57 protein-coding genes and 2 tRNA genes (2 of these 59 only partly in view) are annotated in these 56060 nt (G+C 69.5%); 37 read left to right on the top strand and 22 right to left on the bottom strand.

The genetic code is table 11. The features are described 5' to 3' along the window. The 3 genes in view from ABD197_RS12705 to ABD197_RS12695 are tightly spaced (at most 1 nt apart) and all read left to right on the top strand, a layout consistent with a single transcriptional unit that may run on beyond the window. Window positions 1-106 carry the end of a M24 family metallopeptidase gene (locus ABD197_RS12705; RefSeq protein WP_344055097.1) on the top strand. Its footprint begins 1277 nt before the window's first position, so 106 of the gene's 1383 nt are visible here — the last part of the coding sequence; the start codon falls outside the window, past its left edge; it ends in the stop codon at window positions 104-106. 1 nt (window position 107) lies between these two features. Continuing rightward, window positions 108-989: an NAD(P)-dependent oxidoreductase gene (locus ABD197_RS12700; protein WP_344055095.1), complete on the top strand. Its 882-nt coding sequence runs from the start codon at window positions 108-110 to the stop codon at window positions 987-989. Next, window positions 986-1693, top strand: coding sequence for an SDR family NAD(P)-dependent oxidoreductase (locus ABD197_RS12695; protein ID WP_344055093.1), 708 nt, complete (start codon window positions 986-988; stop codon window positions 1691-1693). The genes ABD197_RS12700 and ABD197_RS12695 overlap by 4 nt, the downstream gene beginning before the upstream one ends. Before the next feature lie 4 nt (window positions 1694-1697). Here ABD197_RS12695 and ABD197_RS12690 read toward each other — a convergent pair whose 3' ends face one another. Both ABD197_RS12690 and ABD197_RS12685 read right to left on the bottom strand, forming a co-directional pair. Beyond that, window positions 1698-2402, bottom strand: coding sequence for a GntR family transcriptional regulator (locus tag ABD197_RS12690; RefSeq protein WP_344055091.1), 705 nt, complete (start codon window positions 2400-2402; stop codon window positions 1698-1700). Further along, on the bottom strand, window positions 2399-2920 hold the full coding sequence (locus tag ABD197_RS12685; RefSeq protein ID WP_344055089.1) for a VOC family protein: 522 nt from the start codon (window positions 2918-2920) through the stop codon (window positions 2399-2401). The genes ABD197_RS12690 and ABD197_RS12685 overlap by 4 nt, the downstream gene beginning before the upstream one ends. A 121-nt stretch (window positions 2921-3041) precedes the next feature. Between ABD197_RS12685 and ABD197_RS12680 the strand changes: the two genes are divergently transcribed. Continuing rightward, window positions 3042-5231 (top strand): alpha-ketoacid dehydrogenase subunit alpha/beta, encoded by a 2190-nt coding sequence (locus ABD197_RS12680; RefSeq protein ID WP_344055087.1) that lies wholly within the window; start codon window positions 3042-3044, stop codon window positions 5229-5231. Further along, window positions 5231-6502, top strand: a complete 1272-nt coding sequence (locus ABD197_RS12675) for a dihydrolipoamide acetyltransferase family protein (RefSeq protein ID WP_344055085.1) — start codon at window positions 5231-5233, stop codon at window positions 6500-6502. Before ABD197_RS12680 ends, ABD197_RS12675 begins: the two co-directional genes overlap by 1 nt. Window position 6503: 1 nt before the next feature. On the opposite strand, the gene ABD197_RS12670 is transcribed toward ABD197_RS12675, so the two are convergent. Further along, the gene (locus tag ABD197_RS12670) at window positions 6504-7814 is read right to left on the bottom strand and encodes a DUF4032 domain-containing protein (protein ID WP_344055083.1); all 1311 of its coding nucleotides are present in this window, start codon (window positions 7812-7814) and stop codon (window positions 6504-6506) included. A 76-nt stretch (window positions 7815-7890) separates the two neighbouring features. After that, window positions 7891-8997, bottom strand: coding sequence for an ABC transporter ATP-binding protein (locus ABD197_RS12665; RefSeq protein WP_344055081.1), 1107 nt, complete (start codon window positions 8995-8997; stop codon window positions 7891-7893). Between the two features lie 226 nt (window positions 8998-9223). On the opposite strand from ABD197_RS12665, the gene ABD197_RS12660 reads away from it, so the two are divergent. Beyond that, window positions 9224-10198 (top strand): DsbA family protein, encoded by a 975-nt coding sequence (locus ABD197_RS12660; RefSeq protein ID WP_344055079.1) that lies wholly within the window; start codon window positions 9224-9226, stop codon window positions 10196-10198. Between the two features lie 40 nt (window positions 10199-10238). Beyond that, window positions 10239-10314: transfer RNA gene (locus tag ABD197_RS12655), tRNA-Thr, on the top strand. Window positions 10315-10412: 98 nt separating this feature from the next. Here ABD197_RS12655 and ABD197_RS12650 read toward each other — a convergent pair. Further along, the gene (locus tag ABD197_RS12650; RefSeq protein ID WP_344055077.1) at window positions 10413-11072 is read right to left on the bottom strand and encodes a hypothetical protein; all 660 of its coding nucleotides are present in this window, start codon (window positions 11070-11072) and stop codon (window positions 10413-10415) included. 74 nt (window positions 11073-11146) lie between these two features. On the opposite strand from ABD197_RS12650, the gene ABD197_RS12645 reads away from it, so the two are divergent. Continuing rightward, window positions 11147-12100 (top strand): DMT family transporter, encoded by a 954-nt coding sequence (locus tag ABD197_RS12645; RefSeq protein ID WP_344055074.1) that lies wholly within the window; start codon window positions 11147-11149, stop codon window positions 12098-12100. Here ABD197_RS12645 and ABD197_RS12640 read toward each other — a convergent pair. Next, window positions 12090-12668 (bottom strand): nitroreductase family protein, encoded by a 579-nt coding sequence (locus ABD197_RS12640; RefSeq protein ID WP_344055072.1) that lies wholly within the window; start codon window positions 12666-12668, stop codon window positions 12090-12092. The two genes, ABD197_RS12645 and ABD197_RS12640, sit on opposite strands and share 11 nt — an antisense overlap. Next, window positions 12665-13072, bottom strand: a complete 408-nt coding sequence (gene msrB, locus ABD197_RS12635) for a peptide-methionine (R)-S-oxide reductase MsrB (protein ID WP_344055070.1) — start codon at window positions 13070-13072, stop codon at window positions 12665-12667. Before msrB ends, ABD197_RS12640 begins: the two co-directional genes overlap by 4 nt. Window positions 13073-13182: 110 nt before the next feature. On the opposite strand from msrB, the gene ABD197_RS12630 reads away from it, so the two are divergent. From ABD197_RS12630 to groL, 5 genes are all read left to right on the top strand, one after another. Beyond that, window positions 13183-14169, top strand: a complete 987-nt coding sequence (locus ABD197_RS12630; protein WP_344055068.1) for a DUF2332 domain-containing protein — start codon at window positions 13183-13185, stop codon at window positions 14167-14169. A gap of 57 nt (window positions 14170-14226) precedes the next feature. After that, entirely contained in the window at window positions 14227-14478 is a 252-nt protein-coding gene (locus ABD197_RS12625; protein ID WP_344055066.1) for a DUF3263 domain-containing protein, read from the top strand. Window positions 14479-14535: 57 nt separating this feature from the next. Continuing rightward, the gene (locus ABD197_RS12620; RefSeq protein WP_344055064.1) at window positions 14536-15111 is read left to right on the top strand and encodes a LytR C-terminal domain-containing protein; all 576 of its coding nucleotides are present in this window, start codon (window positions 14536-14538) and stop codon (window positions 15109-15111) included. A 133-nt stretch (window positions 15112-15244) separates the two neighbouring features. Further along, a complete protein-coding gene (locus ABD197_RS12615; RefSeq protein ID WP_179433900.1) occupies window positions 15245-15448 on the top strand; it encodes a cold shock domain-containing protein in 204 nt (67 codons plus the stop codon). A 113-nt stretch (window positions 15449-15561) separates the two neighbouring features. Continuing rightward, complete coding sequence (gene groL / locus ABD197_RS12610; RefSeq protein ID WP_344055060.1) at window positions 15562-17181, top strand: chaperonin GroEL; 1620 nt, start codon at window positions 15562-15564, stop codon at window positions 17179-17181. Window positions 17182-17240: 59 nt separating this feature from the next. On the opposite strand, the gene ABD197_RS12605 is transcribed toward groL, so the two are convergent. From ABD197_RS12605 to ABD197_RS12595, 3 genes are all read right to left on the bottom strand, one after another. Then, window positions 17241-17528, bottom strand: coding sequence for a WXG100 family type VII secretion target (locus tag ABD197_RS12605; protein WP_344055058.1), 288 nt, complete (start codon window positions 17526-17528; stop codon window positions 17241-17243). Window positions 17529-17643: 115 nt separating this feature from the next. Then, window positions 17644-19260, bottom strand: coding sequence for a sensor histidine kinase (locus tag ABD197_RS12600; protein ID WP_344055056.1), 1617 nt, complete (start codon window positions 19258-19260; stop codon window positions 17644-17646). A gap of 181 nt (window positions 19261-19441) precedes the next feature. Continuing rightward, entirely contained in the window at window positions 19442-20134 is a 693-nt protein-coding gene (locus tag ABD197_RS12595; RefSeq protein WP_344055054.1) for a response regulator transcription factor, read from the bottom strand. A 97-nt stretch (window positions 20135-20231) separates the two neighbouring features. Here ABD197_RS12595 and ABD197_RS12590 point away from each other — a divergent pair, with 97 nt between their 5' ends. Next, window positions 20232-21236: a CPBP family intramembrane glutamic endopeptidase gene (locus ABD197_RS12590; RefSeq protein WP_344055052.1), complete on the top strand. Its 1005-nt coding sequence runs from the start codon at window positions 20232-20234 to the stop codon at window positions 21234-21236. Window positions 21237-21356: 120 nt separating this feature from the next. Here ABD197_RS12590 and ABD197_RS12585 read toward each other — a convergent pair whose 3' ends face one another. Genes ABD197_RS12585 through ABD197_RS12575 form a run of 3 tightly spaced genes read right to left on the bottom strand, consistent with a single transcriptional unit; the run spans window position 21357 to window position 25024 of the window. Next, window positions 21357-22997 carry a DNA repair helicase XPB gene (locus ABD197_RS12585; RefSeq protein ID WP_344055050.1) on the bottom strand — a complete coding sequence of 547 codons (1641 nt, stop codon included), beginning with the start codon at window positions 22995-22997 and terminating at the stop codon, window positions 21357-21359. A gap of 30 nt (window positions 22998-23027) precedes the next feature. After that, a complete protein-coding gene (locus ABD197_RS12580; RefSeq protein WP_344055049.1) occupies window positions 23028-24755 on the bottom strand; it encodes a helicase-associated domain-containing protein in 1728 nt (575 codons plus the stop codon). Then, window positions 24755-25024, bottom strand: a complete 270-nt coding sequence (locus tag ABD197_RS12575; protein ID WP_344055047.1) for a multidrug ABC transporter ATPase — start codon at window positions 25022-25024, stop codon at window positions 24755-24757. The genes ABD197_RS12580 and ABD197_RS12575 overlap by 1 nt, the downstream gene beginning before the upstream one ends. Before the next feature lie 112 nt (window positions 25025-25136). On the opposite strand from ABD197_RS12575, the gene ABD197_RS12570 reads away from it, so the two are divergent. Then, window positions 25137-25520 carry a cold-shock protein gene (locus ABD197_RS12570; RefSeq protein WP_344055046.1) on the top strand — a complete coding sequence of 128 codons (384 nt, stop codon included), beginning with the start codon at window positions 25137-25139 and terminating at the stop codon, window positions 25518-25520. Then, entirely contained in the window at window positions 25504-26157 is a 654-nt protein-coding gene (locus ABD197_RS12565) for a DUF3027 domain-containing protein (RefSeq protein ID WP_344055044.1), read from the top strand. The genes ABD197_RS12570 and ABD197_RS12565 overlap by 17 nt, the downstream gene beginning before the upstream one ends. A gap of 30 nt (window positions 26158-26187) precedes the next feature. On the opposite strand, the gene serC is transcribed toward ABD197_RS12565, so the two are convergent. Then, on the bottom strand, window positions 26188-27300 hold the full coding sequence (serC, locus tag ABD197_RS12560; protein WP_344055042.1) for a phosphoserine transaminase: 1113 nt from the start codon (window positions 27298-27300) through the stop codon (window positions 26188-26190). 119 nt (window positions 27301-27419) lie between these two features. On the opposite strand from serC, the gene ABD197_RS12555 reads away from it, so the two are divergent. The 7 genes from ABD197_RS12555 (at window position 27420) to ABD197_RS12525 (ending at window position 36541) form a co-directional block, all read left to right on the top strand. Beyond that, entirely contained in the window at window positions 27420-28121 is a 702-nt protein-coding gene (locus ABD197_RS12555; RefSeq protein WP_344055040.1) for an iron-dependent transcriptional repressor DtxR, read from the top strand. A gap of 321 nt (window positions 28122-28442) precedes the next feature. After that, window positions 28443-29228 (top strand): M23 family metallopeptidase, encoded by a 786-nt coding sequence (locus ABD197_RS12550; protein ID WP_344055038.1) that lies wholly within the window; start codon window positions 28443-28445, stop codon window positions 29226-29228. A gap of 248 nt (window positions 29229-29476) precedes the next feature. Then, window positions 29477-29974: an HNH endonuclease gene (locus ABD197_RS12545; protein WP_344055036.1), complete on the top strand. Its 498-nt coding sequence runs from the start codon at window positions 29477-29479 to the stop codon at window positions 29972-29974. Between the two features lie 227 nt (window positions 29975-30201). Further along, window positions 30202-30915, top strand: a complete 714-nt coding sequence (locus tag ABD197_RS12540; RefSeq protein WP_344055034.1) for a hypothetical protein — start codon at window positions 30202-30204, stop codon at window positions 30913-30915. Between the two features lie 40 nt (window positions 30916-30955). Then, window positions 30956-32539, top strand: a complete 1584-nt coding sequence (locus ABD197_RS12535; protein ID WP_344055858.1) for a DNA polymerase Y family protein — start codon at window positions 30956-30958, stop codon at window positions 32537-32539. Next, window positions 32539-35973, top strand: a complete 3435-nt coding sequence (locus ABD197_RS12530) for an error-prone DNA polymerase (protein WP_344055033.1) — start codon at window positions 32539-32541, stop codon at window positions 35971-35973. The genes ABD197_RS12535 and ABD197_RS12530 overlap by 1 nt, the downstream gene beginning before the upstream one ends. A 16-nt stretch (window positions 35974-35989) precedes the next feature. After that, window positions 35990-36541: an SOUL family heme-binding protein gene (locus ABD197_RS12525; RefSeq protein WP_344055032.1), complete on the top strand. Its 552-nt coding sequence runs from the start codon at window positions 35990-35992 to the stop codon at window positions 36539-36541. Between the two features lie 2 nt (window positions 36542-36543). Here the strand turns inward: ABD197_RS12525 and ABD197_RS12520 are convergent, their stop codons facing one another. The 3 genes from ABD197_RS12520 to ABD197_RS12510 all read right to left on the bottom strand — a co-directional run bounded on the left by ABD197_RS12520 (window position 36544) and on the right by ABD197_RS12510 (window position 40588). Then, window positions 36544-36978, bottom strand: coding sequence for an ester cyclase (locus ABD197_RS12520; RefSeq protein WP_344055030.1), 435 nt, complete (start codon window positions 36976-36978; stop codon window positions 36544-36546). Next, complete coding sequence (locus ABD197_RS12515) at window positions 36975-37772, bottom strand: endo alpha-1,4 polygalactosaminidase (RefSeq protein ID WP_344055028.1); 798 nt, start codon at window positions 37770-37772, stop codon at window positions 36975-36977. The genes ABD197_RS12520 and ABD197_RS12515 overlap by 4 nt, the downstream gene beginning before the upstream one ends. A gap of 113 nt (window positions 37773-37885) precedes the next feature. Beyond that, window positions 37886-40588 carry a hypothetical protein gene (locus ABD197_RS12510; RefSeq protein ID WP_344055026.1) on the bottom strand — a complete coding sequence of 901 codons (2703 nt, stop codon included), beginning with the start codon at window positions 40586-40588 and terminating at the stop codon, window positions 37886-37888. Between the two features lie 388 nt (window positions 40589-40976). Here ABD197_RS12510 and ABD197_RS12505 point away from each other — a divergent pair, with 388 nt between their 5' ends. Next, window positions 40977-41930 (top strand): bile acid:sodium symporter, encoded by a 954-nt coding sequence (locus tag ABD197_RS12505; protein ID WP_344055025.1) that lies wholly within the window; start codon window positions 40977-40979, stop codon window positions 41928-41930. A 319-nt stretch (window positions 41931-42249) separates the two neighbouring features. Here ABD197_RS12505 and ABD197_RS12500 read toward each other — a convergent pair whose 3' ends face one another. Further along, on the bottom strand, window positions 42250-42876 hold the full coding sequence (locus ABD197_RS12500; RefSeq protein WP_344055023.1) for a response regulator: 627 nt from the start codon (window positions 42874-42876) through the stop codon (window positions 42250-42252). Beyond that, window positions 42873-44003: a sensor histidine kinase gene (locus tag ABD197_RS12495; protein WP_344055021.1), complete on the bottom strand. Its 1131-nt coding sequence runs from the start codon at window positions 44001-44003 to the stop codon at window positions 42873-42875. The genes ABD197_RS12500 and ABD197_RS12495 overlap by 4 nt, the downstream gene beginning before the upstream one ends. A 210-nt stretch (window positions 44004-44213) precedes the next feature. Here ABD197_RS12495 and ABD197_RS12490 point away from each other — a divergent pair, with 210 nt between their 5' ends. The 4 genes from ABD197_RS12490 to ABD197_RS12475 are packed head-to-tail and all read left to right on the top strand — an operon-like array spanning window position 44214 to window position 46765. Further along, the gene (locus ABD197_RS12490; protein ID WP_344055019.1) at window positions 44214-45179 is read left to right on the top strand and encodes an intradiol ring-cleavage dioxygenase; all 966 of its coding nucleotides are present in this window, start codon (window positions 44214-44216) and stop codon (window positions 45177-45179) included. A 25-nt stretch (window positions 45180-45204) separates the two neighbouring features. Continuing rightward, window positions 45205-45420, top strand: coding sequence for a twin-arginine translocase TatA/TatE family subunit (tatA, locus tag ABD197_RS12485; RefSeq protein ID WP_344055017.1), 216 nt, complete (start codon window positions 45205-45207; stop codon window positions 45418-45420). Then, window positions 45417-46205, top strand: coding sequence for a twin-arginine translocase subunit TatC (gene tatC / locus ABD197_RS12480; RefSeq protein WP_344055016.1), 789 nt, complete (start codon window positions 45417-45419; stop codon window positions 46203-46205). Before tatA ends, tatC begins: the two co-directional genes overlap by 4 nt. Beyond that, window positions 46205-46765: a Sec-independent protein translocase subunit TatA/TatB gene (locus ABD197_RS12475; protein WP_344055013.1), complete on the top strand. Its 561-nt coding sequence runs from the start codon at window positions 46205-46207 to the stop codon at window positions 46763-46765. The genes tatC and ABD197_RS12475 overlap by 1 nt, the downstream gene beginning before the upstream one ends. On the opposite strand, the gene ABD197_RS12470 is transcribed toward ABD197_RS12475, so the two are convergent. Both ABD197_RS12470 and ABD197_RS12465 read right to left on the bottom strand, forming a co-directional pair. Further along, a complete protein-coding gene (locus ABD197_RS12470; protein ID WP_344055010.1) occupies window positions 46762-47424 on the bottom strand; it encodes a DUF2306 domain-containing protein in 663 nt (220 codons plus the stop codon). The two genes, ABD197_RS12475 and ABD197_RS12470, sit on opposite strands and share 4 nt — an antisense overlap. 54 nt (window positions 47425-47478) lie before the next feature. Next, window positions 47479-48018: an AAA family ATPase gene (locus ABD197_RS12465; protein ID WP_344055007.1), complete on the bottom strand. Its 540-nt coding sequence runs from the start codon at window positions 48016-48018 to the stop codon at window positions 47479-47481. Window positions 48019-48102: 84 nt separating this feature from the next. On the opposite strand from ABD197_RS12465, the gene ABD197_RS12460 reads away from it, so the two are divergent. Beyond that, the gene (locus ABD197_RS12460; RefSeq protein ID WP_344055004.1) at window positions 48103-48573 is read left to right on the top strand and encodes a hypothetical protein; all 471 of its coding nucleotides are present in this window, start codon (window positions 48103-48105) and stop codon (window positions 48571-48573) included. Between the two features lie 38 nt (window positions 48574-48611). Continuing rightward, complete coding sequence (locus tag ABD197_RS12455) at window positions 48612-48977, top strand: nuclear transport factor 2 family protein (protein ID WP_344055002.1); 366 nt, start codon at window positions 48612-48614, stop codon at window positions 48975-48977. A 50-nt stretch (window positions 48978-49027) separates the two neighbouring features. Here ABD197_RS12455 and ABD197_RS12450 read toward each other — a convergent pair whose 3' ends face one another. Then, the gene (locus ABD197_RS12450; RefSeq protein ID WP_344054999.1) at window positions 49028-49309 is read right to left on the bottom strand and encodes a Fe-S cluster assembly protein HesB; all 282 of its coding nucleotides are present in this window, start codon (window positions 49307-49309) and stop codon (window positions 49028-49030) included. 152 nt (window positions 49310-49461) lie between these two features. Here ABD197_RS12450 and ABD197_RS12445 point away from each other — a divergent pair. The 7 genes from ABD197_RS12445 to ABD197_RS12415 form a co-directional block, all read left to right on the top strand. Then, window positions 49462-49533, top strand: a tRNA-Arg gene (locus ABD197_RS12445). A gap of 365 nt (window positions 49534-49898) precedes the next feature. After that, window positions 49899-50615 (top strand): nitroreductase family protein, encoded by a 717-nt coding sequence (locus ABD197_RS12440; protein WP_344054996.1) that lies wholly within the window; start codon window positions 49899-49901, stop codon window positions 50613-50615. Window positions 50616-50835: 220 nt separating this feature from the next. Continuing rightward, window positions 50836-52254, top strand: coding sequence for an MFS transporter (locus tag ABD197_RS12435; RefSeq protein ID WP_344054994.1), 1419 nt, complete (start codon window positions 50836-50838; stop codon window positions 52252-52254). A gap of 37 nt (window positions 52255-52291) precedes the next feature. Then, window positions 52292-52588, top strand: coding sequence for a putative quinol monooxygenase (locus tag ABD197_RS12430; RefSeq protein ID WP_344054991.1), 297 nt, complete (start codon window positions 52292-52294; stop codon window positions 52586-52588). Window positions 52589-52930: 342 nt separating this feature from the next. Beyond that, on the top strand, window positions 52931-54226 hold the full coding sequence (locus ABD197_RS12425) for a type 2 periplasmic-binding domain-containing protein (protein WP_344054988.1): 1296 nt from the start codon (window positions 52931-52933) through the stop codon (window positions 54224-54226). Window positions 54227-54297: 71 nt separating this feature from the next. Next, window positions 54298-54876 carry a TRAP transporter small permease gene (locus ABD197_RS12420; RefSeq protein ID WP_344054985.1) on the top strand — a complete coding sequence of 193 codons (579 nt, stop codon included), beginning with the start codon at window positions 54298-54300 and terminating at the stop codon, window positions 54874-54876. Then, window positions 54869-56060: the 5' portion of a TRAP transporter large permease gene (locus tag ABD197_RS12415; protein ID WP_344054981.1), read on the top strand. 311 nt of this gene lie beyond the right edge of the window; the window shows 1192 of its 1503 coding nt (coding positions 1-1192); it begins with the start codon at window positions 54869-54871; its stop codon lies off the right edge, out of view. The genes ABD197_RS12420 and ABD197_RS12415 overlap by 8 nt, the downstream gene beginning before the upstream one ends.

The following is a 56060-nucleotide window of genomic DNA, read 5'->3' as shown; positions in this document are numbered from 1 at the left end:
GCTCCTGGTCGCCGGGCCCCGCTACATCGCCGTCGGCGGACCCCTCAACCTGCAGCGCGACAGTCAGTCCCACCTGAACACCGCGTGGCGTCGCGGGGAGGCCTGACGTGCGGATCGGCTTCCTGGGCCTCGGATCGATGGGGTCCGCGATGGCGACGCGTCTGGTGGAGGCCGGGCACGACGTCGCCGTGTGGAACAGATCCGAAGCGGCAGCGGACCCCCTGATCGCGGCGGGCGCGCGCAGGGCCCGCACGCCCGGCGAGGTGCTCGCGGCGGGGCTGTCCTTCTCGATGCTCGCCGACGACGACGCCGCGGAGCGGGTGCTCGACGCCGCATCGGTCGCGGAGGGGAGCGGCATCCACGTCAACATGGCCTCGATCAGCCCTGCAGCCGCCGACCGACTCGAGGAGCTCTTCCGCAGTGCGGGGATCGGATACGTGTCGGCGCCCGTCCTCGGCCGCCCGACGGTCGCCGCAGCCGGAAAGCTCAACATCCTCGCTGCAGGACCCGCGACCCTGATCGAACAGGTGCTGCCTCTCCTCGCGGTCCTCGGTCAGCGCGTCTGGCGGCTCGGAGAGCGTCCCCGTGCCGCGAACGTGGTCAAAGTCGCGGTGAACTACAACATCATCCATGCGATCCAGGCGCTGGGGGAGTCCGTCGCGATGACGGAGCGGCACGGCGTGGACCCCGCGATGTTCCACGAACTGCTCACCAGCACGCTGTTCGACGGCGTCGTCTATCGGGGGTACGGCGCGGAGATCGTCGATCAGTCCTACGATCCGCCCGGCTTCGTCATGGCCCTCGGGTTCAAGGATCTGAAGCTCGCGGAAGAAGTGGCCGCCGAACGCGACGTCGTCCTGCCGACTGCGCCGGCGATGCATCGCGTGTACGAGATCGCCCTCGCCGACAGCGAACTGAAGACGTACGACTGGGGCGCCGCCGCCGAAGTCATGCGCCGCGGACTGTACCCACCCCTGGAGGAGAAATGACGGATCGCACGATCGTCGTCGTCGGAGGAACATCCGGCATCGGACTCGAGCTCGCCCGCGACGTGATCGCCCGTGGCGATCGCGTCGTGCTGACCGGCCGCAGCGCCGAGGGCGCGGCCGAGGTCGCCGCCTCGCTCGGCGAGGGCGCCGCCTCGATCGCACTGGACATCTCGGAGCCCGAGTCGATCGCCGGACAGCTCGCCCCGCTCGGCGACGTGCACGGGCTCGTGCTCGCCGCGATCGAGCGCGACGCGAACACCGTGCGCGAGTACGACATCGCTCGCGCACGGCGCCTGGTGACGCTGAAGCTGATCGGCTACACCGAGGTGATCCACACGCTCCTGGACCGCCTCGCCCCGGTGCGCTCCACCGGCATCGTGCTGTTCGGCGGTCGCGCGAAGGACGCGCCGTACCCGGGCTCGACGACGGTCTCCACGATCAACGGCGGCGTGGAGGGGCTCGTACGGACGCTGGCGCTCGAACTCGCCCCGATCCGGGTGAACGGCATCCACCCCGGCATCATCGGCGACAGTCCCTTCTGGGCCGGCAAGCCGGCCGCGGTGCTGGACGGCTACACCTCGCGCACTCCGGGCGGGGAGCTGGCGACGATGGCGGACATCGTCGATGCGACGCAGTTCCTGCTGCGCAATCAGGGAGTTTCCGGCACCAACATCGACGTGGACCGCGGATGGCGTCTCACCTGAGTGGTCACTCGGGTCCGGCGAACACCTCGGGGTGACGCGCGAGCTCGAGACGGGTGCGGCGGATGTGTCCGGCGAGCACCCGCTCGGCCTCGTCCGCATCGCCTCGGCGGATCGCGGCCACGAGAAGGTGGTGCTCGTGGTGGACGCTCCGGTCGCCCTCGGACCGGAAGACGCGCGTGAAAGCACGCCGATAGTGTTGCGTGCGGTTCCACAGCTGGACGACGAGATCGCCGAGCACCGACGTGGGGGCGAGGTCGTAGCAGGACAGATGGAACGTGCGGTCCAGGCTCAGGAACTCCTCCACGTCCGCGGTTTCCATCGCGTCGGCGAGCCTCTCGAGTTCCGCGACATCGCCCGGCTGAAGGAGCGGGAGGTTGAGACGGAGCAGCAATGGTTCGATCCGCTCGCGGATCTGGTACATCTCCTCGCACTCGGCGAGGCTGATCTGAGCGACCCAGGCCCCGGTGTTCGCGACGAGGGTGATCAGTCCCTCCGCCTCGAGCGTGCGCAGCGCCTCACGCACCGGTACCCGGCTCGCGCCGTACCTCTCGGCGAGCACCTCCTGGCGGATGCGCTCGCCGGGCACGTAGTCGCCGTCGAGGATCGACGTGCGGAGGGCGTCCGCGACGCGGATGCCGGCGGCACCGTGACCGTCGGGGGTGGGCCGCACCGCCCGGGCCGCCGGCGCGCCGGTACGGGGGACGCTCACTCGGCGGGCCGTGCGGGGTGCCACAGCAGCGTCGCCGCCCCGTCCTCATAGGCCTTGCCCTCGGGAAAGCTCACGAGCTCGAACTGCATTCCCCACGGGCTGCGGAAGTACACCCAGCGCTGGCCGGCGGACGCGCCCGCGCTTGCGACCGGTTCGCCCATGATCTCGACGTCATGCCGTCGAAGGTACTCCAGTGCGGCATCCATGTCGTCGACGTACAGCGCGAGGTGGTGGCCGCCGATGTCGCTGTTGCGGGGCTGCGGTGCTTGCCCGTCTGCGCTGTCGTAGGCGAACAGCTCGATGTTGGTGCCGTTGCCCAGCCGGTAGAAGCGGATCTCGCGGATGACCGTTCGCGGATGGACGCCCAACTGGACGCTCATCCAGTCGTCGTCGGCGCGTTTGGCACCGAGCGTGTAGACCGGCACCGCGCCGAGGACGTCGACGAAGAAGCGCTCCGCCTGGTCGATATCCGGGACGGTGATGCCGAGGTGGTCGCTTCCGCGCAGACCAGGGATCATGACGATCTCCCTTCATTGGATCCATCCTTGCGCTGAAACGTGGCGATTACCAGTCCTGATGCGGCACATTGTTGTGATTGGATGCAATCCGAGATATTGTGACGGTGAAACGGAGGCAAGGATGCCGCGCACGCGCTCGTTGGACACCGGGGTCGACTGGATCGAACTCGAGTCGACGCCTGAGGACTGGGACGCCGCTGATCCCGCGCTGCTGGAGACGATGCTCGTGCAGCTGCATCTGATCCGCGCGTTCGAGGAGACCGTGCTCGATCTGGCCGGAGAGGGCCTCGTTCACGGTCCGGCGCACTCGAGCATCGGTCAAGAGGGCGGCGCGGTCGGCTCCATCGTGGGGCTGCGCTCCACCGACGGCATCAACGGATCGCACCGCGGTCACCACCAGTTCCTCGCCAAGGCGCTCACCCACGTGAGCGGCGGGTCCATGCGCGCGCAGGAACCCGTCGACGAGGCGGTGCAGGACGTGCTGCAGCGAACTCTCGCCGAGATCCTCGGGCTCGCTCAGGGGTATTGCGGCGGCCGCGGCGGGTCCATGCACCTGCAGTGGCTCGAGGCCGGCGCGCTCGGCACGAATGCCATCGTCGGCGGCGGCGCGCCGATGGCCGCCGGCAACGCATGGGCCCAGAAGCACGCCGGCACGACCGACCTGTCGATCAACTGCTTCGGCGACGGCGCCAGCCAGATCGGGTCGGTCCTGGAGAGCATGAACCTCGCTGCCGCCTGGAAGCTGCCGCTGTGCTTCTTCATCGAGAACAACCTGTACGCCGTGTCCACGCACGCCGCGGAAGTCACCGCCGACACGCGGTTCTCCGTGCGCGGTCAGGGATTCGGCATCCCGGCCTGGCGGGTCGACGGAATGGACCCGCTCGCGGTGCACTTGGCGATGGAAGCGGCGGCCGAGCGCATGCGGGCCGGCGACGGGCCGACGATCATCGAGGCCGAGGTCTACCGGTTCTTCCACCAGAACGGTCCGTACCCCGGGAGCGCCTTCGGCTACCGCACCAAGGAAGAGGAGGGCACGTGGCGGGCCCGCGACCCGCTCGATCGGGTCGCGAAGGAGATGATCTCCCGCGATCTCATCGACGAGGCTGCTGTCCTCGCGTTGCGATCGCATGCCCAGACGGCGATGGCGTCCGCCGTCGCGGAGCTCCTCGAGCAGGATCCCGACGACCCTGCGCGCCGGCGCATCCGTCCGGCGCTCTGGCCCGATCCGGGATTCGTCGACGTCGGCATCCGCAGCGACCTGCGCGAGCTGGACGGACTCGATGCCCGCACCGCGGCCGAGCCCGCTCAGGCCGCAGGGGAGCGCAAGTTCGTCGACGTCGTCGCGGCGATCATGGACCGCCGGATGGAAGCGGACGAGCGCATCATCGTGATGGGTGAAGACGTGCATCGCCTGGCCGGCGGCACGAACGGCGCGACGAAGGGCCTGGCGAAGAAGTACGGACCCGAGCGGGTGCTGGGCACGCCGATCAGCGAGAACGCGTTCGTGGGCCTCGGCGGCGGACTCGCGCTGGACGGGCGCTTCCGTCCGGTCGTGGAGTTCATGTATCCCGATTTCGTCTGGGTCGCGGCCGATCAGGTCTTCAACCAGATCGCGAAGGCCCGCCACATGTTCGGGGGCACCCACGCCGTGCCCCTCGTGCTGCGCACGAAGGTCGCAATGGGCTCGGGCTACGGGTCGCAGCACCTGATGGACCCGGCGGGCATCTTCGCCACGAGCGCAGGGTGGCGGATCGTGGCGCCCTCGACCGCCGCCGACTATGTGGGGCTCATGAACGCGGCCCTGGCGATCGACGACCCGGTGCTCGTGATCGAGCACGTCGATCTGTACGGGACGATGCAGCAGGTCTCCGACGACGACCTGGACTACGTGATCCCGCCCGGTACCGCGGCGGTCCGTCGGGAGGGCGCCGACCTCACCGTCATCAGCTATCTGTCCATGGTGCGGCACAGTGCCGAGGCGATCGCGCAGACCGGCGTGGATGCCGAGCTCATCGACCTCCGCTGGCTCGACCGTGCGTCCGTCGACTGGGACACGATCGGCGCGAGCATCCGCAAGACGAACGCGGTCCTGATCGTCGAGGAGGGCGCGCAGGGGACGTCCTACGGCGCGTGGCTCGCCGATGAGATCCAGCGGCGCTTCTTCGACTGGCTCGACCAGCCCGTGCAGCGGGTCACCGGCGGCGAGGCGTCACCGTCGATCTCACAGGTGCTCGAGCGTGCGGCGATCGCCCGGACCGAAGAGGTCGTCGCCGGGATCGAGCGTGTGCGCGAAGGGTTCGGTGGCCGCTGATGGCGACGATCATGCGGATGCCGGCCGTGATGGCCGGAGCGACCGAGGCCGCGCTGCAGAGCTGGCTCGTATCCGTCGGCGACGAAGTGTCCGTCGGCCAGACGGTCGCCGAGATCGAGACCGAGAAGGCCGTGTTCGAGCACGAGGCCGACGAGGCCGGGGTGATCGCCGGGCTCCTGGTGGAACCGGGCCAGGCCGTCGCGGTGGGCGACCCCATCGCCGTGCTCGCGGGTACGGGCGAGACCGCGGCGGAGGCGCTGAGCGCCGCCGGAGTCGGGTCGGCTGCGGGCAGGACCGAGTCTGCGCCCGCGCCGGAGTCCGCACCCGTGTCCGCGCCGGCGGTCGCCGCGGCGCAGGGCGCGGCCGCCGCGACCCCGTCGATGCAGGACGGGTCCGCGCCGCGGCGCATCTTCGCGAGCCCCCTCGTGCGACGCCTCGCCAAGGAACGAGGTCTCGATCTCGCGACGATCGCCGGAAGCGGCCCGGGCGGGCGCATCGTCCGCCGCGATGTGGACGGGCTGAGCGTGGCGGTCCCGGTGGCTGCGCCGCCCGTCGCCGCCGAGCCGCAGAGCAGCCCCGCCGACGCAACGCCGTGGACGGATGTCCCGCACACGCCGATGCGCCGGGCGATCGCGCGCCGTCTCACCGAGAGCAAGGCGAGCGTGCCCCACTTCTACCTCACGGCGGACTGCCGGGTGGATGCCCTGCTGCGCCTGCGGGGTGAGATCAACGCCGACCGCGACGAGAAGATCTCGGTGAACGATTTCGTGGTGAAGGCCGTCGGCGCCGCGCTGACCGCTGTGCCCGACGCCAACGCGATCTGGACGCCGGACGCGACCCGGCGGTTCGCCGGCGCGGACATCGCGATCGCCGTCTCGATCGAGGGTGGACTGGTCACCCCCGTGGTCCGGGGCGTCGATCGGATGCCGCTCGGCGAGCTGAGCGCGACGCTGAAGGACCTCGCCGCGCGGGCTCGCTCCGGGCGGCTGCGGCAGCAGGAGCTCGAGGGCGGGGCGTTCTCGGTCTCGAACCTCGGGATGTTCGGCATCCGCGAGTTCTCGGCGATCCTCAACCCGCCGCAGTCCGGGATCCTCGCCGTCGGCGCCGCCGCGCCGCGTCCGGTCGTCGGTGCGGACGGCGGACTCGAGGTCGCGACGATCATGACCGTGACCCTGTCGGCCGATCACCGCGTGCTCGACGGGGCGCTGGCCGCGCAGTGGCTCGGCGCGTTCGTGTCGTCCGTGGAGAATCCGGTGCGGATGCTGGTCTGAGTCAGACCAGGTCGCGCCAGTCGACCGCGTCCGCCTCGTCGTCGTCCTGGATCGGGATGTCGGCGGTGATGACGGGGAGGGCCATCGTCTCGGTCTCGGGAGCCATCAGGGTCGCCTCGTCGCGGCGGTGCCGGAGGACGTCCTCGATGTAGCTCGTGATCACTTCGGCCAGCGGCACGGACTTGCCGCGCGCCTGCGACATGTACCAGCGGTGCTCGAGCACCTGGTGGAAGACCTCCGCGGGCTCGAGCTTGGCGCGCAGCTCGAACGGGATGGACTTGATCACCGGCTCGAACACGCGGGTCAGCCATTCGTGGGCGACCATCTCCTCGTCGTCGCCGAGGCGGGAGATGCGCGCACGGAACTCGTCGAGGTCGTTCAGCAGGCGCCGGGCCTGATTCTCTTCGACATCGAGACCGGTCAGTCGCAGCAGGCGCCGCGTGTGGTGTCCGGCATCCACGACCTTCGGCTGGATCGACACCTTCGTGCCGTCCGAGCGTGCCTGGATCGACATCTCGCCGATGTCGAAGCCGAGGTCGTTCAGGCGCTGCACGCGCTCGGTGATCCGCCACGACTCGTTCGCCGAGAACGCCTCTTCATCCGTGAGGGCCGCCCACAGCGAGTGGTACGAGGACATGATCCCGTCGGCGATCGCGATCGCATCGACACCGCCCTCGAGGCGCCCGCCGGCCTCGAGGTCCATGATCTCGCCGGCGATGTTCGTGCGTGCGACGTCGAGATCGTGGAGGCGCTGGCCGCGGGTGAGTCCGCCCTCATGCAGCTCGCCGGTCTCGGCATCCACGAGGTACGCGGCGAACGCGCCCGCGTCCCGACGGAAGAGGGTGTTCGACAGCGAGACGTCGCCCCAGAAGAAGCCGACGTTGTGCAGGCGCACGAGGAGCACGGCGAGTGCGTCGACCAGGCGCCCGGCGGTGTCGGGCCGCAGCACCTGCGTGAACAGGGCGCGGTAAGGGAGGGAGAACTTCAGGTGCGCGGTGACGAGGGCGGCCGGCAACTCCCTGCCGTCGGCATCCGTCCGTCCATCGATCACGGCCACCCGGTCCACGCACGGGGCGTCGAGCCGGTCGAGATTGCCGAGCATGTCGTATTCGCGCCGCGCCATCTCGGCGGTCGTCTCCTTGATCGCGACGACGCGGCCGGACAGGTTCGCGAAGCGCACCAGGTGGCGCGAGAGGCCCTTCGGCAGGAAGACGATGTTGCTGCTCGGCCACTCGCCGAGGGGAGTGGACCAGGGGAGGGAGAGCAGCCCGGGGTCGACGGAACTCGCCGTGATGCTCAGGGCGTCGGGCACGTTGCCTCCGTTCGGCGGGGGAAAGACAAGCGCGGCGCGGAGGGTCGGTGTGACCCTCCGCGCCGCGATGGTGTTCTCAGCTGCCGGAGATGACCGGAGCGTCGTTGAGGCGCTCGCCCGTCTCGAGGTCGAACGCGTGCACGTGACCGGCGGTCGCGGCGAGGGTCACCGTGTCGCCCGCGTTCGGGTGACGGCGACCGTCGACGCGCGCGACGATGTCGGTGCGCTTGCCGGCGATGTCCGCGTGACCGTAGAGGTAGCCGTCCGCGCCGAGCTCCTCGACGAGGTCGACGACGACCGAGAGGCCCTTGCCGTCGGCGGGGCCCACGACGATGTCCTCGGGACGCACGCCCACGGTGACCTGGCTGCCGTTCGCGCGGCCGACCGTGTCGCGGTCCAGCGGCACGACCTCCGTACCGAACTGGACGCCGCCCTCGGCGAGGTCCGCCGGGAAGAGGTTCATGGCGGGGGAGCCGATGAAGCCGGCGACGAACACGTTGTTCGGGCGCTCGTACAGGTCGCGCGGCGTGCCGACCTGCTGCAGGAGGCCGTCCTTGAGGACCGCGATGCGGTCACCCATCGTGAGGGCCTCGGTCTGGTCGTGCGTGACGTAGACGGTGGTGACGCCGAGGCGGCGCTGGAGCGACGCGATCTGCGTACGGGTCTGGACGCGGAGCTTGGCGTCGAGGTTCGACAGCGGCTCGTCCATGAGGAACACCTGGGGCTGGCGCACGATCGCGCGGCCCATGGCGACGCGCTGACGCTGACCACCCGAGAGGGCCTTCGGCTTGCGGGTCAGGTAGTCCTCCAGGTCGAGGAGCTTCGCCGCCTCGAGCACGCGGGCGGCGCGCTCTTCCTTGCCGACGCCGGCGATCTTCAGGGCGAAGCCCATGTTCTCGGCGACGGTCATGTGCGGGTACAGCGCGTAGTTCTGGAACACCATCGCGATGTCGCGGTCCTTCGGCGGCACATCGGTGACGTCGCGGTCGCCGATGAGGATGCGGCCCGAGTTGACCTCTTCGAGGCCGGCGAGCATGCGCAGGGACGTGGACTTGCCACAGCCCGAGGGGCCGACGAGGACGAGGAATTCGCCGTCTCCGACCTCGAGGTTCAGCTTGTCGACCGCGGCACGGGTGCCACCGGGGTACAAGCGGGATGCGTTGTCGAACGTGACTGACGCCATTGTTCTCTTCTCCTTCACCGGCAGGTACGTGCCGGACGATCCGTAGTGATGGAATGAGCGGGGGTTGGGCCCGCAGCCCCTCGTTGGGCGTGCGCCCAGTATGACACGGTTCACACGCACGGGCCGTCTGGGGATTTCCCAGCCTGCCTGGTTAACATCGTTCTCGGTCGCCTCACCCGTGCGGCCATGCCGGAGCATCGCTCCGCAGTCCGCTCCGAGAGGTTCCATGTCCAGCGACGACTCCCCGAACGTGCCCGCCGAGCGGGACCGCCGTGACGCGGTCCGCGAGAAGGCGCAGCAGGTTCAGGCGAAGCAGTCTCGCGCGCGACTGATCCGCACCGCGTCGATCGGCGCGGTCGTGGTCGGCATCGTCGCGGTCGCGGCGGTCGTGGTCACCTGGGTGGTCTCCTCCTCTCTCTCGCAGCCGCAGCTGAGTCCGACGAACGTGACGGACGATGGATTCGTCGTGACCACCGTGACCGGCGTCGCATCCGCGACCGAGTCCGGCACCGTGGACGACGAGGCGGCGGCGCAGACGCTCGAGGCGCTCCCGACCGAGACGCCGTCACCCACCCCGACGGCATCCCCGACCGAGAAGCCCGCGGTCGACATCCGCGTGTACGTCGACTACCTCTCCACCGGCTCTCACGACTTCCAGGTGGCGAACGTGCAGCAGCTGTCGAAGTGGGTCGCCGACGACGCCGTGACGCTGACCTACTACCCGGTCGCCATGCTGACCGCGAAGTCGAACGGCACGAAGTACTCGCTGCGCGCGGCCAGCGCCGCGGCGTGCGTGGCGACCCACTCGCCGGAGACGTTCTTCGCCTTCAACAACGCACTCCTCACCGAGCAGCCCGAGGTGGACGCCGACGGCTACACCGACACCGAGCTCGCCGACATCGCGCAGGCGCGGGGCGTGCAGTCGCCCAAGGTCGTGCGCGCGTGCATCGAGAAGCAGGAGTTCGCCTCGTGGGCGAAGGCCGCGACCGAGCGCGCCCTGCAGGGCCTGCCCGAGACGAAGGACGTCACGCTCACCGGTACGCCCATGGTGTTCGTGAACGGCGTGCAGTACGTCGGATCGCTGCAGGACCCCAAGGAGTTCGCGCAGTTCGTCCTGACGAGCGACAGCGACGCGTACTACAAGACCCCGTCACCCACCGCGACGCCCGGCGAGACCGCGACCCCGACGCCCACTCCGTAGGCGGATGCCGCTCTCACGGCTTCGCTAGACTCGGGGTTCTGCCGACTTGGCGCAATTGGTAGCGCACCTAACTTGTAATTAGGGGGTTACGGGTTCAAGTCCCGTAGTCGGCTCCAGAGGCGCGAGTGCTGCAGTTTCCTGCGAGCGCTGTGCCGAGCATCACCGCGTCTGCAGGAAACTGCAGCACCCGCGGGCGACGCGACCTGCGCCCGGGTCAGGACGCCGGGGCGAAGATCAGCGTGACCGGTGTCGCTCCGCTGCCCGGGTAGAACGTGAGCGTCGCGGTCACCGCGGCACCACCGACCGACGGCCCGACGGTCGCGATGAACGGCTCGGCGGAGTCCCCGCGGTTGTACTCCGCCAGGCCTTCGTCGAGCGCGTCGATCTGCGACGAGTCCCACCCGTAGGTCGGGGCGAGCGCGCGCACCGTGTTGACGGCATCCGACCACGTGCCGGGGTTGTCGAGCGCCAGGGTCACCGAGGCGAGCGCGCCGGACTGCGTGACCGCGGTGAGCGCCGCCACATCGTCCACGACGTAGACATCCGAGCCGCCCGCCATGACGGCGCGGACGGGCCGGCGGAACTCGGCCGACTTGTCCCCGTCCGTCGGCATCCCGAGATCTGCAGCGGGCAGTGCGCCGTCGCCGATGCGCACGCGCACGATCCCCTCGACGTTCACGTAGTCGAACCCGGCGTCGGTGAGCATGCTCGAGCCGTCGGACGCCTTCTGATCGGTCGACGCCGCCGGCCGGTCCTCGGCCCACCACGATCCCTGCACCGCGAACGTCGCGAGCACGATGAGGCCGATCACGACGACGAGGATCGTGGCCGGCAGCCAGGTCAGAAGGGAGCGCGTGCGCGCGGATGTGGGCACCCCTCCAGGCTAACCGCGACCTCGGACGCGCTCGCCGTGCCGGGGTCCGCGCCCGCGCGAGGCATGATGGAGCCGTGCCACAACGTCGTCTGCCCGCCTGGACGGCAGTGGGCGGAGCGGTGCTCGTCGGCATCCTCACCGCGTTGCAGGCGAGGGTGAACGGGCAGCTCGGCGCGCGCATCGGCGACGGCCTCGTCGCGGCCGTCATCTCCTTCGGATCCGGGCTCGTGATCCTGATCCTGCTCTCGATCGCCCTGCCCGTCGGCCGGCGGGGTTTCGCGGCGCTCGTGCGCGGCATCCGATCGCGGGGCATTCCGTGGTGGATGCTGGCAGGTGGCGCCGCGGGAGCCCTCACCGTCGCGACGCAGGGCATCGCCGTGGGGCTGATCGGGGTGTCGCTGTTCACGGTCGGCGTCGTCGCGGGGCAGGCGATCTGCGGCCTCGTGCTGGACCGCACCGGATACGGACCCGCCGGCGTCGTGGCGGTGACGGTCCCGCGGCTGCTGGGTGGCGCGCTCGCCTTCGGGGCGGTCGGCATCGCCCTGATCGGCGACGGACTCACCGGCATCCCCCTGTGGATGCTGGTCATGCCGCTTCTGACCGGCGTCGGCATCGCGTGGCAGCAGGCGACGAACGGACGTCTTCGTCAAAGGGTGGGCACGCCCCTGACCGCGACGTTCGTGAACTTCGCCGGCGGAACGGTCATCCTGGCTGTCGCCGCGGCGATTCACGTCGGTGCCGTCGGGGCACCGCGCGCGCTGCCCGGCGAAGCGTGGCTGTACACCGGCGGCGCGATCGGCGTGGTCTACATCTTCCTGTCGGCCGCGCTGGTGAGCCGCACCGGCGTGCTGCTGCTCGGTCTCGGTGCGGTCGTCGGCCAGCTGAGCACGTCGTTCGCGCTCGACGCGGTGTGGCCGGCGCCGGCGAGTCCGGGGCCGGTGCAGGCGCTCGCGATGGTGATCGTGGCCCTGCTGTCGGTGGTGGTCGCGACGGCGCCCTGGGGGCGGTTGCGGCGGCTCAGGAGCTGAGCTCGGTCGCCTCGGCCTCGGTGCGCTTGGCGGACGGGAGCCGCGAGAAGTGCCGGCGCGCGTCGACGGCCTTGCGGCGACCGGGGCGCGCTTTGGGTGGCTTGCCGCCGATGTACAGCCAGCCCAGGAGCTCTTCGTTCTTGCCGAGACCGTGCAGCTTCGCGACCGGCTTGCTTCGGGTGTAGTGACCCGTGCGCCAGATGACGCCCCAGCCCGCTTCGTCCAGCAGCAGGCTCAGCATGTGCGCCACGCCCGACGCGACGGCCTCTTGCTCCCACCGCGGCACCTTGTCGCTCTTGCGGTACGTCGCGACGACGGCGAGGAGGAGCGGTGCGCGCAGCGGCTTGGAGGAGGACCCCTTCGCGCCGACGGCCTTGTTGATCGCACGACCGAGACGCTCGCGATCGCTGCCGCGCAGCTCGATGACCCGCCACGGGCGCATCGAGGAGTGATCGGCGACGCGCCCGGCGGCGGTCAGCAGCGTGAGCAGTTCGGCGCGCGTGGGAGCCTCGGCGGTCACCTTCGACCACGAACGGCGGTTGCGCACCGCCTCCAGCGCCGAGGTCACGCGTCGGGCTCGGGGGTGAACGACAGCGCGATCGAGTTCATGCAGTAGCGGTCGCCGGTCGGGGTGCCGACGCCGTCGGGGAAGACGTGGCCGAGGTGCGAGCCGCACGCCGCGCACCGCACCTCGGTTCGGATCATGCCGTGCGAGGTGTCCTCGATGAGCTCGACCGCTTCAGGACGGACCGATTCGTAGAAGCTCGGCCACCCGCAGTGCGAATCGAACTTCGTGCCGCTCTGGAAGAGCTCCGCGCCGCATCCGGCGCACGTGTAGAGCCCTGCGCGGCTCTCGTCGAGCAGTTCGCCGGTCCACGCCCGCTCGGTCGCCGCCTGCCGCAGCACCTGGTACTGGTCGGCGTCGAGCTCGGCACGCCACTGCTCGTCGGTCTTCTGCACGCTGTAGGTCATTCCGGTCTCCTTCGCCGCGGTGCACGCTCTGACGCCGTGCACATCGCCGCATCCATTCAACCTCACCGGTGCCTCCGCGGCTCCGTCGCGCGTGCGGGGAGAATGGCGGGATGGATGCCGCCGCGCCGGACACCGCCGAGGTCCGCGATCGTTACCTGCGGTTCGCGCGAGACGAAGCGCCCGACCGGTCGGCGGTGTACGCCGCGTGGGCGGGCGGCGTCGCCGACGATGAGCGGGTGGCCGGCGTCCTGACGCGCATCCCCGCGACGCACCGCCAGCCCCCGCTCGTGTTCGCGGTCGCCCGGATGCTCGGTGCGCCGGAGGCGGGGTACGCGGCGTTCGCCGAGTGGGTTCTGGGTCATGCCGACGAACTCGTCGCGGAATGCTCGGCCCGCTCGCTGCAGACGAACGAGCCGCTCCGATGCGCCGCGCTGCTTCCCGCTCTCAGCGGCGTGTCCGGACCGATCGCGCTCCTGGAGGTCGGGGCGAGCGCGGGACTCTGCCTGTACCCCGACCGGTACTCCTACCGCTACGACGGAGGTGCGGCGTTGGACCCGTCCGACGGCCCGTCCGCGGTCGTGCTCCGCTCCGCACTGACGGGCGATCCACCCCTGCGGATGCCGGACATCGTGTGGCGGGCGGGTGTCGATCTCACTCCGCTCGATGCGGCCGACCCGGCCGACCGGCGGTTCCTGACGAGTCTGGTGTGGCCGGGGGAGGAGGGGCGCGCGGCGCGGATCGAGGCCGCGCTCGACGTCGTCGCGGCCGACCCGCCCCTGCTCGTACGAGGGGATGCGACAGACCCCGCGACGCTCGCGCACCTCGCGGCCCGGGCACCGGCCGATGCGACGCTCGTGATCACCACCCCCGGCGTCCTGCCGCACATCCACCGCGCCGGACGTGCGCGCCTCGTCTCGTCGATCCGGGCGAGCGGGGCGGTGTGGATCTCGATCGACCCGCCGGCGATGCACCTCGACGGAGTCGACGCGGTCGATGCCGCCGCCGGGCCCGGCGGGTTCGTGCTGCGTCGCGACGGTTCGGCGCTGGCCCGGGTCGATCCGCTCGGGGCATGGGTGGTGTGGTCGACCGAGGCGTGAGGCGGGGGCCCGGAGTGGCATCCGAGCGAGATGCCGCCGGCGGGTTAGCGTTGCCGCGTGCCCCTGACCGACCGCGATCGCGCCATCCTCGAGTTCGAGGCCCGCTGGCGCGCCCACGCGGGGGCGAAAGAGGAGGCGATCCGCGCCGAACTCGGCCTCGCGCCCGCGCGGTACTACCAGCTGCTCGGAAGGCTGATCGACACGACCGCTGCGCAGGAGCACGACCCGATGCTCGCCGGGAGACTCCGGCGCATCCGGGACGCACGCGAGCACGCGCGCCTCGCTCGATCGGCGGGCGCTCCGCGCTGAGCGGTCACATCCACGGCGGGGACGGGGCGAGCCCGTCGGTCCGGGTAGCATCGTGGGGTGCCGAGAGAGACCTTCCCGCGGGACCGATTCGACGACCTTCCCGCGGACGGGGGCCGAGTCGGCGCCCATCGTGCGGAGAATCCGCGGATGCGGGGCTGGGTCGTCCTGCTGTGGGCGGTCCTGGCCACGATCGTGCTGGTCGCGGTCGGGATCTTCGGCACGCTGCTGGTGAGCGGACGCGTCGTGCTCTTCCCGACGCCCACGCCGACGGCATCCCCTCTCCCGGTCGTCACACCCGTCGTGGACACGACGTATGAGGTGCTCATCCTCAACGCGACCCCCGAGGTCGGTCTCGCCACTCAGATGAAGGACGTCGTGGTGGGCGCCGGCTGGGCGGAGGACACGGTGTCCGCCGGAGAGGCCGGGTCCACCGACTTCGCCGAGACGACGGTGTTCTACTACCTGCCGGCGGACGAAGCCGCCGCCGCGGGGCTCGCCGAGGTGATCGGCGGCGCGAAGATCGCGCAGAGCGACGTGTATCAGCCCACGGACGACCCCGAGGCCAAGCAGCTCGCCGTCGTGATCGGCCTGGACCGAACCTCGAATCCGCCGTCTCCGACGCCCTCGGAATGACCGCGCGACCGCCGGGTGTTTCAGGCGGGTAAACACTTCGATGCATGCGTGTCAACAGTTGCTCCTCCCGCGATTTCCCGCGGATCCGCGTGCATACGATGGCCCTGTTCCCGCGCTTCAACAGGAGATTCAGATGACCCAGGGCACCGTCAAGTGGTTCAACGCCGAGAAGGGCTTCGGCTTCATCACCGTCGCCGATGGGCAGGACGTCTTCGTCCACTACTCGAACATCGACATGAGCGGCTTCCGCGTGCTCGAAGAAGGTCAGACGGTCGAGTTCACCGTCGGCTCCGGTCAGAAGGGACCGCAGGCCGAGTCCGTCCGCGTCGTCGCGTGACGCCACGCCCCTCCCGCGGCTTGCACTCGATGGGGTCGAGTGCCAGAATGGATTAGCACTCGACTCATCTGAGTGCTAAAGACATCGCAACGTCCGGGAGGGACGAAAAACACATGGCTAAGATCATCGCTTTCGACGAGGAGGCCCGCCGTGGTCTCGAGCGCGGCCTGAACATCCTGGCTGACGCCGTCAAGGTGACACTGGGCCCCCGCGGTCGCAACGTCGTCCTCGAGAAGAAGTGGGGCGCCCCCACGATCACGAACGACGGCGTGTCCATCGCCAAGGAGATCGAGCTCGAGGACCCCTTCGAGAAGATCGGCGCGGAGCTCGTCAAGGAGGTCGCCAAGAAGACCGACGACGTCGCTGGTGACGGCACCACCACCGCCACGGTCCTGGCTCAGGCGCTCGTGCGCGAGGGCCTGCGCAACGTCGCCGCCGGCGCCGACCCCATCTCGCTCAAGCGCGGCATCGAGAAGGCCGTCCAGGCCATCTCCGACGAGCTGCTCGCCTCGGCCAAGCCGGTCGAGTCCAAGGAGCAGATCGCCGCGACCGCGTCCATCTCCGCCGCCGACTCGACGATCGGCGACCTGATCGCCGAGGCGATCGACAAGGTCGGCAAGGAGGGCGTCGTCACCGTCGAGGAGTCGCAGACGTTCGGCACCGAGCTCGAGCTCACCGAGGGCATGCGCTTCGACAAGGGCTTCATCAACCCCTACTTCGTCACCGACCCGGAGCGCCAGGAGGCCGTGTTCGAGGACGCGTACATCCTGATCGCGAACCAGAAGATCTCGAACATCAAGGACCTTCTGCCGATCGTCGACAAGGTGATCCAGGACGGCAAGGAGCTCGTCATCATCGCCGAGGACGTCGAGGGCGAGGCGCTCGCGACTCTCGTGCTCAACAAGATCCGCGGCATCTTCAAGTCGGCCGCCGTCAAGGCTCCCGGCTTCGGCGACCGTCGCAAGGCGCAGCTGCAGGACATCGCGATCCTCACGGGTGGCCAGGTCATCACCGAGGAGGTCGGCCTCAAGCTGGAGAACGCGACGCTCGACCTGCTCGGCCGTGCCCGCAAGGTCATCATCACCAAGGACGAGACCACGATCGTCGAGGGTGCCGGTGACGCCGCGCAGATCGAGGGTCGCGTGACCCAGATCCGCCGCGAGATCGACAACACCGACAGCGACTACGACCGCGAGAAGCTGCAGGAGCGCCTCGCGAAGCTCGCCGGTGGCGTCGCCGTCATCAAGGCCGGCGCTGCGACCGAGGTCGAGCTCAAGGAGCGCAAGCACCGCATCGAGGACGCCGTCCGCAACGCGAAGGCAGCCGTCGAGGAGGGCATCGTCCCCGGTGGTGGCGTCGCGCTCATCCAGGCCGGCAAGGTCGCGTTCGAGGGTCTCCACCTGACGGGTGACGAGGCCACCGGTGCGAACATCGTCAAGGTCGCCATCGAGGCGCCGCTGAAGCAGATCGCGCTGAACGCGGGCCTCGAGCCCGGCGTCGTCGCGAACAAGGTTGCGGACCTCGAGACCGGCTTCGGCCTGAACGCCGCCACGGGCGAGTACGGTGACCTGTTCGCACAGGGCATCATCGACCCGGCCAAGGTGACGCGCTCCGCGCTGCAGAACGCCGCGTCGATCGCCGCGCTGTTCCTCACCACGGAGGCCGTCGTCGCCGACAAGCCCGAGAAGGCCGCCGCTCCCGCCGGCGACCCCACGGGTGGCATGGACTTCTGAGTCCTTCTTCCACAGAACAGCCCCTCCTTCGGGAGGGGCTGTTCTGCGTCCGGGGGCGGTCAACGGAACAGGCTCGTGGTCGCCTGCTCGGCATCCGCGTACTGCCGACCCGCAGCGGCGAGGGCCGTGTTGATGCCGGCGAGCGAATCCTCGACCTGCCGCTGCGTCGCCCGCCACTGGTCGACGACACCCTGGAACGCGACGGCGGCGGTGCCGGTCCACGAGCCCTGCAGCTGCGTCAGCTGACTGAGCATCGCCTGCGTCTCGGACTGCAGCCGATCGATCGTGCCGCGCACGGCGGCGGTGGTGGCGAGGACCGCGTCGCTGTCGACGGAGTAGACGGCCATGAGAGCTCCTTCGTGGGTCGGGTTCTCCACCGTACGGATGCCGGCACCTCTTGCCGCTGTCCCACGGGCGGACTGTGCAGTCGTCGGCGCGCAGGCCTGCCTGGGGAGGAGCGGATCAGTCCGCCGGCAGCACGAGTCGCTCGAGCGGCTGCGTCTCGATCAGCAAGTGCTCGGCGGCATCCCGGGGCGCGGCGAGCGGGAAGGCGACGTGGAAGGTCGCTCCGCCGCCCGGCGTCTCCTCGACGGACACCGTGCCGTGCAGCGCTTCGACGATCGACGCGACGATCGAGAGCCCGAGGCCGGCTCCACCGGTCTCTCGGGCGCGGGAGGTGTCGGCGCGCCAGAACCGCTGGAAGATCTTGTCGCGGATCTGCTCGGGGATGCCCTCGCCGTGGTCTGCGACCTCGATCCAGCCCATCCCGGCCTCGGTGTCCACGCCCACACGCAGGTCGATCGGCGAGTCCTCCGCCGTGAAGCGGCGAGCGTTGCCGAGGAGGTTCGTGACGACCTGGCGGATGCGGTTCTCATCGCCCAGCACGATCGGGGCGGGCCGTGCGACCACGGTGACCGGCACGGTCTCGACCGGCAGTGCGGACTCGTCGACCTGTTCCAGCGCACCGACCCCCGGGCGCGGGCGGCGGCGGAGGAGCGAGAGCGGGTTTGCCGCGACGCGGGGGATCGCGGCGGTCGCCGGCGCGGGCCGGCGCTTCGTCTTCGCCGGAGCGGTGGGCGCGGGATCGTCGGTCGAGGGCGGGGGAGCGGCGGGTCCGGACGTCGTGTCGATGACGACGACCTGACGAAGCGGGGAGGTCGCACGGACGTCGAGTGCGGCATCCCGGGCGATCGGCCGAAGATCCACGGGGGCGATCACAACGTCGCGGCGTTCGTCCAGACGCGCGAGCGCGAGGAGGTCCTCGACGAGCACGCCCATGCGCATCGCTTCCTTCTCGATGCGCTCCATCGCCTGTGCGACGTCCTCATCTCCCGAGATCGCCCCCATCCGGTACAGCTCCGCGTAACCGCGGACCGTCACGAGAGGCGTGCGCAGCTCGTGGCTCGCGTCGCCGATGAACCTCCGCATCTGGCGCACCGACGCGTCGCGCTGCGAGAGCGCGGCATCCACTCGCCCGAGCATGGTGTTGATCGCCGACTTCAGCCGGCCGACCTCGGTGGTCATGGGCTCGATGTCGGTCAGGCGCTGACTGAAATCGCCCGCCGAGATCGCGGTCGCGGTCGATTCGACCTGGCCGAGACTGCGGAACGTGAGGGTCACGAGCCAGCGCGTGAGGAAGGCGCTCGCGATCAGGATGATGACCGCGAGGATCGTGTAGATGCCGATGTACTGCGCGACGACCTGATACGTCGAGGCGAGCGGCAGCGCGACCAGCTGCGTGTAAAACACCCCCGCGCCCGGGAGCTCCTGCAGGGCGACCGTGGCGCGGAACTCGTACTCGCCGTCCTCGGAGTACAGCGAGAACGGCTGGAGCTGATCGATCTGAGCTCGCTCGAGCGAGATGGCCTCGGGATAGACCGGGTCGACGCCGCGACCTCCGGCCGTGCCGATGAGAGGCCCCTCCGCGGGGCCGTAGATCGCGACGCGGTAGTCCGTCGCCGGCGCATCCTCGATGCGTGTGGTCTGCAGTGCGCCGTCCTCGAGTGAGAAGTCCACGAGTGTCGCCGCGACATCGGTGCGGGCGAGCGCGTCGAGCTGGGTCTCGACGTTGGCGATCAAGGTGTTGCGCAGGAAGTACGCCGTGCCGAACCCGGCCGCGATCAGACCGACGGCGAGCAGGATGACGGTGACGCTCGTGACCTTCGCGCGCAGGCTGATGCCGCGCCACCATCGGGTGACCGCATCCGTCTTCTTCTGGCGCTTGTCGTACAGAGTGTCGGTCCCTCGGTTCGGGACCGCGTCAGGCGGTCTTGCCGGCCTTGAGCATGTAGCCGAAGCCGCGCTTGGTCTGGATGAGCGGCTCGGACGAGTGCGGGTCGATCTTGCGGCGGAGGTAGGAGATGTAGCTCTCCACGATGCCGGCGTCGCCGTTGAAGTCGTACTCCCACACGTGGTCGAGGATCTGCGCCTTGGACAGCACGCGGTTGGGGTTGAGCATGAGGTAGCGCAGGAGCTTGAACTCCGTGGGGCTGAGGTCGATCGAGGCGTCGCCGACGACGACGTCGTGCGTGTCCTGGTCCATCGTGAGCTCGCCCGCGCGGATGACGGACTCCTCGTCGGCCTGCATCGTGCGGCGCAGGATCGCCTGGATGCGCGCGACGATCTCGTCGAGGCTGAAGGGCTTCGTGACGTAGTCGTCGCCGCCGGCGTTCAGGCCGGCGATCTTGTCCTCGGTCTCGTCCTTCGCGGTGAGGAAGAGGATCGGCGCGGTGTAGCCGGCGCCCCGGAGCCGCTTGGTCACACTGAACCCGTTCATGTCGGGCAGCATGACGTCGAGGATGATGAGGTCGGGCTCCTCCTCGAGAACGGCCGAGATCGTCTGTGCGCCGTTGGAGACGGCCCTGACCTGGAACCCGGCGAACCTCAGGCTCGTGATGAGCAGGTCGCGAATGTTCGGCTCGTCGTCGACGACGAGGATGCGCGGTGCAGTCATGCCCTCATTATGGCGAGGTAATCGATGCGTCGCCTGGATATCGCGCGGAGCGCCCCGATCGGGAGACCACGCAGCCCTCATCGAGAGATCATGAGGGGTGACTTTCGACGCCGCCCCTCCGCCCGCGCCCGCATCTCCGCCCGCGCCCGCACGTGAGCCGGTGCTGCCGCCCGACGCCCGCACGGGCGGGCTGGCCTTCCACAGGCTGGTGTTCGCCCGCCGACGGTCCGGGTGGTGGACTCCGCTCGTGGTGGGTCTGCTCGGTCTCGGCCTGTATGCCGTGATGATCGGGGCGGTCCTGGTCGTCGTGATCGTGATGGCCGCAATCAATACGGGCTCGGCTGACCGGCTCGCGACGGCGGGGGCGCGGTTCGACCTGGCCGATCCGCTGCAGGTCGCCGTGCTGCTCGGGTCGATCGCCCTCATGCTGCCCGCCTACGTGCTGGCCTCGCTCATCGTCAACGGTCCGCGGACCGGGCTCATCTCCTCCGCGGCGGGGCGGCTGCGGTGGAAGTGGATGCTGCGCTGCGGCGCTCTCGCCGTCGCGACGGCGGTCGTGCTCACCGGGGTCTCGCTGCTGCTTCCGCCGGATCCGTCCGCCCAGGCGGGTGAGGTGCTCGAGCCCGCGCAGAACCCGTGGCTCCTGGCCACCCTGCTGGTGATCCTCCTCGTCGTGCCGGTGCAGGCCGCTGCAGAGGAGTACGTCTTCCGCGGATACCTGCAGCAGTCCCTCGGCCGCTGGTTGCGGCATCCTCTGTTCGCGATCCTCCTGCCCGTGCCGCTGTTCGTCCTCGGGCACATGTATGACCCGCTCGGGCAGGCCGGTGTCGCCGTGTTCGCGGTCGCCGCGGGATGGCTCACGTGGCGCACGGGCGGGCTGGAGGCGGCGATCGCCGTGCATGTCGTGAACAATCTGCTGGCGTTCGCGATGGCGCTCGCCGGGCTCAGCGACGTCAATGCGTCCTCGCCGGGCGTGGTGAGCTTCATCTGGTCGGCGCTGCTCGTGGGGGTCTACGTCGCGGGGGTGGAGGTGCTCATGCGCCGTACGCGGCTGCCCCGTGTGCTCGTCCTGCGCGATCCCGAGCCCGCGGTCCAGGGCTGAGCCCGGACCCGGTCCCGCCTCGGCCTCAACTGAGTGCACGACCTCGCGCCCAGTGCACGGGTGCTGCGCGTGGACACCCCGTGCAGTGGGTTCGAAGCCGTGCGCTCGGCGGTGCGGGAATCAGGCGGCGATGGCGTCGGCGTCGAGGATCGTGTAGCTGTAGCCCTGCTCGGCGAGGAATCGCTGGCGGTTCTGCGCGAAGTCCTGATCCACCGTGTCACGGGCGATCAGGGTGTAGAAGCTTGCGGTGTGACCGGACTCCTTGGGCCGCAGGAGCCGGCCGAGGCGCTGCGCCTCCTCCTGCCGGGAGCCGAAGGATCCCGAGACCTGGATCGCGACCGATGCCTCGGGGAGGTCGATCGAGAAGTTCGCGACCTTCGACACCACGAGCAGCGAGATCTCACCGACCCGGAACGCCTGGTACAGCTCCTCGCGCTCGTCCACCGGAGTCGCACCGGTGATCTGCGGGGCGTCCAGGGCCTGGGCGAGGATGTCGATCTGGTCGAGGTACTGCCCGATGACGAGGATCCGCTCGCCCTCGTGCCTCTTCACGAGCTGGCGCACCACGTCGATCTTCGCGTGCGCGGTCGCGGCGAGGCGGTACCGCTCCTCGTCCGCGGCGGCGGCGTACTCGAGTCGGTCATCGGCGGGAAGGTCGACGCGGACCTCGTAGCACGCGGCGGGGGAGATGAAGCCCTGTGCCTCGATCTCCTTCCAGGGCGCGTCGAACCGCTTGGGTCCGATCAGGCTGAACACGTCGCCTTCGCGGCCGTCCTCGCGCACGAGGGTGGCGGTGAGCCCGAGCCGGCGGCGGGCCTGCAGGTCGGCGGTGAGCTTGAACACGGGTGCGGGCAGCAGGTGCACCTCGTCGTAGACGATCAGCCCCCAGTCCAGCGCATCGAGCAGGGCGAGGTGCGCGTACTGCCCCCCGCGCTTCGCGGTGAGGATCTGGTACGTCGCGATCGTGACGGGCTTGATTTCCTTGACCTGGCCGGAGTATTCGCCGATCTCCTCCGGGGTGAGCGTCGTGCGCTTGAGGAGCTCGTCGCGCCACTGCCGCGCGCTCACGGTGTTCGTGACGAGGATGAGCGTGGTCGTCTTGGTGTCGGCCATCGCCGCCGCGCCCACGAGCGTCTTCCCGGCGCCGCAGGGGAGGACGACGACGCCGGAGCCGCCGTCGGTGAAGATGTCGACCGCTTTGCGCTGGTACGGGCGCAGGGTCCAGCCGTCCTCGGCGAGGTCGATCGGATGCGGCGTGCCGGGTGTGTAGCCGGCGAGGTCCTCCGCCGGCCAGCCGATCTTCAGCAGCTCCTGCTTGATGTGTCCGCGCGCCCACGCGTCGATCACGAACGAATTCGGCGTCGGATGCCCCACCAGCAGCGGCTGGATCCGCTTGTTGCGCGACACCTCGGCGAGCACCGCCGTGTCGGTCGCAGTCAGCAGCAGCTCGCCCTCGGGGTTGCGCTCGATGATGAGCCGGCCGTATCTGCCCACGGTCTCGCGGATGTCGATCGACACCGACGGCGGCACCGGGAAGCGCGACCAGCGATCGAGCGTCCCCAGCATGTCCTCCGCGTCGTGTCCCGCGGCGCGGGCGTTCCACAGGCCGAGCCGGGTGATCCGATACGTGTGGATGTGCTCGGGCGCGCGCTCGAGCTCGGCGAAGATCGCGAGCTCGTGGCGCGCGGTCTCCGCGTCCGGATGCGCTACTTCCAGCAGCACAGTCCGGTCGCTCTGCACGATGAGAGGACCGTCAGCCATAAGGATCAAGCCTACCGGCCGTGCGTGCGGTCAGGAGGCGGACCGGACGCTCACGATGCTCGAGACGGGCAGGGTGCGTTCGACGTCCGCAGCGCGGTCCAGACCCCGCAGGCGTCCGCCGCCGAGACCGGAGGCCTCGAGCGTGAGCGACCGGGCCGACCCGTCCGGCATCCGCACGACCACGACGATCACGGACTTCGCCCGCACGGCCTGCTCGAGTTCGCGCCCGAGCCAGGCGGCGTCGGAGTCGGTCTCCTGACCCTCGCGCAGCGCCCCGATCAGGCGCGCGTACGCCTGCCGAGGGTCGGTGTCGTCGCCGCGATCGGCCGCGCGTCCGCGGCGGCGCAGCGACACCGGCTCGCCGGCGTCGTCCAGGGCCACCACCGGATAGCGACCCTCGGCGAGCGCCCAGTACACCGCGTCGCGCTCGACGCGCGTCACGAGTTCGTCGCCGTCGCGGAGGAAGCCGAGGGGGCGCAGCGCCTGGTCGACCAGGATCGTCTCGCGCAGCGCCGGATCCGCGGCTTCGAGCCGGGTCCGGCCCGCCGCGGCGCGGATGCGCACGAGCCCGTGGCGGGCGGCGGTGCTGTCGATCAGGTAGTCCAGGGGCTGCGGGATGCCGGTCAGCGAGAGTCCGCGCAGGAACGAGCGGATCGACTCCGCGGTTTCACCCTCGGTCATCCCGGCACCCAGGGATCCGGTGCTGAAGCGGTACGTGGAGGCCTGCGCGCGCGATTCGCGCGCCGCGATCGTGCGCAGCCGCAGGTCCAGCGCCGGCGCGAGCGGACCCGGGGCGATCGCGGTGAGATCGGCCTGAAGGTAGACCCGGTCGATCTCGGCAGGCAGATGCGCGGCGAGGGCGGCCGGCGACGCGGGCTCCCCGGCGCGCAACGCCGCCGTCCACGCCGGCTCGCTGCCCGCGGGGGTGAGGAGCCCCCACGCTTCGGCGATCCGGAGCAGCCGCTCGGCCTGCTCGGGCCACTCGGGGTTCAGCGGATACGCGTGCGCCCACTGCGCGGCGGACAGGAACCCGCCGTCCGCGGTCCGCAGTCCGGTCGGCAGGGCGCCGCGGAATCCTTCGACGACTTGCGCCCAGCGTTCGGCGGTCGTGGTCTCCAGCCACGCGCCGCCCACCGCCGTGACGACCCATTCGCGTCCGACCGCGGTCACGAGACCCGCGGAACCGGCAGCGACGATCAGGTCGTCGACGTCGTCCGTCTCGCCGAGGGCGCCGGCATCCGTGAGTCGGCGTCTCTCGACGGCGCTCACCGATCCTGTGCCGGTGCGTGCGAGGGGGCTGTGCAGGCCGGCGACCAGGATGTCGGCGAGGGAGCCGACCGTGGCGAACGCGCGTTCGGCGGCCGCGGCGGTGTCGGTCTCGGAGGCGACCGGTGCGCCCTCCGCGGGTGAGAGGACGAATGCACCGGGATGGGCGGCCGCGACCGCGCCCAGCTGCACGGCGACGGCGGTGAACGGCGCGCCGGCGTCATCGACGAGAGCGAGCGGCCGCAGGGCCGCGCGGTCGGCATCCGAGAGGGGAGCCCCCTCGAGCGCGGCCTTCAGGGGGACGAGAGCGTTGCGCGGGAGGCGCACGAGGGCACGTTCGACGGATGCCGCATCCAGAAGTGCGGCCGCGGCGTCGAAGAAGTCGTGCCAGGGTGCGGTCGGGGCGACGCCGCGGGCTTCGAAGACGCGCGCCAGGGCGTCATCGTCGGCCGAGGCGAGTCGCCCGGCCAGTGCCCGCTCGTCGGAGACCATTACTCTCCGCGGTTGGCGCGTGCCCTTCGCAGGAACGTCATGATCAGCAGCGCCAGGATCATCAGGAATGCGATCGGCAGGGCGATGATCGGCAGCACGGCGACGATCGGCCACGCGCCGACCGTGAAGTCGGTCACCCCGAGCGGGCGCGCGATGATGATGGCGAAGAAGCACCCGATCGAGACGACCGCGAGTCCCAGCGACATGAAGGCGAGGATCCGGTCCAGGCGGCGGACCGGGACGTCGTCGCCGGGGGTGCGTGTGCTCATCCGCCCCAGCTTATCCGTCCGGCGGGCGTGGCGTAGGCTGGTGGATCGGGATCGATCGGTCCCGTGTTCCCCCGTGCCCGGCATCCGTGGCGCACGACACAGCGAGGTTTCCATGCCCACCGGCAAGGTCAGGTTCTACGACGAGGAGAAGGGTTTCGGCTTCATCGCCGGAGATGACGGTCAGGATGTCTTCCTGCACGCCACCGCCCTTCCCGCAGGATCCCCCGCACCGAAGGCGGGCACGCGGCTGGAGTTCGGCGTCGCCGACGGCAAGCGCGGGCTGCAGGCGCTGTCCGTTCGCGTGCTCGAGGCGCCCCCGAGCCTGTCCAAGGCGCAGCGCAAGCCCGCGGACGACATGGCGATCATCGTGGAAGACCTCGTGAAGCTGCTCGACGGCATCGGCGGAGACCTCCGCCGCGGCCGCTACCCGAGCTCCTCGCACGGCAAGAAGGTCGCCGCGGTGCTGCGCAAGGTCGCCGATGACTTCGACGCCTGAGGACGCCTCCTCCACCGATCTCACCGCTGAGGGCGTCGAGGTCCCCGCGGCGGACGCTGCTGCTGCGGACGCTCCTGCGGTCGCCGTGGCACCGATCGACGAGACCGTTGCGCGCGAGCTCGCGCTCGCCGCGCTGCACGAGATCACGCCGGCGGCGACGATCGGCGAGTTCGTCGACTCGTCGACGGATGCCGAGGGCGTGCTCACCGTGCGGTTCGGCAACCGCATGCCCGGGTATCCCGGATGGTTCTGGACCGTGAGTCTCGCGCAGGTCGACGAGTCCGCCCCGACGGTGCTCGAGGCGGAGCTCATGCCGGGCGAAGGTGCGCTCACCGCGCCGGACTGGCTGCCGTGGGCCGAGCGGCTCGCGGAGTATCAGGCGGCGCAGGCCGCACTCGCGGCCGAAGGGCTGGCGACGGACGAGCTCGAGGACGACGAAGAGCTCGAGGACGAACTCGACGACGTCGACGACCTGGACGCGGCGGACTTCGACGAGGACGCTTCGCCGATCCTGCACTCGGGCGACGTGGACGGCGTGGACATCGACGTGCTCTCCGACGACGCGGACGAGGACGCCGATGCTGAGGAGTCCGACACCGACGCGTCCGACACCGACGCGTCCGACACCGACCGCTGATCCGTCTCGGCCCATGACCGAGACGTCGGCTCAGCGGTGCGCGAGCGTGAAGTCGATGCTCCGGACCAGCTGACGCACGTCGTCCGGCTCGATCGAGACGAACGTCGCCACCCGCAGCTGGTTGCGGCCGAGCTTGCGGTAGGGCTCCGTGTCGACGATGCCGTTCGCGCGCAGGGTCTTGGCGGTCTCCGCCGCGTCGACCGTGTCGTCGAAGTCGATCGTGACGACGACGGGGGAGCGGTCGGCCGGATCCGCCACGAACGGGGTCGCGACCTCGGACGCTTCGGCCCACGCGTACAGGACTCCGGAGGACTCCCGCGTGCGCGCATCCGCCCACGCCAGGCCGCCGCTGTCGAGGATCCACTGCAGCTGCTCGTCCAGCAGCAGCAGTGTGGTGAGCGCCGGGGTGTTCAGCGTCTGGTTCAGGCGCGAGTTGTCCAGTGCGTTCTTCAGGCTCAGGAACTCGGGGATGTACCGATCCGATGCCGCGATCCTCTCGATCCGCTCGATCGCGGCGGGCGAGACCAGGGCGAACCACAGACCGCCGTCCGAACCGAGGTTCTTCTGCGGCGCGAAGTAGTAGACGTCCGCCTCGGCGGCCGCGAAGTCGATGCCGCCCGCGGCGCTCGTCGCGTCGATGACGGTCAGTGCGCCCTCGTCTGCGGTGACGCGCGCGATCGGCGCGGAGACGCCGGTCGACGTCTCGTTGTGCGGCCAGGCGTAGACGTCGATGCCCTCGACGGGTTCGGCGACCGTGCGCGTACCGGCGGGCACATTCCGCACGTCCGGGGTCTGCAGCCACGGAGCCTTCGCGGCTGCCGCGAACTTGCCGCCGAACTCACCGAACACGAGGTTCTGACTGCGGTTCTGGATGAGGCCGAACGCGGCGGCATCCCAGAACGCGGTCGATCCGCCGTTGCCGACGATGACCTCGTACCCCTCGGGGGCGCCGAAGAGCTCGGCAAGTCGGGAGCGCACGTCGCCGACGAGGTTCTTCACCGGCGCCTGGCGGTGGGACGTGCCGAGCAGCGTCGCTCCGCGCGTCGAGAGGGCCTCGAGCTGAGCGGGGCGCACCTTCGAGGGGCCGCATCCGAAGCGTCCGTCAGCGGGCAGGAGGTCACTCGGAATCTGCAGGTGCGGCATCCCACGATTCTATGGGCGGGACCCGTGGCCTCTCATCCCTGTGACGCCCACCCCGGGAGGGCCCGTCGGGAGGATTGGATAGGCTGTCCTTGCACCGATTTCCGCGTCTGCGAGGCATGATGACCGACCTGATCGACACGACAGAGATGTATCTGCGCACGATCCTCGAGCTCGAGGAGGAGGCGATCACGCCGCTGCGCGCGCGCATCTCCGAGCGTCTCGGCCACTCCGGTCCCACGGTGTCGCAGACGGTCGGGCGGATGGAGCGCGACGGTCTCGTGGTCGTCTCGGACGACCGCACGCTCGAGCTCACCGACGCCGGTCGCAGCAAGGCGGTCGATGTGATGCGCAAGCACCGCCTCGCGGAGCGCCTCCTCTCCGACGTGATCGGACTGGACTGGGCGTACGTGCATGAAGAGGCATGCCGGTGGGAGCACGTCATGAGCGAGCAGGTCGAGCGCCGCCTCGTCGAGCTGCTCGGGCATCCCACTGAGTCGCCGTACGGCAACCCGATCCCGGGTCTGGCTCAGCTCGGCGACCTGCCCGCGAACGGCTTCGAGCAGGACGTCGTGGGGCTCGTTCGCCGGCTGAATGCCGAGGGGGGACCCATCACCGGCACCGTGCGCCGCCTGGCCGAGCCCGTGCAGGTCGACCCCGAACTGCTGCAGCAGCTCAAGGCGGCGGGCGTCGTTCCCGGCGCATCGGGCGAGTACCGCTACAGCGAGGGTTACGTCCTGGTGCAGATGGACGGGAACGCCGAAGGACTCGAGCTGCCGGTCGAGGTCGCCTCGCACATCTTCCTCGTCGACGACCGTCGCTAGCCCCGCGCCCAGGCATCTGCCAGGCGCGCAACGTGACATATTCGTTACCTTCAGGTAGCGTGGGGGAGTCCACAGGCGAGAAGCCCGCCGTCGGACGCCACCCGGATTGCCTCCCCGGCTCGTCGTCCGGTTGGTTCACGCCCGCATATCGTGCCCCGACATCGAATGCTGACGAGCCAGCGCCACGGCGCAGAGGCGCCGGAGGAACTTTTGGCTGAAGAGATCGAATCGCCTGGCCCCCAGAGCGACGAGAACAGTGTCACCCGCCGTGCCCGCGGCAAGAGCAGCGCCTCGGTGCGCGCTCGGTTCGGGCGCACCAGCGTGGCTCGCCCGCAGAAGGCCGCTCCGGCTGCGCCGCGTCCCGCCAAGGGCAAGAACCACCCGGTCCGCAGCCTCGCGATCCTCGCGATGGTCGGCGGACTCGTCGCCACCGTCGCCCTTCCGGCGTACGGGGCCTGGCGTCCGACCGCCGAGACGCAGACCCTCCAGCAGGTCGCCCAGAACGACGCGCAGTCCCTGGTCGTCGCGTCCGACTCGTCGGCCGAGGAGCTGAGCCGCTCGAGCTACTCCGCCACGACGGCCGAAGAGATCCAGAAGAAGAAGGACGAGGAAGCCGCTGCTGCCGCCGCCGCCGAGCGCGCGCGACTGGCCGCCTCCACGGCATCCTCCGGGTACAGCGTCCCCGTCAACATCGCCCTCGTCTCTCCCGGCAGCGGCGAAGTGCGCTGGCCGATCCTGAACTTCACCCTCGGCCGCGGCCTCTGGGATTCCGGATACCACCAGGGCGTCGACCTGCTCGCCTCGTGCGGTGAGCCGATCTACGCGACCGCCGCGGGTGTCGTCAGCGTCTCCCAGGAGAGCTACGGCGGGTACGGCGTCGCCGTGTCGATCGACCACGTGATCGGTGGACAGTCGGTGAATTCTCTGTACGGGCACATGACGTACGGCAGCCGCCAGGTTTCGGCCGGCCAGTCCGTCTCGCCCGGTCAGCTCATCGGATTCGTGGGCAGCACGGGCAGTTCGACCGCGTGCCACCTGCACTTCGAAGTTCACATCAACGGCTCGGTCGTCGACCCCTGGGCGTGGCTGCAGGCCAACGCGGGCTGAGCGTGCGTTAGCCTGAAACCCGACGCTCAGAGAAGCGGAGGGAAGCCGATGGATCGCACACCTCGCATCCGAACCATGGATGCGCTGGGACGCCTCGTCCTTCGGCATTGCACGAGTGGATGCCGCGGCTCTGCCGTGGCGCCAAGGCGCTGTCCATAGGACAGCGCCTTTTTTCATGCCCCTGCGCACCTCGAATCGTCGGTGGTCGAATCCCGGGAAGCCGTCCCGGCCGTTCGAGAGGATGAGGAATGCGCACTCTGGTGCTCAATGCGGGCTACGAGCCGCTCGCCGTCGTGTCGTTCAAGCGGGCCATCGTGCTCGTGATGAACGAGAAGGCCGTCGTCGTCGAGAGGGTGGACGATGATCCGGTGTGGGGGGCGCGCGGGGCGTACGAACGCCCGGCGGTGATCCTGCTGACCAAGTACGTGCGGGTGCCGGGGAGTCGACACATCCCGGTCACCCGGCGCGGAGTTCTGCGACGCGACGCCCACCGGTGCGGGTACTGCGGCAAGGCCGCGTCCACGATCGACCACATCCTGCCGCGCTCGCGCGGGGGAGCGGACTCGTGGGAGAACCTGGTCGCGTGCTGCCTGCGCTGCAACAACGTCAAGGGTGACCGCACGCCGCAGGAGATGCACTGGGAGCTGCGGGTCCTGCCCCGGCCGCCGCGCGGCGTGCAGTGGACCGTGCGCGGCACTGAGCGCACCGATCCGTGCTGGGAGCCGTATCTCGCGCTCGCCGCGTAGGTCGCGCGCCGCGGCGGTCCTCGCCGCCGCGGATTCGGAGGGGATCGAGGTTGCGGAGTGCGGTTCGGGATGCCGGATCCTCCGAATCAGCGATCTCCTCGGCATCCACGGGTCGTGTATCGAGAATCGAACATCCTGCCTGAATACACCCCTTTTCGATGTCGGAGGGCGGTCGTAGCGTCACTCCTGTCGTTGACGGTATAGAACATCTGTTCTAGCCTGTGGGAGTGAGGGCGGCTGTGCGAGAAGTCGATGCACCCCGGGATCCCCGGGGTGAGGTGCACCGCCTGCGCGCCCAGATCGAGCGGGTCCAGGGCCGGTCGATGGAGGTGCCGCCGCTGCCGACGCATCCGGCGTTCGCGTCGCTGCTGCCCGGCGGCGGGCTGCGCCCCGGAGCCGCGTACTCGATCGCCTCGTCGTCTTCGCTCCTGCTGGCGCTGCTGTCTCAGCCGTCGCAGACGGGCAGCTGGTGCGGCGTGGTGGGCATGCCCGAACTCGGCGCCGAAGCGGCCGAGCACGCCGGCGTCGACCTCGAGCGACTCGTGATGATCCCCGAGCCGGGGCCGCGGTGGCTCGCGGTGGCCTCGACCGTGGCCGAAGTCCTCTCGGTGGTGGCGGTGCGGCCGTCCTCCCGCGCGACCGACAAGGACATCTCGCGTCTGGCCGCGCGACTCCGTGATCGCGGGGCCGTGCTGCTCGTGCAGGGTCCGTGGCCGCAGGTGGAGGCGAGCCTCGAGCTGAGCGAGCCGCGCTGGAGCGGGCTCGGTCAGGGGCACGGGTACGTCTCGGCGCGTGAGGTCACCGTCACCGCGCGCAGCAGGCGCTGGCCGACCACGCGACGACAGCGGATGCTGCTCCCCGGCGCCGACGGGCAGGTCATCGCCCTGCAGCCGGGGCTGCGACCGCACGAGACGATCGCGCCGATCAGGGCGGTGGGCTGACGTGCACGCGGAGGCGCCCGTGCGCAGCCTCGTGTTGTGGATGCCGGACTGGCCGGTCACCGCTCTCGTGCGGGAGGCGGCGATCGCCGATCCCGGCGAGCAGCCCGTGGCGGTGTTCGCCCACAACACCGTGGTGGCGTGCTCGGCATCCGCCCGCGCCGAGGGGGTGCGCCGCGGTCAGCGTCGCCGCGATGCGCAGGCGCGCTGTCCGGGTCTGCGCGTCGTCGCCGCCGATCCCGCCCGCGACCAGCGCACGTTCGCGCCGGTGGTCGCCCGCATCGAGGAGCACGCGCCGGGGGTGCAGATCCTGCGACCGGGGCTGTGTGCGCTGCGCGCACGAGGACCCGCGCGCTACTACGGCGGCGAAGCCGAGGCGGCGACCGTGCTGCGGGGGGTTCTGGCCGAACTCGACCTGTTCGATGTGCGCGCCGGTGTCGCCGACGGGCCTTTCACCGCCGAGCACGCCGCGCGCATCGGCACGAGTCCCGCTGCGCCGGTCTTCGTCGTCCCCCTGGGTGGGGCCGCCGGCTTCCTCGCCCCGCTGCCGGTCACCGCGCTCGCCGACGAGAGCGGCGGGGGCGGGCTGGATCCCGACCTCCTCGCCCGCCTCGGCGTGCACACGCTCGGCGCGTTCGCCGCGCTCGACCGCGACCGCGTGCGCGAGCGGTTCGGTCCCGGTGGGGTGCGGCTGCATGCGCTGGCCGGCGGCCGCGATTCCCAGCCGGTGCTGCCGCGGGTCCCTCCGCCCGAGCTGCACCGCGAGGTCGCGTTCGAACCGCCGCTCGAGATCGCCGAGCAGGTCGCGTTCGGCATGCGCATCGCCGCGGAGGAGTTCATCGCCGGGCTCGGAGCGCTCGACCTGGTCTGCACCGAACTCCGGGTCGAGATGATCGGCGACCGGGGGGAGCGCAGCGAGCGGGTGTGGCTGCACCCGGGGTCGTTCGATTCCGCCGCGATCATCGACCGGGTGCGCTGGCAGCTCGCCGAAGGCGCGCAGACCCGGGTGCTGGGGAGCGGGGTGACGCGGGTGCGGATCTCGCCGGAGGCGGTGGATGCGGCATCCCACCACGCCCCGGCGATCTTCGGAGCCGGCACCGACGAACGCGTGCACCATGCGCTCTCGCGGGTGCAGGCGATGCTCGGCCATCGCGGAGTGCTCACCCCGGCGATCGGCGGCGGGCGCTGGCTCGCCGAGCGGCAGGTGCTGGTCGCGTGGGGGGATCGGCGGGTCGTGGCAGCCGCGCGCGAGCAGCCGTGGCCCGGGAGCCTGCCCGATCCGCTGCCGAGCACGGTGTTTCCGGAGCGCCTCGCGGTCGAGGTCGTCGACGCCGACGGGGATGCCGTCGCGGTCGGTGACCGGGACGCGCTGACGGCGGCGCCGACGATGCTGCACGGTCCTGCCGGTGCCGGTGCCGGTGCCGGTGCCGGTGCCGGTGCGGGTGCGGGTGCTTCCCGGGCGCGGGCGATCCGCGGGTGGGCGGGACCCTGGCCCGTGATCGAGCGGGGATGGGATGCCGCGCGCACGCGTCGCGCGCACCGGTTCCAGGTCGTCGACGCCGACGACGTCGCGTGGCTCCTCGTCTGCGAGCGCGGGGAGTGGTTCGCCGAGGGGCGGTACGACTGATGGGCTTCAACAACCCGTCCGTCCCGTGGTCCGAGATGGAACGGCTGCTGAGTGACCGGCGCGCGCCGTCCGCCCCGGCCGGTGCCGACGGCGGGGACAGCCCCGCCTGGTCGCGCAAGCGGGGCAAATACGAAGCGCCGCCCATCGAGCGTCCGGCGCAGGCCGTCCCCTACGCCGAACTGCACGCGCACTCGTCGTTCTCGTTCCTGGACGGCGCGTCCTCGCCGGAGGAGCTCGCCGAAGAGGCCGAGCGGCTGGGGCTGCACGCGCTCGCGATCACCGATCACGACGGGTTCTACGGCATCGTGCGCTTCGCCGAGGCCGCCGAGGCGCTGCAGCTGAAGACCGTCTTCGGTGCCGAGCTGTCCCTCGAGCTGCCCAAACCGCAGAAGGGCGAGCCCGACCCGGCCGGTGCGCACCTGCTCGTCCTCGCCCGCGGCGAGGAGGGGTATCACCGGCTCGCCGCGGCGCTCACCCACGCACAGCTTCAGGGGGCCGAGAAGGGCAAGCCGCTCTACGACCTGGAGGAACTCGCCGATCAGTCGGGGGGAGACTGGGCGATCCTGACCGGCTGCCGCAAGGGGGCCGTGCGCCGGGCGCTCGTCGACGGCGGGGCCGGGTCCGCGGCATCCGCTCTGGATCGTCTCGTCGACCTGTTCGGTCCGGATGCCGTGCACGTCGAGCTGATCGACCACGGCAATCCGCTCGACACGCGACACAACGACGTGCTGGCGGGTCTGGCCGCCGAGCGCGGACTGCCGGTCCTCGCGAGCAACAACGTGCACTACGCCGTCCCCGAGCGCGCGCAGCTCGCCGCGGCGGTGGCCGCGGTGCGGGCGAACCGGGGGCTCGACGAACTCGACGGGTGGCTCCCCGCGCACGCGGGGGCGCACTTGCGCTCGGGGGCGGAGATGGCGGCGCGCTTCGCGCGGTATCCGGGCGCGGTCTCCCGCACCGTGATGCTCGCCGACGAGCTCGCGTTCCCGCTCCGGCGCGCGAAACCCGCGCTGCCGAAGCAGAAGGTCCCCGACGGGCATACGCCGATGTCGTGGTTGCGGCACATCGTGTGGGAGGCGGTGCCGCGGAAGTACCCCGATCTGTCGGCGGAGAACCGCGAGCGGATCGAGAAAGAGCTCGCGGTCATCGAGGTGAAGGACTTTCCGGGGTACTTCCTCATCGTGTACGGGATCGTCCAGGAGGCGCGGCGGCGCGGCATCCTGTGCCAGGGGAGGGGGTCGGCGGCCAACAGCGCCGTCTGCTACCTGCTGGACATCACCGCGGTCGACTCGATCGCCTACCAGTTGCCGTTCGAGCGGTTCCTCTCGTCGCTGCGCGATGAGGAGCCCGACATCGACGTGGACTTCGACTCCGACCGGCGCGAGGAGATCATCCAGTGGGTGTACGGGCAGTACGGGCGCGAGCGGGCGGCGCAGGTCGCGAACGTGATCCAGTACCGGCCGAAGAACGCCGTCCGCGACATGGCCAAGGCGCTCGGGCACTCGCCCGGGCAGCAGGACGCCTGGTCGAAGCAGGTGGAGCGATGGGGGGCGACGCTGGAGAGCGGACCCGATCACGACATCCCCGACCAGGTGATCGAATACGCCGCCGAGCTGCTGAAAGCCCCGCGCCATCTCGGCATCCACTCCGGCGGCATGGTGCTCACCGACCGGCCCGTCGGCGAGGTGGTTCCGATCGAGCACGCGCGCATGGAGGACCGCACGGTCATCCAGTGGGACAAGGACGACGCGGCCTGGATGGGACTGGTCAAGTTCGACCTCCTCGGGCTCGGCATGCTCGCCGCGCTGCAGTACTGCTTCGACATGATCCGCGCCGCCACCGGTGAGGAGTGGGAGCTCTCCACGATCCCGAAAGAAGAGAAGGCCGTCTTCGACATGCTGTGCCGCGCCGATTCGATCGGGGTGTTCCAGGTCGAGTCCCGCGCGCAGATGGGGCTGCTGCCGCGCCTGCAGCCGAGGCGGTTCTACGACCTCGTGATCGAGATCGCTCTCATCCGTCCCGGCCCGATCCAGGGCGGTGCGGTGCACCCGTTCGTCCGCCGCAAGCTCGGCCACGAGCCGATCACCTACGCCCACCCGAAGCTCGAGCCCGTGCTGGAGCGCACGCTCGGCATCCCGATCTTCCAAGAGCAGCTCATGCAGATGGCGATGGCCGTCGGCGAATGCACCGGGGAGGATGCCGATCTCCTGCGGCGCGCGATGGGATCCAAGCGCGGCGTGGAGAAGATCGAGTCGCTGCGCGAGAAGCTGTACGCCGGGATGGCGCGCAACGGCCTGGTGGGCCAGGCTGCGGACGACATCTACGCGCGCATCCAGGCATTCGCGAACTTCGGTTTCGCCGAGTCGCACTCGCTGTCGTTCGGGCTGCTCGTCTACGCCTCGTCGTGGATCAAGCTGCACTACCCGGCCGCGTTCCTCGCGGGACTCCTGCGCGCGCAGCCGATGGGCTTCTACTCCCCGGCGACCCTGACCGCCGATGCCCGGCGGCACGGGGTGCAGGTACGGCGCCCCGATCTGCTGCGCTCGGGGGCGGAGCCGGTGCTGGAGCCGGTGGACACGGATCACCTGCCGCCGACCGGGCGGAAAGAGGGCACGCACCGGATCCTCCCGCCCACCGGGCGGGAGGAGTGCACGCACCGGATCCAGCCGCCGGTCGGGGTGTTCGACGCCACCGAGCCCGACGAATCCGCAGCGCACCGGCGGGATGGGCGGTTCGCGGTGCGACTCGGGCTCGCGGCGGTCAAGGGCATCGGGTCCGCGGTCGCCGAGCGCATCGTCGCCGAGCGCGAGAGCGCGGGGCCGTACCGCGACCTCCGGGATCTGGTGCGGCGCACCGGCGTCACCGAGGCGCAGTTGGAGTCCCTCGCGACCGCCGGGGCGTTCGAGTGCCTCGGCATCAGCCGACGTGAGGCGATCTGGCTTGCGGGGTCCGCCGCGCAGGACCGGGCCGAGTTCCTCCCCGATTCGCTCGCGTTCGTGCAGCCGCCGCTGTTCACGGATCCCACGAGCTACGAGCGGCTCGCAAGCGACCTGTGGGCGACCGGGATCTCCACCGACGACCATCCGCTCACGCACTTCCGGGCGGCACTGGACGCGCGGGGGGTGCTCACCTCCCGCGAGCTGCGCACCCACGAACCCGGGCGGAGGGTCGAGGTGGCGGGGCTGGTGACGCACCGGCAACGGCCGGCGACGGCATCCGGAATCACGTTCATCAACCTCGAAGACGAACACGGCCTGGTCAACGTCGTCTGCTCGGTGGGGGTGTGGAACCTGTACCGGCGGGTCGTGCGGGACGCGCCGGGGCTGATCGTGCGGGGGATGCTGGAGCGATCGGTCGAGGGAGTGACCAACCTCGTGGCGGACCGGTTCGAAGACCTGCAGGTGGAGGTCGGGCACCGGTCCCGGGACTTCCGATGAGGCGTAGCCTCGAGACGTGACCGAGCAGCAGCCGTACGAGGTGATCCGCGAAGAGAGCGGGTGGGAGCTGCGGCGCTATCCGGCGCACGTCGTCGCCGAGACCGCGGTGCACGGGGTCGCGTTCGAAGACGCCGGAAACCGCGCGTTCGGCCTTCTCGTCGGCTACATCAACGGGCAGAACACGCGCCGGCAGAAGGTCGCGATGACGGCGCCGGTCGTGCAGTCCTCGCAGAAGATCGCGATGACCGCGCCGGTCGTGCAGTCCTCCACCGGCGAGGGATTCGTGGTCGCATTCGTGCTGCCCGCTGCCATGACCGAGCAGGACGCGCCGGTGCCGACGAACGCTGCCGTCCGGGTGCGCACGGTTCCCGAGCAGCTCGTTGCCGCGACCCGGTTCTCGGGGCGCTGGACCGAGGAATCCTGGCGCAGGCACCGCGACGAGCTGCTGGCGGCGCTGTCGTCCGCAGGCGTCACCGTGATCGGCGAGCCCCGGTTCGCCCGCTTCGACCCGCCGTTCACGCCGTGGTTCCTGCGGCGCAACGAGGTGCTGGTCGACGTCGCGGGCTGAGCTCAGGCGCCGAGCTGCGCGAGAAGCTCGACGCGGTCGGTCGTGCCCGACACCTCGATGATCCGGCCGCGCTGCACCCGGGAGAACACGAACTCGGCGACGTTCACGTGCCGACGCGTCGGGGCGATCCCGCGGAAGACGCCGGTATGCGTCCCGCTCGCGCGGAGGTGCGCCGCGATCCGGTCGTCTTCGACGACGAGTTGGATGCGGCGCCACTGCCAATCCGGAAACCCGTGGAACAGCTCCGCCAAATCGTCGACGAACGCCTCGGCGCCGCCGGGCAAGTGGGCGCGACGCACGCCCGGATCCACGAACGTCCGGACCGCATCCAGATCGTGCCGATTGCAGGCCTCGAGGAAGTCGGCGTACCATTCCCGCAGTTCCCACGACTCCACCGGTCCATTATCCGGCGGCGCCGGCAGCAGGCGTGAGCTCACCCGCAGACCTCGTACACGTAGGACGGGTTCTCGGGGGTGACCAGGCCGCGGTCCCGCAGGACGACCGAGCCCGGGGTGTCCGGGTCGGCGCAGACCGCCGCGAAGTCGATACCGTCAGTGTCCGAGTACTCGATGTCGATCACCCGGTCGCCGTAGACCGCGGTGAACGCGGCGCACTCGGCGAAAGCGGCGCACTCCTCGGCGACCGCGAAGTCGAAACCCGCACGTGCGCGCAGAGCCGCCGCATCCTCTGCCGCGTTCTTCTGGCCCGCGGCCAGCCCGGCGTCGTGCGCGGTCGCGACGAGCCGCGCGGCCAGGGCGAGGTTTCCGCTGAGCGTCAGCGCACCGTCGCTGCGTGTGTAGGTGTCGAGGTTGTCGAACTCCACCGCGTCGAAGCCGCTATCGGCGCACTTCCGGATCCAGGGACCGACGATCTCCTCGATTCTGCCGCGCTTCTCATCGGTGGAGGTGTCCAGGAGAGCCTCGTCCGGCCAGGACGGATCGAAGACGACCGTGTCCCCCTCGCGCAGCAGGAGCTCTGCCGGCCAGTCACCGATTTCGCCCGGCTGGGTCTGAAAGGCGTTGACGTAGCAGATCGAGTACAGCCCGACAGCGGGCTCCGCGCTCCGGTCGCGGCTGACGATCGTCACCTCGGCCGGAGGGTCGTACGCCCCGCCCAACTGGTAGTCGGGTGCACCCGGCGGGGGCAGGCGGATCCCGTTGGGCAGCGCCGCGCATCCGCTGAGGGCGACTGCGGCGAGGAGCAGCCCACCCAGAGTGCGCGCGGCTGACACGTGCTCGACGGTAGCGCACCGCACCGGCGCGGACTTCTCCCGGCTGGACCGACTCGGGATGCCGATCCTGTGTGTTCCCGAGATCTCCCGCGCATTCGGGGGCGCCGCAGCGCTCAGCGCGTGAACTGGTACCGGATCTCCACCTGGATCTCGCTGAGGCCCGACAGGTCCACCGCGGCGTTCTGCTGATCCTCGACCATCGTGACCGTCCAGGACCCGCCGATGCCGCGCCCCCAGAACCGCAGGGACAGCGGCGCCGTCAGCGGCAGGTCCACGACACCACCGGGCTCAGCGACCAGGCGGGTGAACTGTGCGTCGCGGGTGCTGGTCTGCGCCTGGAGCAGCTGCACGTGCACCTCGCCGTCGCGGCGACGCTGCGTGTACACCCCGCCGTGTCGGACCTCGCACGAGATCGCCCCCGACGGGTGCTCGGCGCCCACGAGTGCGAGGCGCACGCTGCGGGTCTTCGCGTCGGCGCGTCCGGCGGGGATGCGCTCGGCATCCACGTCGAAGTCGAGACGGCCGGTGGCCACGAACGAGGCGAACTCCGCGTCGCCCGGCCGGAAGATCCGCGTGAGGACATCCTGGTCGTGAGCCTGCTGGAAGTAGGCGAGGTAATCCTGCTGGATGTCGATGGGCTGGAGCAGGCGACCCCAGGATGCCGTGAGCAGGCCGGCCAGCTCGGCGTCGGTGATCTGCTTCTCGTTGTAGCGCCACCACGTCTCGGGGCTCAGCATGCCGGCATCCATTGCGACGTTCTTCGTCTGAGGTTCGAGCGTGAGGATCTCGACGGCCCGCGCGGCGCGGAAGATCATGCTGTTCAGTGCGTCGGCGCCGGCCTGAGCGATGCTGATCGCGAGAAGGCCCGCCTGCCGAACCCCCTCGGCACCGCTCTGCACGGTGCGGGCGAGATCATCGGCTTGCTGGACGAGCTGGGCTGCTCTGGCCGCATGGGACTGGGAGGCCTCGATGCGCTGATCGGCGAGGTCGACCCGGTTCTGCGCGATCAGCAGCTGGTGGGCGAGCTCCGCCCCGCGGCGCACGAGAGCAAGCTGCTCGGAGTTGTCGGCGTCGGGGGGCGAGGTCAGGTTCTGCACGAGGGTGACGAAGTTCACGATCGTCCTGCCTGCCCCGATGACCGCGTCGACGCTCTTGCCGACCTTCTTGTAGGCCTCCTCGACCTGCTTCGTGTCGGCGGGGCTGCCGGCCAGCAGCGCTTTCGCGATCGGCTCCGCCTGCGCGGTGACGGTGTTCACCAGGCTCACCATCGCGGGAACGGTCGCCACCAGGCTCGTTCCGAGCGTCGGGATCGCGGCGATCACACCGACGACGGCGCTCGCGATCTGACCGACCGTGCCGATGATGTCGCCGAAGTTGAACGAGGTCTCTGCGAGCTTCGGCTTGGCGGCGGCGATGTCGGCGACCGCCTGGTCGAGTTGCTGCTGGATGAACTCCGCCTCTTTCACGGCGATGTCCTTCTCGGTGGCGCCGAGGCTCGCGTCCTTCTCGAAGCGGTCGCGCGCCAGGTCGACGAACTGCTTCTGCTGGGTGATCATGGCGGAAAGCGCCGCCTGCGTGGCGGCCGCGCCGAGGCTCTGGATGCCGTTGAACAGGAATGCGACGTTCAGTGGGGCGAAGCGCGCGAACGCCTCGATGTAGGTCTGGAAGTCGGGCAGGATATCCAGCTCGGGGGAGATGCCGAGCGCGTTCGCGCCGCCGCCGACGAACACGCGCGCCCCGTTCGCGTCGCGCTGAGGGATGCCGACCAGCTGGTCCTGCAACCGCAGCGCCACCGCGTTGTCGGGCTGCAGCTCGAGGCCGCGCTGCAGTTCGAGCGCGGCGCGCTCACCGCCGTCGCCGGGGTCCTCGGCGCCCGGGGTGAACCGGTGATAGTGGAAGTCGCCCATCGCAATGCGGAACGGCGCCCAGTAGTTCGCCCAGGACGGGCCGGTCGAATCCAGCAGGGGGCGCAGGCCCGCGATGAAGTCCTCCTCGGAGACGGTGGCCCGCGCGACGGTCCCTTCCGTGCCCCAGGCGCCGCCGGTGCCGTCCTGACCGGGGGATGCTGCGCCCGAACTGCGCGCACCGTCTTCGCCCGCTGCCCCGCCGACCCCGCCCCCACCGGGTGCCCCGCCGGCTGTCGCGAACACGGGCTCACTGTCGTCGGCGATGCTCGTGAAAAAGATGGTGCCGCCGCTGCCGCCGGAGCCGCCGTTGCCACCCCAGCCGCCATCGCCGCCGGGGGTACCGGGGATGTCCTGGTCGGGAACGACGATGTCCTCGTACGCGTCGTCGAACGGGTCTTCCGGGGTGAGGTCGACGCGGTCGGTGTGGCCGGCGATGAACGCGCCGTCGACCCCTCTCGTGCCGTTGCCGCCGTTGCCGCCGCCGGTCGCGGTGCCGCCGGCGACGGAGATCTGCACGTTCGTCGTGCGGCGCGCGTAGATCGTGACGCTCTGGGCGTCGCCGCCGTTCTGGCCGTTGCCGCCGCCTCCGCCGGGGCGTCCGCCGGCGAGCGGCACGCCGTCGTGCGAGTACATCTCGGTCACCGTGAGCGGAACGCCGTCGGCGCCGTTGGCGCCGGAGACCGTGGCCGGTTCGCCCGATGCGTCGATCCAGTGGCCGCCTCCGTCGAAGAGGTCGGCGACGATGACGACGGGTCGCTTTGTGATCCGGAGGTTCTGCGTGAGCCGGACCTCGCGGGCGAGGAGGAAGACGGGCCCGTCGCCGGCGTAGGTCTTGCAGATGTCCTCGACGGTGCCGTTGATCTCGATGATGTCGCGGATGAGCGGGGAGGTGTAGACGAAATCGGACATGGCGCTTCCTTCGGCGTGATCGGGGATCTTGCGGAGGAGGAGTCCCCCAGGGCATTCCGTGATACCTCCGCCCGCGGCGTCGAGGTGGTGGTTCTCGCGCCGAGGTGGTGGCTCTCGCGCCGAGGTGGTGGTTCTCCCGCCGAGGTGGTGGGTCTTCCGCCGAGGTGGTGGCTCTCCCGCCGAGGTGGTGGCTCTCGCGCCGAGGTGGTGGTTCTCGCGCCGAGGTGGTGGTTCTCGCGCCGAGAATGTGGGCACCACCTCGACGCAAGTGGCACCACCTCGACGCAAGAGGCACCATCTCGGCGGTGGGGGCGGAGGGGGCGCCGCCTCGGCGCGAAACCCGTGTGGATGGCGGTGGGCGGGGTGCGGCATCCGGCAGTCTGGGGGAGTGCGGCGGATCGTGGTGTGGTGGGACGAACGACAGGTCTGGCTGTATCTCGCGGCGATCGCGCTGGGCGCCGCGGTCGGGCTGATCGCCCCTGTCGCGGCTGAACCGCTCGAGTTCGCGATCACACCGGTGCTCGGACTCCTCTTGTACGCGACCTTCCTCGGCATCCCGTTCGCTCGGTTCGGCCGAGCGCTCCGCGATGTCCGGTTCCTCGGCACGGTTGTGATGCTCAACTTCGTGCTCGTGCCCGTCGTCGTCTTCGCGCTGAGCCGGTTCGTCGCGACCGACGAGGCGCTCCTGGTCGGTGTGCTGTTCGTCCTGCTCACGCCGTGCGTCGACTATGTGATCGTGTTCGCGGGGCTCGCCGGCGGAGCTCGCGACCGGTTGCTGGCGGCGACACCGCTGCTGATGTTGCTGCAGATCCTCCTGCTGCCGGTGTATCTGTTGCTCATGGCCGGCCCGGGTGTGCTGAGCGCTTTCGATCCGCGCCCGTTCGTCGAGGCGTTCCTGCTGTTGATCGTGCTGCCGCTCGCGCTCGCCGCCCTGACTCAGGTCGCCGGCCGTATCGGCCGTCGCGTGCAGGCGTACATGGCCGCGGCGATGGTGCCGCTCATGATGCTGACGCTCGCCATCGTCGTCGCGTCGCAGGTGGCCGAGGTCGGGGGTGCGCTGGGCTCACTCCTGATCGTCGTCCCGATCTTCTCGGTGTTCGTGGTGATCATGGTTCCGCTCGGCCTGGTCACCGGTCGCATCGCACGACTCGACCTCCCCGGACAGCGGGCGGCGATTTTCAGCGGAGTGACCCGCAACTCGCTCGTCGTCCTGCCGCTCGCCCTCGCGCTGCCCGCCGGCTTCGCGCTGACACCGCTCGTCGTCGTGACGCAGACCCTGATCGAGCTCGTCGCGATGGTCGTGATGGTGGCGCTCGTGCCGCGCCTCGTGCGCGCCGACTGAGGCTGGTCCCGGATGCCGATCCTCGGCATCCGGCCCGCCCTGCTGCCTGCCTCGCCGAGGTGGTGGGTTTTTTGCCGAGGTGGTGGGGTTTCTGTCGAGGTGGTGGGCACCATCTCGAGGGAAGAGGGGCCATCTCGGGGGAAGAGGGACCATCTCGGGGGAAGAGGGGCAATCTCGGGGGAAGAGGGGCCACCTCGGGGGAGGAGGGGCCATCTCGGGGGAAGAGGGGCCATCTCGGGGGACGATGCACCATCTCGGCGGAAGATGCACCATCTCGGGGGAAGAGGGGCCATCTCGGGGAGCGCGAGGAGCCGAGCGCTCACACCCGCCGGGTCTCGTACGCCCACATCGCGACCTCGACGCGGTTGCGCGCGCCGAGCTTGAGCATGATGCTCGCCATGTGCGCCTTGACGGTGCCGAGGCTGATGAACAGCTCCGCGGCGATCTCGGTGTTCGTCCGGCCACGGGCGACCGCGCGCAGGACGTCCTCCTCCCGCGCGGTGAGCGGCTCCGAGGGCACGACAGCCGCACGCGCCGAAGCGAACACCGACAACAGCCGCACCGTGACCGACGGATCGATCAGCGCGTCGCCCGCGGCGGCGGCGCGCACGGCGTCGGCGAGCAGCGCGGGTCCGGCATCCTTCAGCAGGAACCCGCGGGCACCGGCCTTCAGTGCGGCATAGACGTACTCGTCCAGGTCGAACGTCGTGATCACCACGATCGCGACGGGCTCTTCCGCGAGCAGCCGGGTCGCCTCGATGCCGTCGAGGACCGGCATCCGGATGTCGAAGAGGCCCACATCGGGGCGCAGCGCCCGCGCGAGGCGCACGGCCTCCTGCCCGTCAGCGGCGACGCCGACGACCTCGATGTCGGGCTGCGCATCCAGCAGCATCCGCAGTCCCTCGCGGACCACCGGCTGATCGTCGGCGAGCACCACCCGGATCATCGGTCATCCCCGAACGGCATCCGCGCCTCGACGATCCACCCGCCGGCTCCCGGCCCCGCCGTGCACGACCCGCCGTGCAGCGCCGCGCGCTCACTCATGCCGGCCAGGCCGAAACCCTGCCCGCGTGCACCGCCGCTGCGCCCATCGTCGACGACGCGGATGCCGACCTCCCCCGCCCCGACCGTCACGGTCACCGCGATCAGGGTCGCGCCGCGCGCGTGCCGGCGGCTGTTCGTGATCGCCTCCTGCACGATCCGGTAGGCGGCCGCGCCGACCGCGGGCGGCACGGGCGCCGGGTCGCCGTGCATCTCCAGCGCGACCCGCGGATCACCCGGCGCGGCGGCCAGCGCCGGCAGATCGGAAAGCGCCGCAGTCGGCGCGAGGGGCGCGATGCCGCCCTCGCGCAGCATCCCCACCATCGCGCGCATCTCGCGGAGGGTCTGCGTGGCTTCGCCCTCGATCACGCGCAGCGCGTCGCGGGCGGCAGCCGGATCGGCGGCCCCGGTGAGGATGCCGGCCTGCGCGCGGACCGCGATCGCGGAGACGTGGTGGGCGACGGTGTCGTGCAGGTCGCGGGCGAGGCGTGCGCGCTCCTCCAGCCGCACCCGCTCCAGGCGCTGGCGCCGCGCGGCGTCGATCGTGCGGAAGATCACGCCGAGCGCGACGCATACCGCGACGACGGCGATGCCGCCGATCGTGTTCTGCAGGCCGATCGGATCGACGGTGAACGCGCGGATCATCGTCGCGGCCACGACCGCGCCGCCGAGCGCGATCGCCCGCCCCGATCCCCACCGCGCGAGCGCGTAGATGAGGATCAGCAGTCCCGCGATGACGTACGTGTCGGTGGGGCGGAGTCCTGCGAAGCTGCGGATCGTGTCGAAGACGAACAGGGTGCCGAATGCGAGGGCGGTCATCTGCCCGGGACGCGTGCGACGCCAGAGCAGTGTCGGCAGCACTGCGAGCTCGATCGCCAGGGTCGCCCATCGCCAGGGCAGGTCGGTGCGGACGAGAGCCTCGACGACGGCGAGCACGACGAGGACACCGACGAGCACACCGTCGCGCCAGACGTGCGCGGGGGCGCCGACGGCTGCCGGCAGATCCCAGGCGGTGCGCAGCAGGCGTCTCACGGCTGCATCCTACGGTCGGTGGCGCGTCGGCGCCGGGTGGGCATCACTCCTCGATCGTGCCGTCGTGCGGATGCGGCGGCATCGGCCGAAAGGCCAGATCTGAGGCTCCGGTCCACTCTCCGGCTCATAGGAAGCGCATAGCGGACGCCTGCGAGGCGCATGGAGAGCTCGATCAGCATGGGTGTCACGCCACCACCAGAGGAGCACATCATGGAGCGCATTCCCGAGCCGGAGAACACCCCCGAGGGCCCCGCCTACGAGGGCCGTCTGCTGGTCCGCCCCGACGACGAGGTCGTCGACCAGGGCGCCGGCTTCGACATCACCACGATGGTCAGCCGCCGCGGTGTTCTGGGCCTGGTCGGCCTGGGGGCAGGTGCGCTGACCCTCGCCGCGTGCAGTGCGACGGCATCCACGGGCACCTCCGCGACCGCGACGGCCACCACGACGCCGACCTCGTCCGCCGCGCCGAGCGCATCCGCCACGACCGAGACGCCGAGTCTCACGCTCGCGACCACCGAGATCGCCCAGGAGACGAACGGCCCGTACCCGGCCGACGGCAGCAACGGGGTGAACGTGCTGGATCAGTCCGGCATCGTCCGCAGCGACATCCGCACGAGCCTGGACGGCGGGGCGACCGCGGCCGGCGTCCCGCTGACGTTCACCTTCACCCTGAGCGACCTCTCCAACGGCAACGCGCCGCTCGCCGGCGCCGCCGTGTACATCTGGCACTGCGACGCGCAGGGCCTGTACTCGATGTACTCGCAGCAGATCATCGACGAGACCTACCTGCGCGGCATCCAAGTGGCCGATGCGAACGGCCAGGTCACCTTCACCACGGTCGTGCCCGGCTGCTACATGGGCCGCTGGACGCACATCCACTTCGAGGTGTACCCGGACGCGGCTTCCGCGATCAACGTGTCGAACCAGATCGCGACGTCGCAGGTCGCCTTCCCGCAGGACATGCTCGACGAGGTCTACGCACTCGCCGAGTACGACGGCTCGGCGAGCCACCTCGCCTCGCTCGGCGGCATCGACAACGACAACGTGTTCGGCGACGGCTACGCCACCGAGATGGGCACGTTCTCGGGCAGCACGTCCGCCGGCTACATCGGCAGCCTGCCCGTCGCGATCGACCCGACCACGACCGCCGCCGCCGCCGCCGGCGGGCGCCCCTGACCCGTCCCCACGCAAGGAGAATCCCATGTTTGCGAACCTCACCGGCTGGCACGCCCTGATCGTGCTCGCCATCGTCCTGCTCGTCTTCGGCGCGACCAAGCTGCCCGGACTCGCCCGCAGCCTCGGGCAGTCGGTGCGCATCCTCAAGGAGGAGTCGAAGAACGACGAGCCCGCTGAGCCCGCGCCCGGCACGATCGCGATCCCGGTCGTATCTCGCCCCGACGCCTCTCGCCCGTCATGACCACCGCCACCGCCGTCCGCGGCACGATGCCCCTGACGCGCCACGTCGCCGAAGTGCGCACGCGTGCGATGCGCGCGGCGGTGGCGCTGATTCTCGGCGTCGTGATCGGGTTCGTCTTCTCGGAGCAGATCCTCGAGGTACTGCGCGCCCCGATCGAGCAGATCGCCCTCACCCGCGAGGCGAGTCTCAATTTCGACAGCGTCACCGGCGCGTTCGACCTGCGGCTGAAGATCGCCATCTTCAGCGGCATCGTCGTCTCGAGTCCGGTCTGGCTGTTCGAGCTGTTCGCGTTCGTCTCGCCCGGGCTCACCCGGCGCGAGCGGCGCCTCACGTTCGGCTATGCGCGGGCGGCGCTCGTGCTGTTCCTCGGTGGGTGCGCGTTCGGATTCGCCCTGTTCCCGCACATGGTGCAGCTGCTCACCGGCTTCGCGTCCGACGCCCACAGCACGATCCTCAACGCCGGCTACTACGTCGACTTCGTCCTCAAGGTCGTCGTCGCCACCGGAGTCGCGTTCGTGCTGCCGGTCATCCTGGTGCTGCTGAACGCGCTGGGAGTCGTCTCGGCGGTCACCCTGCGGCGCGGCTGGCGCTGGATCGTCGTGGTGATCGCGGTCTTCAGCGCGTTAGTGACCCCGGCCGCCGACGTGATGTCGATGTTCCTGGTCGCCGTCCCCATGGCGGCCCTGTTCGGCGCGGCGCTCGTGATCACCCACCTCCACGACCGACGGATGCTGCGCCGCTCCGACCCGATCCGTTCCGACACCCCGCAGGGGAGCGCCTACTGATGTTCGGTCTGACCTTCGAGAAGCTCTTCTTCATTCTGCTGCTTGCGGCGATCGTGATCGGTCCGCGCCGGCTGCCGGAGTATGCCGGACAGCTCGGGCGCGGCATCCGTCGCCTGCGTGCTTTCGTCGACGGCGCCCGCGACGGTGTCACGGAGACGACGGGCGTCCCGATCGACCAGTGGCGGAACGTCGACCTCAGCCGGTACGACCCGCGCCGGATCATGCGGGACGCGCTCGCCGACGACCCGGTGGCGGAGCGGCGAGCGGATGCCGCGGCTCCGGCAGTCGAGGGTGACGAGTCGCCGGCCGTCGAGCTCGACCAGTCGCCCTCGCCCGCCGAGTCGCCCTCGCCTGCCGAGCCGCCTCCCTCGATCGCGCCCCTCTCCGCGCCGCGCGCGCCGGCCTGGACGGATGCCGAGATCGCCGCCGTCCGTCCGGGACAGCGTTTCGTCATCGTCGGCGGATCGGCGCACCCGCGCCGGATCGCGATCGTCGACCTCGCCGAGGATGACCCGGTGCGCCGCGCGGCCGAGGCGGACGACCCCGCCGTCGCGGTCTAGCGACGCGGCGTTGCACGGCGGATGATCGCTTCGGCGACCGCGAGGTTGAGCACCCAGCCCAGGGTCATCGCGAGGGTCTTGCTCGTCGCATCGAGACCACCGGTCAGCATCCACGGCAGTGTCGTGAACACCTGGGTGCCGGCGGCGATGCCGATTGCGTAGGCCCGGATCATCCACGCGCGGTGCGCGGCGAACTCGCGGCGGCGCACCGAGACGAGACCGAGCACGAGCGCGGCGATCATCGCGAGCCCGAACACCCACCGCACGAGCGGCAGCAGGCCGCCGTCTGTGGCGGGCAGGTCGTACACCGCGGTCATCCACAGACCGGATGCCGCCCCCACGAGCCCCGCCGGGATGAGCACGCGGCCCGCGAGCCGGTGATACCGAGGATGCCGCTGCCGCAGGCTCGGCACGAACTGGAATGCGCCGAGCACGAGGTAGGTCGTGGCGCCCAGGATGTGCAGGATCACCGGGAGGGGGAGCGCGAAGAACCGGACGTTGTCGGGCGTCACGTCGCCGCCGCTCGCGAGCGAGGTCAGGCGCAGGGCTCCGGCGAGTACGGGGACGGCGCTCAGCAACAGGAGCGACGTCGGGATGAGCCACTCTCGGCTGCGCCGAGCGCGGGGTCTGGTAACGGGCGAGGTGATCGTGCGGGTCATGAACCGATGCTCGCTGCGGGGGACGGGCGACCGCATCGGCCGAACGGCCAGGATTCAGTCGGCGAGGGCGGCCTCGAGCGCCGCGAGACGGGTCGCGCGGTCGCCGGCGATCTCGATCACGCGCGTGGTGGCGGGGATCAGATCGGGGTCGTCGAGCAGATCGAGGAGGGCGGCATCCATCGCCTCGCGCAGGTCGGGGTCTTCGTCGTCGCCGACCCAGATGCGGTCGGCGGAGCTGAGGGGGAGCACGGCGAGCAGGTCGATGTGGCGCAGCGCGCTCGCCGTCAGCTCCCGGGCCCGCTCGATCACCTCGTCGGAAGCGGTGCCCCTACCGAGCTCGTCGAGGGCGAGAAGGTAGGCGAGGAAGTCCAGCGGTGATCGCTCGGCGATGAACGTGGGGGAGTCGTTCTGCTCGAGCCGGTCGGCGCTGGCGCGGAGTTGCCGCAGGAGCATCGCCGGACCGGGCCGGTCATCGCTCTCATCGATGAGTTCGAACGGGTCGGGCATGACTTCGATGTCGCGGTGCGCGGCGACGAAGTCGGAGATCAGGGTGCTCTTTCCGCTGGCGTGCGTGCCCGAGATCGCGATGCGCATGGGGCACTGTAGCGCGCGCGTCGGCGGCGGTTACGGGGTCGCCCCGCTACGGTGAGATGAACTGACGTTCGGGGGAGCGTGGCCGTGGGCTATTTCATCGTGGTGCTGCTGCAGACCGTCGTGCTGCCGATCGTGTCGGGAGTCATCGAGCTCGCCGTCGTCGGCGGCGATCCGGTGCTCGTCTTCGGCAAGTGGTTCGTGTTCTGGGGCGTGGGGACGCGGCTGTTCCTCGCCGGGATCGTCCAGGTGTCGGGCCGGGCGAGCACGGCGCAGATCCTCGGCGCCACCGCGACGACGGGTGCGGAGCGGCAGCTGACCGCCGAGCTCGGCACGGCCAACCTCGCGATGGGCTTCGCCGGGCTGTTCGCCCTCGTGCCGGGATGGGCGCTGCCGGTGGGCCTTGCGGGCGGGCTCTTCCTGCTCATCGCCGGCCTCATGCACGTCGCCAAGAAGGACAAGAACGCCAAGGAGACCCTCGCGACCTGGACCGACCTGGTCGTCGGTCTGGCCGTCGCCGTGCTCGCCGTGTACACGCTGGTCCGCGTCCTCGCGTAAGGGTTCCGGATGCCGCACCCCCGTGTCAGGGTGCTGTCATGAGCAGCAACGCGGAGCGCTTCCTGGCCGGCTACCTCGACGCCTGGAAGACGAACGACGTGGACAGCATCCGGGCGCTTTTCGCGCCGGACGCGACGTATCGGGGCAGCCCCCGCGATCTCTCTCCTGCCGTCGGGGTGGACGCGATCGTGGCGCACTGGCTCGAAGAGCGCGACGAACCGGGCACGTGGTCCTATGAGGGCGGGGTCGAGCTCGAGACCTCGGGCGCCGCGGTGATCCGGGGTGTCACGACGTACACGGAGGGTCCGAAGACGAGCGTGTACGACAACGTGTGGCTCGTGCGCTTCGACGGCGCGGGCCGGGCGACTGAATTCCAGGACTGGTGGTTCCAGCGGAAAGAGTGACGGGCCCCCGCGCTGCGCGCGAGGACCCGTCGAGCTTCGATCGCCGGGGCTCAGCCTTGGAGGCCGAGGGCGAAGCGGACGGAACCGTCCTGCCCGAGCTCCGCGTCGAGGACGCGGTCATCGAGCGCGGTCGTGGCCGTCTGGTCGAGGAACACGCGGGCACCGGCGCTGTCGACCACGGTGTCTTCGGGTTCGGGGGCGGGCGCCACGCTGAGCTCGAAGCCGTTCTGCTGGCCGGTGTCACGGATGCGGACACCTCCGTCGTCGCCTCCGGAGTTGTTCGAAACGATCGTCTTGACGGCCTCTGCCGCGGTGTCGGTCATGGTGAGCATGGTTGCTCCTTTCCGTTGTGCGGGCATCGAGCGGGCCACGATTCCGAGAATCCGGACCGATCGCAACCCCGCTCGCCGACTCACACGCGATACGGAGGTGCGCCGGTCTCGACCTGGGTGGCGCTGGTTGCTCGGCTAAACTTGCCGAGCCAGCCTCTGTAGCTCAATGGAAGAGCAGTTCCGTCCTAAGGAAACGGTTGGGGGTTCGAGTCCCTCCAGGGGCACAGTCTTTTTTTGAGTCTGACCAGGGATTTCTCCCCCCGCTGGCCCGTTCAACACCCGTTTTTGCCGCTTTTGGCCGCATTCTCGAAGTTCGGGTGTAAGTTCGAGGCGCCAACAACGCCCTTCACGGACCGTCGGTTAGTGTCACAGACCGCCAAAATAGTCCGGCTTGGGCGCGATGTGCCTCCCTCGAAAACTGAGCAATCTGCTCTATGGCCGCTGCGGTCGGGCATCGCGGGTCTGCGGAGCCGCCGGTAGGGCCACAAGCGGCATGGCGTCGTTCAACCGCTGCGCGCAGTCGACATGACGTGTTCGCGAGCACAGGGCGGCCGCTGGATGTTCTGGACTCTCATACATTGCCTGGTCGATGAATGGCGCCCGAATCTGGTATTGCCGCTCGCCAATCGCCGGGCGTGCGGATGCGGGAGGCACCGTGCAGGAGATGACCGCCACGGAGGTTCTCACAACGACGAGAACTGTGAGACGAAGACTCGACCTCGATCGACCTGTGGATCGGGCGACCATCCTCGAGTGCATTGGCGTCGCGCTGCAAGCACCGACAGGGGGAAACGTCGAACGGTGGAGATGGATCGTGGTCGAAGACCTCCACCAGAAGGCGGCCCTAGGGGAGCTCTACCGGCGTGCCTCTATGCCCGCTTTCATGCGTGAGCGGGATTCGGCAAGTACCGATGCAACGAGGCGTGTGTATGAGGATGCGATTGGGCTCGCCCAGAATCTGGATCGAGTTCCGGTAATCGTCATTCCGTGCTGTTTGGGTGTTCCCCCGATCGATGCTGCCGGGGCCGCCGGTTTCTTCGGGTCGATACTTCCCGCAGCCTGGAGCTTCCAATTGGCATTGCGCGTTCGCGGGCTCGGGTCGGCCTATACCTCGGCCATACTCGCTCGCGCCGGTGAGCTGCGCGAGATTCTCTCGCTCCCGGTGGACGTCACGCCCGCGGCGATGATTCCCGTCGGCTATACGCTCGGGACCCGATTTCGTCCAGCAAGAAGGAGTGACCCCGTCGATGTCACGTACATCGACCGGTGGGAATCGATTCGCGCCGATGGGACCGCCGGTGCCTAGGCGACGCGAGAGTGCGCTGTCGCTCCGAGGTGGAGGCCCACCCGCGGCGGCGCTCGAACCAGCGCAAGCGTGACGGCGGTTGTCGACGCCGCGACGGCGCAAGTCGCGATCGGAGCACGTGTGGCTTCCGGCTTTCCGATGATCGGTGTCTTCGATCCAGCCTCTCAACCATCGGCAGGTCCGGCCGACGCGAGCTCCGAAGGCAATGAGGCACCGGCAAATGTATAGCGACCGACGTCCCAGACAGGGTTCGATCGTCCTAGTCCTCGCGCTGGCAGGGATGTGCTCATCGTTCATGTTCACATTGGTCGTTCCAATACAGGCCAGACTTCCCGAGTTGCTTGACTCCCCGCGACACGACACGGCATGGGTGGTCACCGCAACCTTGCTCTCTGCGGCGGTGATCACTCCGATTGCCGGTCGTCTCGGAGACATGTACGGAAAGCGCCGGGTCATCCTCGGCTTGATTGCGGCGATGGTTCTTGGCTCGGTCATCGCCGCGCTGTCCCAGGAGATCATCGGGATTGTCATCGGCCGGTCCTTCCAGGGGGCCATCGTCGGAGCAGTGCCGTTGGGCATATCGATCATGCGAGACGTGCTTCACACCGACCGCGTCAATGCCGCCGTCGCGTTCATGAGCGCCACCCTCGGCATGGGGGGAGCGCTCGGGCTGCCCATAAGCGCGATCGTGACGCAGACTCTGGACTGGCACATGTTGTTTTGGATGGCAGCGATCCTCGGCACGGTGGTCTTCGTCCTCGTCCTTCTGGTGGTTCCCGTCAGCGTGCTGCGAACAGGCGGACGATTTGACGTCATCGGGACGATCGGGATCGCGGTAGGGCTCGTGGCACTGATGCTGGCGATCTCTCGAGGCAATGAGTGGGGCTGGACCTCGCTGTGGACGATGGGACTGGGCCTTGGTGGGATCGTCGTGCTGGTTCTCTGGGGTGTTTACGAACTGCGTGTCGAAGATCCGCTTCTCGATCTTCGCGTTGCTTCGCGACCGTCGGTGTTGCTCACCAACATCGCCTCGGTGGCCATCGGGTTTGCGCTGTTCGCATCGAACGTCATCTATCCGCAACTGCTCGAACTGCCGATCGGCTCGGGTGTCGGTTTTGGTCTTTCACTATTGGCATCGAGTCTGATCGTCATGCCGTCCGGTCTCATGATGCTTCTGCTCTCACCGGTGGCCGGGCGCATCGGAACGCGCGCCGGACCCAAGCTGCTCATGATCATCGGCACCGCAGCCTTGACGCTTGCGTATGGCTTCACCATGTTCTTCATGACCGAGGTCTGGCATATCTTCATCGCGAACGTTCTCGTCGGCGTCGCCATCGGGTTCGGATATGCCTCGATGCCGATGCTCATCATGCGTTCGGTGCCGCATACCGAGACCGGCGCGTCGAACGGGCTGAACGCGCTCTTTCGGTCTATCGGGACGGCGACCGCTGCCGCATTGGTCGCGGCAGTGCTCGCGGGCTACTCCGTAGACTTTCAAGGCGTCGAGGTGCCGACTGCCCACGGCATCCGACTTGCCCTCGTCTTGGGTGGCGGGGCGGCACTTGTCGCGCTGCTGACCGCTTCCTTTATACCGGCCCGTCCAGCGCCCGGAGAGCGGTCACCATCCCTGCCCGTGTGAGCAGCCGCTCACACTGTCCGAACCCTTGGAGGAAGAAGTGAGCTTCACTGTTGTTGCCACTTGGCGAGCCAAGCCCGGAGAAGAGGGTCATATCCGCGAGGTGCTCTCGGCGATGACCACGTTGTCACGAGCTGAGACGGGCTGCATCCACTATCAGGCGCACGTCTCGGCCACCGACCCCGCTGAATTCATGTTGTACGAGCAATACGTCGACTCGCGGGCATACGACGCGCACAAGTCGAGCGACCATTTCCAAGCGATCGTGGTGAACGACGCGCTCGACCATCTGACGGAGCGGACGGTGCGGACGTTCGAGACCATCGACTGGTCATGACTGGACTCGCGCTGCTCGACGGCACGGGTGTTGCGAGGTTCGGACAGACACACACATCCAGCGCCTTCTCGCTTGGACGTATGCACATTGTCCGTCATTCGGTGCCGACTGATGCTAGAACCACAAAGGTTCGATGGCAGTGCGACGAAGAGGTGGCGCTGTGACCAATGGAGGTCTCATGCCAGTTCACTTCGTGTCACTGTCCGCTCCGATCGGGCAGGCAGTCGCGGTCGGTGTAACTCCGCCCCGGGAGTAGTTAGAGACTGCCTCCCGTGGGTGGCGGGGTCCGCCGCTCTCCCTCACAGAGACGAAAGCACCAACCCGAGAAAAGAAAGGCTGACAATGGAGTTGCAGCGCTCGAAAGCAATTACGCCCCTCCTTGCATTGAGCATGGCCATCGCCACTAGTCTCGCCCTCGCCGGCTGTGACGGCGGTGGCGCGAGCGCCGGAGCTGGAAGCTCGGGCGAAGCCACTGACGTCCCGATCGGCGCGAGCGCCGAGGAGTACGCGGCGGCGCTTGAGGGCGTGGAGCCCACCAACCTCGTGTTCCAGATCGGATCTGGACCGGAAAGCCGCACATCCCAGCCCTACAAGACCTTCGCGAAGAACGTTGAGGAGTACTCCGGCGGCGCGGTTACGATCGAGCTCGTCTGGTCGAACGCGATCGTGCCGAACGTCGCCGAGATCGACAGAGCGCTGATGGACGGCCGGGTTGACATCGGCGTCGTTTATGCGGCGCTCAACGCGGAACAGTACCCGGTCAACAACGCAATCATCAACACGACTGTTCTGCGCGATCCCCGAATTCTCGCCGGCACGCTCGGAAGCGCGGGCGCCTACGAAGAAACCACGCTCGGCACCCCCGAGGCTCTGGCGGAGGTGCATGCGAACGGCCTCACGCCGCTCTACATGCTGCAGCCGGAAAGTCCGACTGTGATGTTCTGCAGTGAGCCGTTGACGAGCCTCGCGGACCTTCAAGGCAAGCAGATCCGCGCCGCAACTCCAGGCATGGCGGCCCAGCTCGAGGGTCTCGGCGCCGTTCCGGTGTCGATGGCTTACAACGAGGTGTACGAAGCCCTGCAGCGGGGGATCCTCGACTGCGGAATGGGGATCCATGCCCTCGGCACTGTGGTGGGCCTGTTCGAGGTGGCGCCATACGTCATGCACACAGTTCCCGGAGCAGCTTTCGTGTCCACACCGACTCCGTACTATGCGGGCATCCGATTCAGCGAAATGGATCCGGTAGCCCAGCAGCTCGTCCAAGAAATGTTCGTTCGAGCGATGGGTGAGAGCAAGGAGATCCAAGTCGCGGAGATCGTCGAAGACGGCCTGCCCATCGTCGAAGCCAATGGCGGCCAGTTCCTGACATTCGAGAAAGATGTGACGGATCGGCTCGCCGAGGTCAACGAGCAATTGCTCGAGGATGTTCGCAACAGCTCTGCCTTCGATGGAAACGACTTCATCGACCGGCTAACGGTGAATACCGACAAGTGGGTCGCAATGGTCGAGGATCTGGGCTATCTCGACGCTGGCGACGTGGACCAAGTGGGCGAGTGGTATTCCACCGACCTCGGCGCTGATTACACCGACGCTCTCGTCGAGAACATCGCTCCCCTCACATGGGGTGCTCGCCCGTAGTTGCAGAGTTGCCGGGGTGTGGGTGGGGAATCGGCCGCACCCATTCCCCGGCAACATATCAAGGAGTCACAGTGACAGCGACAACCCAGGTCCAGCGCGATACGCCACCTTCGAGGCTCGGCGAGTCAACAACGAAGTTGTTGGAGTACGTGGCGGCAATCGGCATCATTCTCATGACGATTCACGTGCTCGCCAACGTCTTCACCCGCACAGTTTTCGGTCAGCCGATGCGCGGAACGAACGAGATCGTCGGGTACCTCTGGTTGCCGGCCATCGTGATGATCGGAATCGTGGTGTCGGTCGTCCGCGGCCAGACCATCGAGGCCGACATCATCTACCAGAAGTTCCCTCGGCAGATCCGCCGGGAGGTGCGACTGTTCACGAGCGCACTCTCCGCAGCGGTTTCCTTGGGATTCGCGTGGTATGGGCTGCAGGAGTCGATTCACGCACTCCAGATCGGCGAGAAAGCTCCGGCGAGCGATGTCTACGTCGCACCCATCACGCTCCTACCGCCGCTTGCATTTGCTACGCTCGCGGTCCTCTTTACGATCGACGCGTTGCGGGCGATACGTGGCCGTTTCGACGACGAAGGCTTCGGTCTGCTCGATACGAGTGGCCCTGATCTGTTGAAGGACGCGAATCGTGACTGAAACCCTGAACCCGGCGGCCATTGCAAACAACGGGGGTCGCGCCCGTAGGCCGGGAAGACCCGACGGTGAGCCAACGTCTCTGCGTGACTGGCTGTTCCGCGCCGCCATTGCTGCGTTGGTGCTCACTCCCGTCGTACTGATGTTCACACTGGATGACCGCACCGCCATCGGCTTCGCGGCGCTGTTCCTCATGTTCATCCTGCTCTTCCTGCGAATGCCGATCGCGTTCGCGCTTGCCATCCCTGGCCTCATCGGCGCCTTCGCGATGCTCGGAATCAGGCCGGTAGCCAACCTGTTGGGGGCAGAGCCGCTTGCCGCGTCTTCAAACTGGTCGCTGAGCGTCTTGCCAATGTTCATCCTCATGGGACTTCTGCTCGCCAGATCGGGAATGACGTCGTCGATGTATGACGCTGCCCGCAACTGGTTCAGCTGGTTGCCCGGCGGCCTAGGAATCGGTACGAACATGGCCGGTGCCGGTCTGGCCGCGGTGTCCGGCTCGACGATCGGGACGACGTACGCGCTCGCGCGAGTAGGCGTGCCGGAGATGTTCCGCGCGGGATACAAGAAGCCCATAGTCATCGGGTCGGTGATCGTCGCCGGTCTTCCAGGTCAGCTCATCCCGCCCAGCATTTTCCTGATCATCGTCGCGGGCATCATGGAGAACCCTGTCGGCCCGCAGCTGATCGCCGGCATTCTTCCCGGCATCACGGTTGCGATCCTGTTCAGCATCATGATCTGGGTGTTCTCGCTGGTGAAGCCGGACTGGGCAGGGCGGGGCGCGCCTGGAGCGACTGTGACCTGGCGAGACAGGATCGTGAGCCTTGTGGGTATCTGGCCACTCATCGTCCTGATGATCATCGTCATCGGCGGAATGTTCATGGGGCTTCTCACCGCCACCGAGGCGGGAGCGGCAGGTGCAGCCGGGGCGCTCATCTTCACGCTTTGGTTCAAGCGGAAGGACCAGCCGCTGAAGCACATCGTGCACGCCGCGGTGGAGACCGTCAGCGCAGTCGGAGCGATCTTCCTGCTCCTCGTAGGAGCGCACATTCTCACGGCGCTGGTAGTGATCTCGGGGATTGGACGTCTTTTCTCCGACTTTGTCGTGGATTCAGGGCTCGGCCGCATCGAGTTCCTGTTGCTGGTGATGGTGGTCTACATCATTCTCGGGATGTTCATGGATCCGC

The sequence above is a fragment of the Microbacterium lacus genome, assembly GCF_039531105.1.
GTDB classification, from domain to species: domain Bacteria; phylum Actinomycetota; class Actinomycetes; order Actinomycetales; family Microbacteriaceae; genus Microbacterium; species Microbacterium lacus.
Note: the sequence above shows the minus strand (reverse complement) of the source record. Positions and strands in the feature narration are given on the sequence as shown.

Bases quoted from the DNA above. Each gene is read 5' to 3' on its own strand.
- tatC (WP_344055016.1), top strand. From the start codon at position 45,417: ATGACCACCGCCACCGCCGTCCGCGGCACGATGCCCCTGACGCGCCAC.
- ABD197_RS12545 (WP_344055036.1), top strand. From the start codon at position 29,477: ATGCGCACTCTGGTGCTCAATGCGGGCTACGAGCCGCTCGCCGTCGTG.
- ABD197_RS12575 (WP_344055047.1), bottom strand. From the start codon at position 25,024: ATGAGCACACGCACCCCCGGCGACGACGTCCCGGTCCGCCGCCTGGAC.
- ABD197_RS12595 (WP_344055054.1), bottom strand. From the start codon at position 20,134: ATGACTGCACCGCGCATCCTCGTCGTCGACGACGAGCCGAACATTCGC.
- ABD197_RS12535 (WP_344055858.1), top strand. From the start codon at position 30,956: ATGCCGGACTGGCCGGTCACCGCTCTCGTGCGGGAGGCGGCGATCGCC.
- ABD197_RS12695 (WP_344055093.1), top strand. From the start codon at position 986: ATGACGGATCGCACGATCGTCGTCGTCGGAGGAACATCCGGCATCGGA.
- ABD197_RS12450 (WP_344054999.1), bottom strand. From the start codon at position 49,309: ATGCTCACCATGACCGACACCGCGGCAGAGGCCGTCAAGACGATCGTT.
- ABD197_RS12490 (WP_344055019.1), top strand. From the start codon at position 44,214: ATGGAGCGCATTCCCGAGCCGGAGAACACCCCCGAGGGCCCCGCCTAC.
- ABD197_RS12470 (WP_344055010.1), bottom strand. From the start codon at position 47,424: ATGACCCGCACGATCACCTCGCCCGTTACCAGACCCCGCGCTCGGCGC.
- ABD197_RS12425 (WP_344054988.1), top strand. From the start codon at position 52,931: ATGGAGTTGCAGCGCTCGAAAGCAATTACGCCCCTCCTTGCATTGAGC.
- ABD197_RS12585 (WP_344055050.1), bottom strand. From the start codon at position 22,997: ATGGCTGACGGTCCTCTCATCGTGCAGAGCGACCGGACTGTGCTGCTG.
- ABD197_RS12530 (WP_344055033.1), top strand. From the start codon at position 32,539: ATGGGCTTCAACAACCCGTCCGTCCCGTGGTCCGAGATGGAACGGCTG.
- msrB (WP_344055070.1), bottom strand. From the start codon at position 13,072: ATGACCTACAGCGTGCAGAAGACCGACGAGCAGTGGCGTGCCGAGCTC.
- ABD197_RS12435 (WP_344054994.1), top strand. From the start codon at position 50,836: ATGTATAGCGACCGACGTCCCAGACAGGGTTCGATCGTCCTAGTCCTC.
- ABD197_RS12675 (WP_344055085.1), top strand. From the start codon at position 5,231: ATGGCGACGATCATGCGGATGCCGGCCGTGATGGCCGGAGCGACCGAG.
- ABD197_RS12605 (WP_344055058.1), bottom strand. From the start codon at position 17,528: ATGGCCGTCTACTCCGTCGACAGCGACGCGGTCCTCGCCACCACCGCC.
- ABD197_RS12615 (WP_179433900.1), top strand. From the start codon at position 15,245: ATGACCCAGGGCACCGTCAAGTGGTTCAACGCCGAGAAGGGCTTCGGC.
- ABD197_RS12500 (WP_344055023.1), bottom strand. From the start codon at position 42,876: ATGATCCGGGTGGTGCTCGCCGACGATCAGCCGGTGGTCCGCGAGGGA.
- ABD197_RS12570 (WP_344055046.1), top strand. From the start codon at position 25,137: ATGCCCACCGGCAAGGTCAGGTTCTACGACGAGGAGAAGGGTTTCGGC.
- ABD197_RS12475 (WP_344055013.1), top strand. From the start codon at position 46,205: ATGTTCGGTCTGACCTTCGAGAAGCTCTTCTTCATTCTGCTGCTTGCG.
- ABD197_RS12555 (WP_344055040.1), top strand. From the start codon at position 27,420: ATGACCGACCTGATCGACACGACAGAGATGTATCTGCGCACGATCCTC.
- ABD197_RS12630 (WP_344055068.1), top strand. From the start codon at position 13,183: ATGGATGCCGCCGCGCCGGACACCGCCGAGGTCCGCGATCGTTACCTG.
- ABD197_RS12465 (WP_344055007.1), bottom strand. From the start codon at position 48,018: ATGCGCATCGCGATCTCGGGCACGCACGCCAGCGGAAAGAGCACCCTG.
- tatA (WP_344055017.1), top strand. From the start codon at position 45,205: ATGTTTGCGAACCTCACCGGCTGGCACGCCCTGATCGTGCTCGCCATC.
- ABD197_RS12660 (WP_344055079.1), top strand. From the start codon at position 9,224: ATGTCCAGCGACGACTCCCCGAACGTGCCCGCCGAGCGGGACCGCCGT.
- ABD197_RS12440 (WP_344054996.1), top strand. From the start codon at position 49,899: ATGAATGGCGCCCGAATCTGGTATTGCCGCTCGCCAATCGCCGGGCGT.
- ABD197_RS12665 (WP_344055081.1), bottom strand. From the start codon at position 8,997: ATGGCGTCAGTCACGTTCGACAACGCATCCCGCTTGTACCCCGGTGGC.
- ABD197_RS12680 (WP_344055087.1), top strand. From the start codon at position 3,042: ATGCCGCGCACGCGCTCGTTGGACACCGGGGTCGACTGGATCGAACTC.
- ABD197_RS12580 (WP_344055049.1), bottom strand. From the start codon at position 24,755: ATGGTCTCCGACGAGCGGGCACTGGCCGGGCGACTCGCCTCGGCCGAC.
- serC (WP_344055042.1), bottom strand. From the start codon at position 27,300: ATGCCGCACCTGCAGATTCCGAGTGACCTCCTGCCCGCTGACGGACGC.
- ABD197_RS12685 (WP_344055089.1), bottom strand. From the start codon at position 2,920: ATGATCCCTGGTCTGCGCGGAAGCGACCACCTCGGCATCACCGTCCCG.
- ABD197_RS12510 (WP_344055026.1), bottom strand. From the start codon at position 40,588: ATGTCCGATTTCGTCTACACCTCCCCGCTCATCCGCGACATCATCGAG.
- groL (WP_344055060.1), top strand. From the start codon at position 15,562: ATGGCTAAGATCATCGCTTTCGACGAGGAGGCCCGCCGTGGTCTCGAG.
- ABD197_RS12455 (WP_344055002.1), top strand. From the start codon at position 48,612: ATGAGCAGCAACGCGGAGCGCTTCCTGGCCGGCTACCTCGACGCCTGG.
- ABD197_RS12565 (WP_344055044.1), top strand. From the start codon at position 25,504: ATGACTTCGACGCCTGAGGACGCCTCCTCCACCGATCTCACCGCTGAG.